Below are 54,765 nucleotides of genomic sequence, written 5' to 3'. Positions count from 1 at the left end.
GCAGCAGAAGCTCCGCGAGCGGCGTCTCCACGGCGTCCTGCACCTCGCGGCGCAGGGGCCTCGCGCCGAAGACCGGATCGTAGCCCGCCTTCGCGATCTGGGCGATCGCGGCGTCCGAAACTTCGAGCTTGATGCCCTGCTCGGCCACGCGGCCGGCCAGCTTCTTGAGCTGGATGCCCGCGATCTTGCGGATCGAGTCGGCGCCAAGCGAGTTGAACACCACGATCTCGTCAATGCGGTTGATGAACTCAGGCCTGAAGTGCGCCTTCACCTCGTTCATCACAGCCGCCTTCACTTCATCGTGGGGCCGGCCCGCCATCGCCATGATCTGCTGGCTGCCGAGGTTGGAGGTCATCACGATCACGGTATTCTTGAAGTCAACCGTGCGGCCCTGGCCGTCGGTCATTCGGCCGTCGTCGAGCACCTGCAGCAGCACGTTGAAGACATCCGGATGAGCCTTCTCGACCTCGTCGAAGAGGATCACGCTGTAGGGGCGGCGCCGGACGGCCTCAGTGAGGTAGCCGCCCTGGTCGTAGCCGACATATCCCGGAGGAGCGCCGATCAGGCGGGCGACGCTGTGCTTTTCCATGTACTCGGACATGTCGATGCGGATCATCGCCTTTTCGCTGTCAAAGAGGAAAGCGGCGAGGGCTTTCGTGAGCTCGGTCTTGCCGACGCCCGTGGGGCCCAGGAACAGGAACGAACCGTAGGGCCTGTTCGGGTCCGAAAGCCCCGCGCGGCTCCTCTGGATCGTCTCGGCCACGCGGCGCACGGCCTCGTCCTGTCCCACGACGCGCTCGGAGAGCGCCTCGCGCATATGCAGCAGCTTCTCGCGCTCGCCCTGCATCATCTTCGAGACCGGGATGCCGGTTGCGCGCGACACCACCTCGGCGATTTCCTCGGCGCCCACGCTCGTGCGCAGCAGGTGCGGCGCGTTCGGATCCTCGTCGCTCTTGACCTGAGCGCTTTCCTTCTTCAGCTTCTTCTCAAGGGCGGGCAGCACCGAATACTGCAGTTCGGCCAGCCTCTCGTAGCGGGCGCTGCGGCGGCACTCATCCATTTCGTGGCGGACCTGGTCGATCTTGTCGCGCGTCTCCTTTTCGCCAAGCGCGTCATTCTTTTCGCGCTTCCAGATTTCCTCGAGATCGGAATATTTGCGCGACAGCCGCTCGATTTCCTCCTCAATCGCCGCCAGGCGCTTCTTGGAGGCGTCGTCGGTCTCCTTCTTCATCGCCTCGCGCTCAATCTTGAGCTGAATCAGACGCCGGTCGATGCGGTCAAGCGCCTCGGGCTTGGAGTCGATCTCCATCTTCACCCGGGCCGCGGCCTCATCGATCAGATCGATCGCCTTGTCGGGCAGGAAGCGGTCCGTGATATAGCGGTTCGAGAGCTCGGCAGCGGCCACGATCGCAGGGTCCGTGATCTGAACGCCGTGATGGGCCTCGTACTTCTCCTGCAGGCCGCGCAGAATCGCGATCGTGTCCTCGACCGAAGGCTCGCCGATCATGACCTTCTGGAAACGGCGCTCGAGGGCCGCGTCCTTCTCGATGTACTGGCGGTACTCGTTCAGAGTGGTCGCGCCGATCACGTGCAACTCGCCGCGGGCGAGCGCAGGCTTGAGCATGTTGCCCGCGTCCATCGAGCCCTCGGTCTTGCCGGCGCCCACCACGGTGTGCAGCTCGTCGATAAAGAGAATGATGCGGCCGTTCTGCGCGGTCACTTCCTTCAGGAGGGCCTTGAGCCTCTCCTCGAATTCACCGCGGTACTTCGCACCGGCGATCAGCCCTGCCATGTCAAGCGAGAGAATCACCTTGTTCTTAAGGGAGTCAGGCACCTCGCCGTTCACGATGCGCTGCGCGAGCCCCTCGACCACGGCGGTCTTGCCGACGCCCGGCTCGCCGATCAGCACCGGGTTGTTCTTCGTGCGGCGCTGCAGGATCTGCATGGTGCGGCGGATTTCGTCGTCGCGCCCGATCACCGGGTCGAGCTTGCCCTCGCGGGCGCGCGCGGTGAGGTCGATCGTATACTTCTGCAGCGCGCCGCGCGACTGCTCCGCATCCGGGCTGTCGGCCTTCTGGCCGCCGCGCACGGACTGTATCGCAGCCTCAAGGGCCGGGCGCGTAAGCCCGTTTTCGCGGGCGAGCCGCCCCGCCTCGCTGCGGTCGTCGGCCAGCGCGAGCAGGAACATTTCAACAGCTATGTACTCGTCGCCGTGCTGCATCGCGGCTTTTTCCGTGAGGTTGAGCACATTGGCGAGGTCGCGGCTCACCTGGACGTCTCCGCCCGTGCCTGTCACGCGGGGCAGCGCCTTCACGGCCTGATCCACGGCAAGCGTGAGCGCCGGAACGTTTACGCCAGCGCGGCCAAGCAGCGCCGGCGCCCCGCCGTCCTTGTCATGCAGTACGGCGGCAAGCAGATGCACCGGCTCCAGGAACTGGTTGTCATTGGCGACAGCCAGGCTCTGGGCATCGCCCAGAACTTCCTGAAATTTAGTGGTGAGTTTGTCTTGACGCATAAATTGTTGATCCCCTTTTCTAAACGGCGGTTAAGCCCGCCGTCCGATACTTCTTATATGGGGATGAACCTGCGTCCTTTCAAGGCTGTCCCGGGGGCCGCCCGCGCTGAAAAGGCAGAAAAAAACCGCCGGCTTAAAAAGCCGGCCTTAGGGCTTCAGGCGCCCTGCCCGGGCGTCTTCCAGCGATCGCGGGAGCGCTCGTCGCTTTCCCTCGCCTCCACCCAGCGCAGCCCCTTCGGGGTCTGCTCGCGCTTCCAGAAAGGCGCCTCGGTCTTGAGCCAGTCCATAATGAACTCGCAGGCACTGAAGGCCTCGCCGCGGTGCTCGGAGGTGACCAGGCAGAGCACGATCTGCTCGCCGATCGCAAGCCTGCCCACGCGGTGGATCACCACGACATCCTCGATTTCCCAGCGCTTTCTCGCGTCCGAGACGATCGTGCGGATCGCCGACTCGGTCATGCCCGGGTAGTACTCAAGCTCGAGGGCGAGGATGCGATCGCCCTGGTTGCGGTTGCGCACGACGCCGACGAAGCTCACGGCCGCACCCGCGCTCTGGTCCTGGCGCCGCAGCGCCGCCATTTCCTCCTCGAGGCTGAAATCCTCGTGCCTCACTTCGACCTTAGTGACACCCATGGCGGTTCAGCCTCCCGTCACCGGAGGAAAGAAAGCCACCTCGTCGCCCGCCTTCACCGGCGCGTCCTCGGCGGCCATCACCTGGTTCACGGATGAGCGCACGCGCTTCACGTTCGCGAAGGCCGAGGCCCAGGGGTCTCCCAGCCCCATGAGGTACGCGCGCAGCTCCGAGATCGTCTTCACCGACTCAGGGGCGTCCACCACCTCGCTGGAGCGGCCCATCGCGTCGCGCATGAAAGCAAAATACATCACCTTGATTTTCATAGTCCCTTTCCTCATCTAAAAAGACCCGGAGCCCGCCCGTCAGGCGAGGAACTCCGCAAGCGGATAGTAGTCCACCGAATCGCCGCGGGCGATCACGCCTCCCGCCGGCACATCGACGATGCCGTCGGCAAAAGCGCACGAGGAGAGGATCTGGGAGTTCTGGTTAGGCATCAGGTCGAGCCCGCCCGCATCATTGCGGCGCACCCGGATGAACTCCTCGCGCTCACCGCCCTTCCAGTCGAAGTCCGCCCGCACGGAGATCGGCCGCACGGGGTTCGCCTTTTCGCCCTGCATGGCGGCCAGGTACGGGCGCACCAGCATCAGCGTCTCCACAAAAACCGCCACGGGATTGCCGGGAAGCCCCAGAAACGGCACGCCCCGCACTTCGCCAAAGGCGAAGGGCTTGCCGGGCTTCACGGCGAGCCGCCACATCGTCAGATCCCCGAGGCTCTTCACCGCGGGCTTCACGTGATCTTCCTCGCCCACGCTCATGCCGCCGGTCGTGATGATCACATCCGAAGTGCGCGCCGCCCGCTCGAAGGCCTCGATCGTGGCCTCCAGCGTGTCGCTGACGCTGCCCACGTCCTCGACCTCGCAGCCGAGCGCGTGCAGCAGCGCCCGCAACTGGTAGCGGTTGGAGTTGTAGATAGCCCCCGGCCTCAGGGGCTCGCCCGGACGCATGAGCTCGTCGCCCGAACAGAAGATGCCGACGCGCAGCTTCTGGCGCACCTTGACGTAAGCGCGTCCCGCGGCAGCCGCGAGACCGAGTTTCGAAGGCGTGAGCTTCTCGCCCGCGTGCAGCACCGGCTGCCCCGCCTTGAAGTCTCCGCCTGCGAGGCGGATGAAGCGGCCGCGCGGTACCGGCGCGCGGAAGGTGACGCAGCCTTCGCCCGCCTGAGCAAGCTCCTGCTGCACCACGGCGTCGGCCCCGGGAGGAATGGGCGCGCCGGTGAAAATCCGGGCGGCGCTTCCCGGCTCCAGCCTTGAGCCCACGCGGCCCGCGGGAATGCGCTGTGTAACCGGCAGCGTCACGGGGCTGCTCTCCGAAGCCCCGGAGAGATCCTCCGAGCGCACCGCATAGCCGTCCATCTGAGAATTGTCCGCAGGCGGCACGTCGATCGCCGAGACGATGTCCTCGGCGAGAATCCGGGACTCCGCGTAAAGCGTCGGCACGGTTTCCGTCCGATCGACCGGGCGGGCCGCCTCAAGCAGCGTTTTCAAAGCCTCACGAAAGGGAATCATTTCTCTTCCTCTCCAAACTGTTGACCAGGCTCTCCCTCAAGAAGCCCCTCCACAAAATCCGCAACCTCCGAAGGGCTGTTCACATCAAGCCGCGCAAGCGACGCGGGCACGTCCAGCTCCGGATCGTCGGTCGCAACGGCCGCAATGTCGCCGCGCTCCAGCCAGAGCGCGGGCGAGGAGCAGCCCCGTCGCCTCACCTCGATTCTCGGAAAGTGCTCCTCGTGCTTGAAGCCCTCGACCACCACAACGTCCACGGGCCGCAGGGCGCGCAGGATCTCGCTGAGCGGCACGCGCCCTTCCGGGGTCTCCTCCATCACCGCCCAGCGCTCCGGCGTGCGCAGCACCACCTGCCGCGCCCCCGCCTCGCGGTACCGCCAGGTGTCCTTCCCCGGCGTGTCCGTCTCGACATGATGGTGGGCGTCCTTCACGGCAGAGACCGAAAAGCCGCGCGCCCGAAGCTCGGAGACCACCCGGACGGCAAGCGTTGTCTTGCCGCTGCCGGAGTAGCCTACAAAACCGATGAGAAACATGAAAGGGCCTACTGCTCTGAAGTGTGCCGGTCGATATAGTCCTTGACAGCCCGGACGTCGGGCTCCATCACCTCGAACCGCTGGGGCCTGTCCTCCAGGCCCGCGCAGGAGGATGGCACCGGCGGCAGGATCCCGGCCGCCTCGCGGATGGTCGAGGCGAACTTCGCGGGCTGCGCGGTCTCAAGGCAAATGCACTTCACCCCGGGGAGGCGCTTTCTGCGAGCTACCGTGATCCCGTCGGCCGTGTGGGGGTCGACGAGCACCCCGCTGGTCTCCCAGAGGCCGCGGATCGTGCGGAGGCGGTCGGCGTGCACGCTGCGGCCCGCGCAGAAGCCCGAGGCCTTCACCCGCTCCCAGTCCTCGCCTGAGAGCGTGAAGGAACCCTTCTCGTCCAGCTCCTTCCAGAGCGCGCGCAGCCGCTCGGGGCTGCGCCCTGTTACGTCGAAGACATAGCGCTCGAAATTCGAAGCGCGGCTGATGTCCATCGAGGGCGAGGAGGTCACGTAGGTGTGGGCGGGGTCCCGGGGCCGGTAGCAGCCGGTCTCGAAGAATTCGGCGAGCACGTCGTTCTCGTTGGTCGCCACGATGAGGCTCGCGACGGGCAGTCCCATCTGGCGCGCGATCCAGCCGGCGAGCACATCGCCGAAGTTTCCGCTCGGGACCGCGAAGGACACCGGCTCATCGTCGCTCCCGGCGGCCGCAAGCCAGCCCTTGAAGTAGTAGACGGTCTGCGCGGCCACGCGCGCCCAGTTGATGGAGTTCACCGTCCCGATGGCGTGCGAGGCCTTGAAGGCGTGGTCGTTGGAGACCGCCTTCACGATGTCCTGCGCCTGATCGAACGTCCCCTTCACGGCGATGTTGAAAATGTTGGGATCCTGCAGCGAGTACATCTGCGCGCGCTGGAATCCGCTCATGCGGCCGTAGGGCGAGAGCATGAAGACGCGGATGCCGCGCCTGCCCCGCATCGCATACTCGGCGGCCGACCCGGTGTCGCCCGAAGTGGCGCCCAGGATGTTGAGCCGCCGCCCCTGCAGCCCCAGCAGATGCTCGAAGAGCGCCCCGAGGAACTGCATCGCCATGTCCTTGAAGGCGAGCGTCGGACCGTTGGAGAGCTGCAGCAGCCCCAGCCCGTCCTCGAGCCACAGAAGCGGCGTGATCTCCGAGGCGTCCTGGCCGGGCCTCGCATTGCAGTAGGTCTGCGCGGTGTAGGTCGAGCGGCACAGGCTCCGCAGCGCCTCCTCATCGATGCCGCTCGCAAAGAGCCTGAGCACCTCAAAGGCGAGGTCCGCGTAGGACAGGCCTCGCCAGCGGCGCAGCTCGGACGGGGTCACGCGCGGATAGCTCTGCGGGACGAAAAGGCCGCCGTCCTGGGCGAGCCCCCGCAGCACGATCTCGGCGTAAGTGGCCGGGGCGTCTCCGCCCCGGGTTGAAACGTAACTGATGCTTTCAGACATATCCTCTGGCCCTTTTCTCTGTATTCCGGCGCCCTATCAGTTGAGCTCTTCCTTTCGCAGCAGGATCACGCGGCCGGTCACGCTGTCGAGCGCCTCGATGCGCTTGATGGCCTCCTGGACCGCGTCCTCGCGGGCCGTGTGTGTCATGAGGACGATCGAGGTCGAGCTGTCGCCCACGCGGGCCTCGCGCTGGGTGAGCGCCTCGATGCTGATGCCCATGTCGGCGAACACCCGGCTCACGTCGGCGAGGACGCCGGGGCTGTCCTTCACGTGGATGCGCATGTAAAACGAGCAGACCGTCTCGCCCATCGGCAGCACCGGCAGGTACTCCTCGTTGGCGACCCTGTAGCCCAGGGGCGGCACCTGGTGGTTGGCGGACACGCCGATCAGGCGCACCACGTCGACGATGTCGGCGATGATCGAGGAGGCCGTGGGCTCCGAGCCCGCGCCCCGCCCATAGTAAAGAGTCGAACCCACGGCGTCACCCTTCACGACGACCGCGTTCATGACCCCGCCCACATGGGCGAGCAGCCGTCGTTCGGGCACGAGCGCGGGGTGCACGCGCAGCTCGATCCCGTTGCCGCGCCGCTTGGTGATGCCGAGCAGCTTGACCCGGTAGCCCAGCTCCTCGGCGTACTCGATGTCGAGGGACTGCAGGCCGCGGATGCCCTCGATGTAGGCCTTGTCGAAGGAAATGGGGCCGCCGAAGGCAATTGAGGAGAGGATGGAAAGTTTGTGCGCCGAGTCGATCCCGTCGATGTCGAAGGACGGGTCGGCCTCCGCGTAGCCCATCTCCTGGGCGCGCCGCAGCGCCTCGTCAAAGGAGATGTGCTCCTTGCGCATGCAGGTGAGGATGTAGTTCGAAGTGCCGTTGATGATGCCCACGACCGACTCGATGCGGTTGGCGACGAGCGATTCGCGCAGGGCCTTGATGATCGGCACCCCGCCGGCCACCGCGGCCTCGAACCCCACGATCACGCCCTTGCGGGCCGCCGCGGCGAAGATCTCGTTGCCGTGCTTCGCGAGCAGCGCCTTGTTGGCCGTAACAACGTGCTTGCCGGCATCGATGGCCGCGAGAATGAGGCTGCGGGCCGGCTCGATCCCGCCCATCGCCTCAACCACAATGGAAATCTCGGGGTCGTCGATGAGGGCGTGCCAGTCCAGTCCGAGCTCGCCCACGAACGGGGCGAGGTCCGAGCGGTTCTCCGGGTGCCGGCAGATGGCTCTCTGAACCAAGATGCTCGCGCCGGCACGGGCCGTAATCTGCTCCCTGTTGCGCGCGAGCACCCGAACGACCCCGCCGCCCACCGTTCCTGCTCCCGCAAGCCCAATCTTGATCGCTTCCATACCGATGCCTTTTCCCCCTGAGCCGCCGGGGCCGCCGCTGCCGCCGCAGAAAATGAAGCGGAAGCCCGCGCACCTGTCCGGGGCTTACTGTAATTTTGAAGACACTGCAGGAGAAAATCGTACCAAATATGGCACGGCCCGGGGTGGAGGGCGGATCCGCTTCCGGCAAGCCCGGCCTGCGCCTGGCGGCGCTGAAGCGTTATAGTTTCCCTTAAGCAGCATTGCGCGTTTTGAAACCGGAGTTCTCCATGCCCCTGCCTTCTTCGCCCAAAGCCTTGGGCGACATCCTTTCCGATTACAACAGCAAGAACGACCTCGAGCTCGCGGACCCGAAGCCCGCCGAGAAGCCTGCGGCTCCGCCCCGCGGGAAAGCCCGGGCCGAGGCCAAGCAGGCGGCGCTGCTCACGGCGCCCAAGGCTCCGAGGGCCCCGAAAAAAAGCGGGCGCTCCAAACCCGCCGCTGCCGCAGGAAAACCCTCGCCTAAGAAGCCGTCCGCGGCGAAGAAGCCCGCGGCGGATCAGGCCCCGGGATTTGCGCCTCTGGCGGCCCAGGCTCAGAAAAAAGTCTCGCCCCTTGTCGTGCGGCGGCGCCGCGCCCGCATGGAAGCGGGCGCGAAGCGGCTCTTCGCGCTCGACACCAATGTGCTCCTGCACGATCCGTCCTGCCTCTTTCGCTTCGAAGAGCACGACGTGTTCCTGCCGATCACCTCGCTCGAGGAGCTCGACCGCCACAAGACCGGCATGAGCGACGTCGCGCGCAACGCACGGCAGGTCTCGCGCACGATCGACCAGCTGATGGAGGCCGCCGGATACCCGGACCTGAATGAGGGGATCCCCCTCAATGCCCTGGGCAACCGCGAGGCGACCGGCCGGCTTTACTGCCAGACCCGCTCCTTCAAGCCCGCGGGAGACCTCCCCGGCTACATCAGCACGGGCAGCGGCGACAACGAAATCCTCAAGTGCGTCGCCGGCCTGGCCGCCGAATGCAAGGACCGCACGGTGGTGCTCGTCTCCAAAGACATCAACATGCGCATCAAGGCGGCCACGCTCGGGCTGCCCGCGGAAGACTACTTCAACGACAAAGCGATCGACGACACCGACCTGCTCTACACGGGCAAGCTCGCGCTGCCGTCCGACTTCTGGGAAACCCACGGCAGCGGACTCAAGTCCTGGCAGAAGGACGGCAGCACCTGGTACCGCGTGAAGGGCCCTCTCGTGCGCAGCATGTTCGTGAACGAATTCGTCTACACCGAGGGGGCCCCTGGCGGATTCGAGGGCATCGTGGCCTCCGTGGACCGCGACGAGGCCGTGTTCCGCTCGCTCAGGTCCTACACGCAGCCGAAGAACGCGGTCTGGGGCATCACCGCGCGCAACCGCGACCAGAACTTCGCGCTCAACCTGCTGCTTAACCCCGAGATCGACTTCGTCACCCTGCTCGGACAGGCCGGCACGGGCAAGACCCTCCTCACGCTCGCTGCCGCGCTCACGCAGACCCTGGACGAGCGGCGCTATACGGAAATCATCTTCACCCGCGCGACCGTGTCCGTAGGCGAGGACATCGGGTTCCTGCCCGGAACCGAGGAGGAGAAGATGCTGCCCTGGATGGGGGCGCTCGACGACAACCTCGAGGTGCTCAACCGCACCGACCCCGCCTCCGGCAGCTGGGGGCACGACGCCGCAGCCGACCTGATCCGCTCGAGGATCCGCGTGAAGTCGATGAGCTTCATGCGCGGCCGCACCTTCCAGAACCGCTTCCTCATCATCGACGAGGCGCAGAATCTCTCGCCAAAGCAGATGAAGACCCTCATCACGCGCGCGGGCCCGGGCACGAAGATCGTCTGCATGGGCAACATCTCTCAGATCGACACGCCCTACCTCACCGAGGGCAGCTCCGGGCTCACCTTTGTCGTGGACCGCTTCAAGGGCTGGGCACACGCCGGGCACATCACCCTCGAGCGCGGCGAGCGAAGCAGGCTCGCGGACTTCGCCTCCTCGGTGCTTTGAAAAGCAGGAAAGGAAGGCGCGGCAGGCCTGCGCCTCCCCTGCGCCCCGCAGGCAGAACAAATCCGCCCCGCGCCTTAAAAAAGCGCGGGGCGGACTGTTTTTTTCCGGCCGCGCCGGCCGGAAAGAGGAAAGAGAGAACGGGGCCGCCCGTTTAAGGAGCGGCAGCCGGAGAGGTGGTCTGCGCCGCAGAGGCAGGCTGGCCCTGGGCGGCCTCGCCAGCGGATGCCGCAGGAGCCTGAGGCTGCGCCGCGCCCGGCAGGGACTCGGCCGGCCGCACCGCAATCTCGTCCGAGGCCGGAGAGCTGCCCTGAGCGGCGGGCGAAGAAGCCTCGGCGGAGGAAGCCTCCCCGGAGGCCGCCTGCCTGTAGGAACGGCGCGGCTCGGGCTTACCCGGGTAGGCCTCAAGCGGCGCCGCCTCAGCCGGAGCCTGCGGCACGGCGGCCGACGAGGAGGAAGCGGTGCTGCCGCCCTTCAGGAAGTGACCGATCTCAGAGTTGGTGATGCAGTTAAAAAGAATGAGGGCGAGCATCATGAAGGCGAGCGCGATCTTCACGCCGATGCCCACGGCCATGCCGATCCAGGTCGCGATGCCGACCGTGCCCGCCTTGAGCATGTCGCGTCCGGCGATGATTTCGCCCGCTACTGCGCCGATGAGCGGGAAAAAGACGATGCCCACCACGCCGGTGAAGAGCCCGAGCAGCGTGCCGGCCGCGGCGCCCCACAGGCCCGCGCGGCTCGCCCCTGCCTTTTTCGCGCCGAGAAACTGCGCGAGGAAGTCGATCCCGACGCCTACCGCCGCGAGCAGGGCGAGGATGACCACGCTGCTCACGCCAAGCAGCGTGTAGCCGCTGGCCCAGGCGATGAGCCAGCCGCCCGCAAAGATGAGCGGCAGCCCAGGAATCGCCGGAATGAGCGTGCCCGCCAAGCCGACCGCGATCAGCGCGAGGGCGATGAGATAAAGGAAGTATTCCATAGCGTTTCTGTCCTTAAGTGGTGCGGCGGCGTCAGTCAGCCCTCGCGCGGCACGTCGTCGGGAATGTAGCCTTCGGGCGCTTCCACGCGAGTTTCAAACGACGTGTACTTGCCGTTGAAGGTGAGCTTCACGGTGCCGATGGGGCCGTTGCGCTGCTTGCCGATGATCACCTCCGCCTCGGTGGGATCAGAGTCCTTGTTGTAAACCCAGTCGCGATAAATGAACATGATCACGTCCGCGTCCTGTTCGATGGCGCCCGACTCGCGCAGGTCCGACATCACGGGCCGCTTGTCAGGGCGCGAGTCGACCGAACGGTTGAGCTGCGAGAGCGCGATCACCGGCACCCGCAGCTCCTTGGCGAGGCTCTTCAGGCCGCGGGAGATTTCCGAGATCTCTGTGGCGCGGTTCTCGTCGCGCGACCTCCCGGAGCCCGACATGAGCTGCAGGTAGTCGACCACGATCAGGCCGAGCTGGCCGGTGATCGTCATCAGGCGGCGCGCGCGGCTGCGCAGCGAGGTCACGTTGAGGCCCGGCGTGTCGTCGATGTAAAGCGGCGCCTTCTCCATGTCGGCCACCGCCGTGGTGAAGCGGTCCCATTCGCCGTCCTCGTCGAGGCGGCCGCGACGCACCTTCTGCGCGTCAAGCCGCCCGTGTGAGCAGATCAGGCGCATCGCGAGCTGCTCGCCGCTCATTTCCATGGAAAAGACAGCCACGGGCCAGCTCGCCCGCCCCGCAAAAGCGACGTGCTCGGCGATGTTCAGCGCGAGCGCGGTCTTGCCCATCGAGGGGCGGCCGGCGATGATGATGAGGTCGCCGGGCTGCATGCCGGAGGTCTGTAGGTCGAGGAAGCGGTAGCCGGTCGGGATCCCGGTCACGTCATTGGAGGAGTGCGTGCGGTAGCGGTCCGCGATCACGTCCGAGACGTTCGCCGCGAGCTTGTTGATGCGCACGAATCCCTTTCCGCCCCGGTCGGCCTTTTCGTTGATCTGCAGCACGAGCCGCTCGGCGTCGTCGATGATGTCCTTCGTTTCGCGGCCATTCGGGGCCAGCGCCGAGCTCACGATCTGGTCGCCCGCGCTGATCAGCTGCCGCAGCATCGAGCAGTCGCGCACGATCTGCGCGTACTGGCGGATGTTGGCCGCGCCCAGCGAATTCGTGGTGAGCGAGATGAGGTAGGGCCTGCCGCCGGCCGCTTCCGCTCGCCCGCTGCGCTCGAGCTCGTTGAAGACCGTGAGGACGTCGGCGGGCTCGCCCCGCGTGTGCAGCGAGGTGATCGCCTCAAAGATGATCCGGTGGTCGGCGCGGTAGAAGTCCTCGGCGGTGATCACGTCCGAGATCTGGTCGAAGGCTTCGGAGTTAAGCATGAGGCCGCCCAGAATGGTCTGCTCGCTGTCAATCGAGTTGGGCGGCACCCGAACCGCACTCTGCGGCGGCGCGTGCTTGTCCTGCTGCTCAGGCATCTGTTGACTCCTTCCGGTACGCTGTTTAGAGAGGAAAAAAAGGGGCTGAGAACGGACTCCCCCTGCCCCTTCGCGCAGAATCGGCGGCGAAGCGCAGCGGCGGACCCCTATCTTAAACCATGCCCCGGAGCGAAGAGCTTCGGGGCCAAAAGAAAAAAGCTGGAAGAGCCCCCGCTGCCGCGGGAAATTCTTCCAGCCTCTGCGTGCTCCCCTCAGACAGGGGGGCGCGGCGTCCGATTACTCGTCGGCAACGACCTGCACGGTAATGTCGGCGGTCACTTCGTTGTTGAGCAGGGCGATCGTGAGCGGATACTCGCCCACGGCCTTGATCATGCCGAGAGGCGTGCGGACCTGGCTCTTCTTGATGCTGAAGCCGAGCTTACCGAGGGCCTCGGCCACGTCGGAGTTGGTGACAGAGCCGAACAGGCGTCCGTCCACGCCGGCCTTGGAGGCGATCGTGAGGCTCGTGCCGTTCAGCTTCTCGGCGAGGGCCTTGGCGTTGGCGAGGCGCTCGGCCTGAGCCTTCTCAAGCTCGGCGCGGCGGGCTTCGAACTCAGCGATGGCGGCCTTCGTGGCGCGCTTCGCATGACCCTGGGGGATCAGGAAGTTGCGGCCGTAGCCGTCCTTCACCTTGACCACGTCGCCGAGGTTGCCGAGGTGATGAATGTTCTCAAGCAGAATGACTTGCATTTGAATGTCTCCCCGGTATTACTGGTTGTCGGTGTAGGGCAGCAGAGCGAGGAAGCGGGCGCGCTTGATGGCGGTATCGAGCTGGCGCTGGTAGATCGCCTTCGTGCCGGTCAGACGGGCCGGCATGATCTTGCCGTTGTCCTGGATGAAATCGCGCAGCGTGTCGATATCCTTGTAATCGATCTGCTCGACGTGGGCCGCAGTGAAGCGGCAGAACTTCTTACGCTTGAAAAGGGCGTTGCCCTGGGAAGACTGGCGGCCGCCAGAACGACCCCTGGAACCAAAAGCCATTTTGATACTCCTAATTGAAATCCGTTATGTAAACAAGCAGACGCTGCGTGCGGCGGGACCGCGGCGAAATGTAGCCCTTCAGAACCACCCGGGCGGGAAGCTCCAGGCACTGGAGCCTCGAGGCCGTTTCGCCGAACGCCACCACCATGCACTCGAACTCGAGCTTTCGGATCCCTCCGGCTTCCCGGACTTCACCCTCATGGCGGAGGACTCCCTCGAACACCTGCATACCCGACGGCGTGTAGCGCGCTTCTTCGCGCTTTACGATGGTGCCGTCAAGGACGAGCGTGTTCACCGCCGGACCAGCGCTGCCTTGCGACCGGTCACTCGGCAGCGGCCTCGGCGGGCTTCGCCTCGGACACAGCCTCTTCGGTCTTGTGGGCGGCCTTCACGGCGCGAGCAGCGACGGCAGCCTTCTTCGCCTCTTCCTTCTCGACGAGCTTCATCATCGGGGAGGGGGCGGTCTCGGCGTGCTTGGTCTTCACCACAAGGTGGCGAAGGATCGCGTCGTTGAAACGGAAGTTGTTTTCAATGTCGGCAAGCGTCGCATCGGAGCACTCGATGTTCATCAGAACATAGTGAGCCTTCACGAGCTTCTGGATGGGGTAGGCGAGCTGACGACGGCCCCAGTCTTCGATGCGTTCGATTTTTCCACCCTGTTCAACAACCAGGTTCTTGTAGCGTTCGATCATCGCGGGAACCTGCTCGGACTGATCCGGGTGCACGATGATGCAGATTTCGTAGTGACGCATTGATCCTCCTTGCGGAAAAAACCGCCCAGGGCGTCTCCCGGTGCGGCAAGGACTAACAAACGAAAGATAGTTATTTTACTCTAAATTTCAAAATTTTGCACGGGATGCGTTATCCACCTTTCCCGGGGCTCCGCCCAGGCGCTGCCGGAGCGTCTCAAAGAGGCAGACCCCGGCCGCGACGGACACATTGAGGGACTCGACCGAACCCTTCATCGGGATCGCGGCGAGCGCGTCGCAGCGGCGGCGCGTGAGCTGCCGCAGTCCCTCGCCTTCGGACCCAAGCACCCAGGCGAAGGCCTTCTTCTGGTCGAAGTCGTAGATTGAGCGTTCGGTCTCACCCGCCGTCCCCACGACCGTGACGCCGGCCTCGCGCAGCTCTCCGATCGCCGAGGCGAGATTCACCACGTAAATCACGGGCACCGACTCCTCGGCGCCGGCGGCCGCCTTCGCGGCCGCGGGCGTCACGTGCGAGGAACGGTTAAGCGGCGCAATCACCGCCTGCGCTCCGGCCGCGTCGGCCACGCGCAGACACGCGCCGAAATTGCGCGGATCGGTGACGCCGTCGAGAACGAGCAGCAGCGTCTCATCGCTGATGGAATCAAGCAGCTCGTCAAAGCTCATCGTGCGCTCGAGCCGGTCGGCCACGGCCGCGACGCCCTGGTGCGGGACGTCGCCCGCAAGCCCCCGGAGCCGCTGCGCGTCAGACTCGATCGGGCGCAGCCCCGCTTCGCGCAGCTGCACGCACAGCTCGTGCATGCGCCGGTCGTGCCGGCTGCGGTCGATGTAGACCTCGCGCAGCGTCTTCGGGTTGAGCCGAAGGCGGGCGAGTACGGCGTGAAAGCCTGCGAGAATCACCTTGTCTGCCATGTCGTCTGTTCCTTATCCCCTTTGCCTTTTGTTTTGCCGCGCCTCGGGCTCACGAGCCGTTTCTCAGACGCCTGGCGCCCTTCCTGCGGCCCGGGTCGCGCCGCATGAACTCGATGCTCCTCGAGTCGAGATCCACCCCGCTCACGATCACCGAAAGAGGCGTTCCGCAACGGATAACCTCGCCTGAGGAGCTGCCCTCGAAGGTCGACTTCGACTCGTCGAACACGTAGTAGTCCCAGCCGAGGTTCGAGACATGGACGTAGCCCTCGACAAAGAGGTCGTTGAGCGTCACATAGACGCCCGAGGGCGTCACCGCGCTTACCGTTCCCTCGAAGGTCTCGCCGCGGTAGTCCTCCATGTAGCGGCACTTGAGCCAGGCCGTGACGTCGAGGCTCGCCTCGTCGGCCCGCCTCTCTGCGGCCGAGCACATGCGCCCGAGCCTGGCCCAGGTCTTGTACATCGGCCCCTTCTTCGCCGCGGCCTGCGCCGCGGACTGCCCCACGCCGTGGCTGCCCGGGCGGGCGGCAAATCCCTGCTCGGCCGCCTCAGGCCAGTCCACGAGCACCTCGGGCCTGTAGCGACGGCGCGTGAGGATGCTGTGAATCGCGCGGTGCACAAGCAGATCCGGATAGCGGCGGATCGGCGAAGTGAAGTGCGTATAGTACTCGTAGGCGAGCCCGAAGTGCCCGAGCTCGTCGGGCAGATAGACGGCCCGCTGCATGCTGCGCAGCAACGCGGTCTGCACCGCCGCTTCGTCGGGCGTGCCGCGGACCTGCCGCATGACGGCCTCGTAGTCAGCGGGCGCGGGCTTGTCCCCGCCGCCCAGCGACAGCCCGAAGCCCGACAGGAGCGCCCGCAGCTGCTCGAGCTTTTCCGGAGTCGGCCCCTCGTGGACTCGGAAGAGCCCCTCGGCGCGGCGCCGCACGAGGAAGTCCGCCGCGCAGGTATTGGCCACAAGCATCGCCTCCTCGATGAGCCGGTGGGCGTCGTTGTGCTCGCGCGGCAGGATGGCCGTGATGCGGCCCTGCTCGTCAGTCTGCACGAAAGTCTCGCGGCTCTCGAAGCTGATCGCACCGCGACGGGCCCGTTCGGCGGCAAGCGCCTTGTAGAGCGCATAGAGGTTCTGCACGTCCGGCAACACCGCTCCGAGCGCATCGCGCCCCTCTTTTTCGCCCTTCAGAGCCGACCAGACCTGGGTGTAGGTGAGCCTCGCGTGCGAATGAATGAGGCCGTGATAGAACTGATAGGCCTTCACCCGGCCTTCGGGGGTGATCACCGCGTCGCAGACCAGCGTGCAGCGGTCGACGTCGGGGTTGAGCGAGCACAGCCCGTTGGAGAGCTCGACGGGCAGCATCGGGATCACCCGCCGCGGGAAATAGACCGAGGTGAGCCGCTCCTGCGCCGCCCGGTCAATGGCGCTTCCGGGCCGGACGTACCAGGAGACGTCGGCAATCGCCACGAGCAGCCTCCAGCCGCCCGCCTTGAGGGGCGCGCACCAGACCGCGTCGTCGAAGTCCCTTGCGTCCTCGCCGTCGATCGTGACGAAGGCGATGTCGCGCAGGTCCACCCGCCGGGCGCAGTCGCGCCGCAGCACGTGGTCGGGCAGCGCCCTTGCCTGCTCGAGCGCCTCGGCGGAGAACTGCGCGGGCAGCCCGAAGCGGCGCACGGCCATCTCGATCTCGACCGAAGAGTCGTCGGCGGACCCGAGTATCTCCTTCACCTGGGCCCGGGCGGGCGCGCCGATCGAAGGCTGCGCGATCACCGCAGCGACCACCGCCTGGCCCGGCACCGCCGGGGCCCCGCTGAGCCGCACGGGCACGCGGATCCGGCAGTCGGCGGGCCTGAGCCAGTAGTCCTTGCCGCGCTGCTCGACGGTGCCGACAATCTCGCGCGTATTGTGCTCAAGCACTTCGCGCAGCGACACGAGCACGCGGCTGCGGCCGTCCGGGCCGAGCTTCACCACGCGGACGCGGTCTCCCGGGAAGACGCTTTCCGCCTGCTCCTGGGGGAACACGTACGAAGGCTCGCGCCCCTCGGCCCCGTCGGGATCGAAGAAAACGCGGCCTGAACGGGTGCCGGCCACCGTGCCCGCCATCCACTCGGCCGAGGCCGAGAGCCGGTAGGCGCCTCCATCGGCTTCGGCGGCCACGCCGTCCTCGAGCAGCCGCGACAGGCCTGCGGAGATCTCCTCGCGGCTGCGCGACTGGAACTGGTCGCGCACCAGCGACAGGATCTCATCCAGGGCAAGCGGAGTCCCGGCCCGGCCGAGAACGGTCTCGATTTCATAGGCCGTCTGCGAGAGCTGCGAGGCGCTCATCGGCTCCGCGTCGCGGCGCCCGGCGTTTCTTTTTTCTTTTTTACTAGCGTTTACCCTAGATCGACGCATTTTGCTTGAGTTGAATATTGACAAAATTAGTTTTGAAGATAATAATTCTAACCTCGTTTGAGCAGTGCCCGGGTGGCGAAATTGGTAGACGCACTAGCTTCAGGTGCTAGCGCCTTCACCGGCGTGCTGGTTCGAGTCCAGTCCCGGGCACCACTGCTTCAAGCGTATCAGGCCTTTCAAGGGTATGACCACTCTGTGGACTACATTGTGGACTACATAAAACCCTTCGCTGTAGGCCGGTTGTTGACGCAGTGAAAGCTCGACATAGAATATAAAGCAGATTGGCTTTCTCGCTCAATCTGATCTGAACCCATCCCCCGCCCGGATGGGTATTTTTTTGCCCGTCCTCTTACAAAACTTCCTCTACCCTTCAAAAAATAGGGGGAAAAGGGGGAACAAAGCCGCGCAATCTTACAATATATTGATTTTATTTAATATTATCTTTCCCCTTGCTGCCGTCTTTTCCCTCTTGAGTGGAGGAAATATAGGGGGAATTCCCCCTTTCTCCTCGCCTTCGAAGGGAAAAATGACCCATTTCTAGGGGATTTGCCCTACCACCTCCGGCGCCATAAAAAAGGCGGGGATGACCCCGCCAGAATGTCCCAGCAGCTTCATGCTGCTACCCTGCGATTTTCTTAAGCTCTGAGACATTAAGCGCCAGATAGCGCACCCCGGCCTCAAGCCCATCAAGCGGCTTCGGGCTTTTATAAAGCCACTTCTTGCGCATCCTCTCTTCCTTGTTTTTGATGCTCGAAGGCGCCATATTGCCCGCATAACAGGAACGGGGAAGCATCCGGGCCACTGAATCGGCCATATGCCCCGGGATAACGTATTTCGAAAAGGCTGACTTTATGAAGTAAGCCGTTTCGTCTTCGCTCCCCTTATGAAACCCTCGGATGCAGCCATACACTTCCGTCTTTTCGTCCGGGGTGAAGTTCTCCATGACTGCCCCCGTAATATCGTCACGGGTTCCCGTCTCGTACCGTTGGATGAAATGGCCGCCCTTCTGCACCAGTGCGTCCAGAATCTGCTGCGCGTAGTTTCTCATCTGCCAGTCACTACCCCGGAAGCTCTCCGCAGCGCTTTCAGCGCATGAATGGATGGCCGCCCCTATGGCCTCGTCCGTGTACTCTGGGGGAAGCACTTCAAACTCCCGGGCCAGTTTCAGCGCCGCGTAGTAAACCTCGAAGCCTACGAACACTTCATTCAGCTGCTGTCCCGCGACCATGGAAGGATCAATACGGGGGATAAAGCGGCTTCTGGCCTCATCCCTGAAGGCCTTCACTTTTTCAGGCAGCGCCGCCGGCCCTTCCTTCTGGTAAAGCTCGATAATTTTCCGGATGAAAGCCGGCCCCGCGGTTCCGTATTGCTCGGTTTCGGTTATCTCGGCCAGTCGATTGACGAATTTAAAAGAATCATCAAAGGACGGGAAGTAGCCCGGCTCGAAAATGTCCCGGCTGCCGGGAACTATGGCATTCACCCCCGTAAGCCTTCTTTCGGCTCCTGCCGACTGGCCATTGCAGCCGTTTTCTATCAGGATTTCATACACAGGCTTTTCGCCTGTGCTGATCAGCGTTTCACGCCATCCTGATTGCTTCCGCAGCGTAGCGTCCGGTGTTCCGCGCCCCCTCGGCTGCTCGTTCCCGAAAAACAAGGAAACATCCTTCAAGTCGCGGATCAGGCGCCCCGCTAGGTGCAGTTCATCCAGTGCTGAGACACTGGAGCTATTTCTTCTGAAATGAGCCTCTACGCCCGCGCTCGAAGTGTTCCATGAGCCAAAATGCCCTGAACCGGGTTCAGCAGCGTTTTTGGATGTACCCCATACCGAACAGCCTACAGTGGCCGTAACGGACTTGCCTGTGGTGGAGGTTCCGTAGAAATGGATCCCCCGGGAACTCATGTTTATCAGAGCAAGCAGCGCTCCGGCGAAGCTCACCCCTAGCGCCGTCATGATGCGCGAGGATTTAAGCCCGGGAAGCGCTGCGTTCCTCTTCCATCCCTCAAGCGTTCCTTTCGAGTCATCCGGGTAATCATGGCCCAGGCTGATGACTTTCTGGCCAGTCGGAAGCTTCCCGATCACCTCGCCGCCCGGCCGTACATAGCAGTAGCCCGGCTTTATCCATCCGTTCACCGATACGCCGCGCAGCCGCTCGATATTGGCCGTGGGAAAGTTGGATATAAGCTCAGAGATCAGGCCGCGGCCATTCTGCCTCGATCCGGCAAAAATCCGCAGCCCCGCGTTCGAAAGCCGCTTGATCAGGGCGCTCAGGTCGTTTATTACATCCATGCCCAGAACAAGCTGAACCGCATTTTCATCTTCATCAATCACCTCGATAATCAGGCCGCGCGTAAGCCCGTCCTTGCTCGAGTATTTGGCAGTAACGCGGATCAGGGAACACAGCTTTATGTCCTTGTCCTCGTCCGCGTCTTTCGACTGGTGCAGCCAGTAGGCGCCATCCCTCGGAACGAATTCATGCCCGTTTATCTCGATCTTCGGAAAGGCCCGGCCTTCCTGCACTGCGGGCGCCGTCTCGTCCGGCGCCTCGCTTAAAAGTTTCTTTTTAGTTTTCTCGCTCAGCATGATGTTTGATCGCTCCCTCTATTTTTTTTATCTGGTAGTAGTCGTTGAAGTCCGTAGGCTCGCCTCCAATCGTTTCCGAAAACACCGCCCGGTCTATGTCTGAAAACGAAGGAAAGCAGTACCGCCCCGAATAGGTGCGCTGCGCCGCCTGAACGGCGCAACTTGATCCGTTGCCCACATCACCGAAAACAATGATTTCCGAGTTTGGATACTCTGCTTGAAGAATTTCGGCCACCCGCTCCAGATTCCCGCAGGACATAGCAGCGAATACCGGAATACCCGCGTACTTTTTCAATCTGGCAATGCTGAGCGCGGTGGCTACTCCCTCGCATATTCCGATCACCGGCGCCGCCTCAAAACCGCCTTGAGTGCACCACGAGCCGCCGCGCAGATCCCCGCCCCGGAGGAAGGACTTGCAGCCGTCTCCGTCAATCAATTCAAGGCTGCACATTCGCCCCTGCTTGATGATTGGAACGACAAGGCACCACTCTCCGGCTAACAGCCGGGCGCCCTTGCCGCGCGGCCAGTAGCCGATAAGTTGGGCTAGTTTCTTGATTTTGATGCAGCCCAATGTGCGGCATTCCCTAACCGGGGAAAGTCCCTTTTTCTGGAAATAGGCGAAGCAGCAGAAAGAGGGATTGACCGGCAAGGAACAGCCCCAGACCGCCTTAGCCAGTCCGGCCGCGGCATCATGTTCCTTTGCCTGTCTGATCCTCGCCGCTTCGCGCTCAGCCTCAATCTTCGCTTTCATATGGCGAAGCTCTTCTTTACTTAGACGGCGCCCGCCCTTGGGAAGGTACAGACCGGACAGCCCCGTACTCCAACAGCCGGCCAGAATGCAGCCCGTTGGGAAAACCATGTAGTAGCCAGAATCGTCCCGGCGCCCGCGATCAATCCGATTGGTGCGGATGATCTGGCCGCCGGTCTTGATGTCGCCCCGGTCTTCAATGCCCATAGCCGCGAACAGTTCGAAGCGGGAAGGGAAGGTTAGATATCTACTATTCATCTGGGCGCTCCCTCCAGTCCGAGGGTCCTCTTATCGCATCCAACAGCGTTGCGAGCACTCTCCCGTAATCCATGAGGTTCTGGGACAGAACAAGCAGCCTGTAGCAGAGGGTTTCCGGAATTATTTCCGGTATTGCGCCCGGGGCTGTTTTCTCAAGCGTTCCAATAATTCGAACAGCCTTGAGCAGATCAGACGAAAACGCATTGACCGCACCCATGATTCCGGATATCCGATCAAGGGCCTCAGAGGTTTCAAGCTCCAGAGCGGCGTTCGCCCCGCCTGTAAAAAGGTTTCTCCTTTCGTCACTATCCAAACAGAGCGACCACGAGTAAGCCAGATACAGATTGAAGGCCCGCTCCAGTGGGTCGATTTTCTGCTGCTCCGGGGGAAGCATGTTCCTGTAGGCCGCCTTAAATCCTTCAAGGGTTTCCGGATATTTGTTCTCAGCCATGATCACGCCCCCTCCATGAAGAAAAGAACAACGAAGACAATGGCCATCAGGAATGCGGTAGCGTTCACTGCTGCACCGATAAGGCGCCGGATGGATGAGAGGGAAGAAGGTGAAAACAGGCTGCGGCCGGATATGCTGCGGCCGCCATTGCGAGCGTTACTCATGGCTTGCCCCTATAGCTAAGTAAGGAATGGAACCGCGCGCCCCTGCTAAAGGGCGGGCGGCACCGTGCGGGTTAGCAGACCGGGCTATAGGAACCGGCACGCCCGAAGGCGTCCCGCACGGCGCGCCCATAGAAACTGCGGGCGCACTAATGCCATGAGATTGAGCAACAAAAAACCGCGCTTGAAGAAGTGCGGCGATTGCTCGCCTATAGCTTTTCGGCCTGCTAAAGCCGTATCCGCTTGTTAATACGGATGCGGAAACTTTAGCACTGCGCGGCGCCCCGTGGCAAATACCGGCCACGCTTTTCGTTCTGCGGCCTTTCCTGCCCTTCTGTGGACTGTCTGATGGTTCCGGCTGTTTATCCTCGCCGGAAGGCTTACGGGGCTTTCTGGGGGCAACTGGAGGGTGTTCTTGTTCAGTCCTGAAGATGTCTAGTATGGAAATCGATTTTCTGCGGCTGCGCTGCATTTTCACGCCTCCGCATTCTTCGATTTCCCGGCCTGCTCATCAATCCACTTGGTAACGTCCGACCAGAGCCAGAGCGTGGCAGCTCCAACTTTGAAAGGCTTAGGAAATTTCCCCTCTGCTACATATTGCCGAATGGTCGACCGCCCCAGACCGGTAGCGGCCGCGATTTCTTTTACCCGAACAGTAAGCTTTAGTGGTTTGTTACCCTGCATAGCGTTCTCCGTAATGTTTTGGCGCGCCTTAGCCGTTCCCGGCGCGTTCAATGGAAAGCGTATGCAGATGTTTTCAATAAAAAAATGGGGGTACCCACAGGTTTAAATGGGGGGTACCCATAGCTTTAATTATGGGTGCCCATAATTTCCGACACCCATAAAAGTTTTTCAGTCTTCAGTTTTCTGCCGCGGCCGCCCCGGTTTTGCCCGCCAGTTGCTCACCTTTCCCATGGCTTCCAGAACATTCTGGGAAAAGATGCATTTTCCATCCTCGCCCACAAAATTCTTCTTCAAGTAATCGCGTATGGCTGCGTTTGTTCCGTTCCTGTTCGATCCGTACCGCCGGACATGAACAAACGCTTCAATCATTGCAGCCAGTGGGAGAGTAGCAGCCGCGCCCGCCTGTTCCTTTGTGGTTTTCAAAAGCTCGCGGACATCCTGCAACGTCACACCCCGCCCCAAATCTTCCTCTCCGGCACCTACTGGGGGTGTTGCTGCGAGTTTTGCCTTCAGCTCATCGCGCTCGGTCACCACCGCATTAAGCTCTCTTTCAAGCTTCTCGCAGCGCTCCCGTTGCTCTTCGTTTTCGTTTCTAAGTCTGTTTATTTCTTCGTCCTGCGCCGGGTTGCTATCGGCGCCGTCTCTGTTTTCTTGTTTTGGCATGGAATCAGTAGGCGTAGAAATGTCTGAAACGCCGGGAACAGTCAGCCCGAAGATGGGAACAGGAACGGCCACAACTGGATAGGGTTTGCCAAATAAAGGCTCAGGAGGTCGAATTGTTGCAATGTAGATCTTGGCAAACTGTTCAAACTCTGCGAGCCTAAAGCGTATGTCTAATAAATGTAGTCTATTGTGGTTAATTTGTGGATTGTCTAAAAACTTAATTACCGGACGGTGTTCCAATAGAGTTAAAGGATGGGGCCTCCGGGCGGGCATGGATGTGTTTTTTTCTTCAAGCACTCGCCAAAGTAAGCGAAAAATTTCGCCTGCTATGTGGTAATTGATAGGTTTGACTTTGAAAGGCCCCTCTAGGCCTTCTAGGAAAAGTCCTCGTGGGCAATCATCGGCATAGCTAGCAATGCTGTGAACATGGCATTTAATGGTTATCTTTTTTTTCGGCCCATGTTGTGTAGTAATAACCCCTGAAGTTTCGGGGTCAATGTCTGCCAGTAGCAGCGCCCCCTCAAGTAAAGTCCACCCGTCCTTTTGCAACCACTTCCTGCGCTGTTCCTGATTCATTCAAGCCCCTTACCCCTTTCAAGCATTCGAGCAATCAGATGGCCGCTCCCCGTCCTGCGGCCGCTTATAAAGGGGTTTCGCAGCACCACAGGAAAAACGCCGGGGATCAATCCGGCGCCGGGAGCGCACCTGATTCAATTTTAGATGACAACCAAGGTTAGAGCCTGTTCGTTCCTGTTTTAGGGAAATCAAGAATTGAAAAAAGCAGCGCCGCGGCCGCACCTTCACGGGCGCACCTGCGCGGGCGAGAAAAGTAAGGTTTTGTGAGGTTTTTTTAGGTCGGGCCGTTTTCTTTGCGGCTGCTTGCTTGCTCCGGTGCTGATCTTCCGCGGGGATGAGGCTTACACAACAACACAGCACTCAATGGAACGCACCGGCGCCTCTACCGGTGCGCCTTATCGCTTTCCATTTCTGCCAGTTTTCTTGATTCGCCGGGGAAAAGGTCAAAAACCCCCAAAACCCCTAAAAACGAAAGGCACTTACAAAAAATTGGCTATGAACGCGGTCTATAGGGCTTTCGCGTGTACTTTTGAACACCGGGGGTAGGGTGGATAGGCCGCTGCTTCAGGTTTCCAAAAAATGAAATTCGTGCGCAAAAAAAAGGCTAAGGGCGCGGTCTTGAGGTTTTTCGATTTCAAAATCTGATCCCCCTACCCCCGTTGGCGTTTACAGGCAGCGCATAGAACGCAGCCACTGGAGCAGCTCATACCGTGCGTAACTGTTTCAGGTTACAGCCGCGCTCCAGTGCTTCCAATAACCCGCAGACCACGCAATGGCTCAATGAACTCAGGGCGCCGCGGGGTTTCTCCGTTTTATGGCACCGGATGGAAGTCCTCGCGCGCTAGCAATCTCAGGTTTTACCAAGTTCTCGCTGCCAATCTTTCTCAATGAGGCCGGTGTTCCTTTATACCCGGCCCGCCTGATGGCACTGCGCGCGTTCTAGTTGCGACATTGGCCCCGGGATGACACCGCCCGCGGGTGGGGAAGATTTTCTGCGCCAGTCCGCGCGCGCGCGAGGATGATGGAACCGCCCGCGGGTAGGGAAGCTAAGAAATGTTAAGCGCTTTATTGATGTTGGTTTCATTGATCAGGCCGGACGATACAAGAAACTCAATCAGCTCGCGCCTGTATCGCGGATTCCTCATAGCTTCAAGCACACAGTCCCGGAATCTTTCGCCCTTACCAAAATCGGCGGGCGCAGCATTCAAGTATTCATCCAGTTCATCCGAGTACCACGCTGTTGTGTGCGCACTGATACGGCAAGGGCGGGGGAAGGCGGATTCAGTCTTCACCTTCCTCCAGATGGTTGAAGGCGCCAGACCTAAAAGCGCTGCTACCTGATACACGTTCAGGCACGTGCGCCCCTTGTTCCAATCATCAGGAACGTTAACCGTCCTTTCTTTTCCTCTGCTCCGTAATATCATCTGCATTCAGTTCACCGCCGTAAGAATATGTTCGGACATATGAGAATTGTCCCATATTCACATGCGCCCGCGCGGACCGTTGTATAAATTCCTGCTAAAGCCCCCTCGCTTTCTGTACCCGGATATCTATTTCCGGCTGTTTTAGAAACCCATAGGTTCAAGCAACTGAAGGCGCCGGGCTGCTCCCACCATCATGCACGTACGCGCGGACCGTTTCGGAAACACAAGTTTTTACTAGCAGCCGAAGCGGTCGCGTTCTCTGGATGTCCGAAACCTTTAGTTTTATTAACCAGTAGGCGCCGGAATTCAATTCAACTGATCAATTCAACTGATCAATTCAACGGATCAATTCAATTAAGTTGAATTGGATGGATTTAAAGGGCGCCAAAAATAAAAGATGATCAACTGGATGGCTGCCGCGGGTTGGAAACCATCAGGCAAGTGCGGCCCAATAATGAACAAAAGAAATGTAAATATCAAATTGGATCAGGCTTCTACGCTAGGGTTAGTCAACATAAGATAAATTATGTTGAATTTAATGCATTGTTTCATGATGAATTAGCTCCATTGATTCATCACGATTAGAGGCAATATAATCAATGTGGTACATTAAATTTTATGGAGTTCATCAATGCCGCGCAAAGCCGCAAAGCCAAAAAGCCCGAATTGGGGCGGGGCAAGAAAGGGCGCCGGACGGAAAAAGATAGGCGAGGGGGTTCAGCGCGTTGTCCTGTTCCTTGCACCGTCCCGCATTGAGAAATTAAAGGCACTGGGCGGCCGCGAATGGCTGAATGGGGTAATTGATGCGGCGCCGCTGCCGGACGCCTTCATGGCCCCGGAAAGCCCGGCAAAGCAGGATTGATTTTCCTTAACTCTCCGCGCGCCTCCGCGCGAACCGCACGGAAAACCTCTTCACCCCGGCGCCTTCCCCCTGTCCCGGCCGCGGAGGCTGCGGCCTTCTTTGCCCGCCGGCGCCCCCAACACCGGAAAGGCGTAGCCAGAATTTCTTTAACTTTCCGCGCACACGTAGAAGGTCAAGTTTTCTGAGGTTTTCCCGCTCGCTGCCCGTTGCTTTCCCTGTCCGCTCCGCGCCGCGCTTTACTAGCTGCCATTTCACCGGCTCCAGATGGGAACGACTAGCAGCTGACGGAGCAGCAGCGCCTGACAAAAACAAGCGCCGGGATGTAATAGGAAGGAATGGAAAGATAGATAGATAAAAAAATAAATAAATAAATTTTTCCCTTCTATTCCCCCTTTATTCCCCCTTAATTCCCCCTTGCTTGTTCTGTTCTAAGCCCCGCCAATACTGCGTTCCCCCTTTTTCCCCCTATTCCCCCTGTCTTCAGTGCTGAATTTTAGAGAAACAGAAATCGGCCCATTCCTGCGTCAGCCTCCTGCGATCCTCCATATAGTCGGCCCTGTCGTAGGCGTCCTCTATCTTTGTTTTTAGTTTGTGATGAAGGTTAAGCTCTGCGGCCGCCTTGTCTTTCTTGTTGTCTACTACCCATGTAAGAAAGGAAGCGCGAGCCGTCCCGTGCGGTGTTGGATAGACCGGCGCCCCGGCTCGTTTGGTTTCCTGCCGGTCTACAAGTCTCTGCTCCATGCATATGCGCTTCATGGTCTGCTCAAGGAACGCGTTTGTAATGTGGGCGCCCTTCTTCGTCCCGGATGGAAAGACATAGCCGCCCCCATTCCGTCCAAAAACCTCATTTTCTTCAGCCTGGGCTTTCAGCAGCTGCACGGTTTGGGCGGACAAACAAGCCGTAAAGTCCCCGTTGCTCTTTACCTTCATTTCGGACGCCAGATAACGCACTACGCCCTTTTCAAAATCCACGGCGCCCCATCTCAGCCCTATCGCGTTTTCTATTCGTACATTGGTCAGGATTGCGTACATGAGCGCCCGGGCTGCCGTTCCCTTCCTCTGGTGAAGCACGGCGAATAAATCAGGAATCTGCTGCCAGTCCACCGCCCCGCGGTGCCCGCCCTGCTGCCTAGCCTTTCCATTGATCAGCGCTATCAGCTTCCAGTTAACCGGATTTGCTTTGTTCTTGCGAAACTCTTCCCCGGCCATGGCCCAGTTAAAAAATTGTCCCAACAGCACAAGGGTCTTTCTGGCCGTCTCCGGATGCTCTAACCACACAGGCTTCACCGCCCGGGCCACATCTGAAACTGTCGCTTCCTCTACCGATACCGGCCCCAGTATGGGCATGATGTGGCGCCGCACCCTGTTGGGTTCAGTCAGCCGATACTTTTCCCGGCTCCAGTTGTCCTTCTGGGCCTCGATAAATGTTTCAAACAGTTCGCCTACGGTTATCGCATCATGGGCGGCCGCTGCTCGGGCCTGTTCGTCCGCAGCCTTTTTCTTTCGTTCCTCTTCCCGGGGATCTATGCCGCTCAGCAGCTGCGCCCTGAGTTGCCCGGCTCGCTCCCTCGCTGCTTTCAGAGAAACCGCCGGGTAGTTCCCCAGTCCGAAGGTTTTGTTTTCACCGGAGCGCCTGTAGGTGTATTTCCACCGCGCCGTCACTCTCGGCCCGCAGCGCACCCACAGAGAAAGCCCCGGCACCTTTCCGTCCGATATGTGGCTTTCCCGTCCTTTTGCCCCTGTCTCTTTGATGAAGGATTCAATGGCTATAACAGTCAGGTCTTTGGCTTTTCTCATGTCGCTGCGCTTCCCCGGGACTACATTGTGGACTACATAGACATGATAGCTGTAGGCAGTTATTCACAGCACGCAACAGCATCAGAAAAGTTTAGAATTTTTATAACCTGATGTTTTTATTTATCTTCACAGCACGCTGTGGAATCCCACAGCAATATGATTGGCGCTAGTCCCGGGCACCACTGCTTCAGCGACCATCGGACTTTCAGTCCGGCGGTTCCAGATGAACCGCGCGATAAAGGATCTACGGCACCGGCCATAGATCCTTTTTTGTTGCCTGAGGTTCCGCTATTGTCGCACAAAGGCGCCGCCGGGGCTGCGGGGCGGACAAAAAGCGCCCCTCCTCAGCCCTCCCGGAGCTGCACGCTGCAGACGAGCTGCAGATCGAGCGCCTCGAGGGCCCGCGCCAGAGTGTCGATTTTCGAGGCATGCCCGAGGTTGAGAAGCCGCGAGGCCTCCTGCGGGAGAATGCCCATGCGCCGCGCAAGCTCCGAGGGACGGATCCCCGTCCTGATCATGTCGTTCACAAGCAGGATCTTCACCCCGAGCGACGGGGCCAGCCGCACGAGTTCTTCGCCCGGCTGGGGCTCCGAAGGCTCCGGAATCAGCTCGCCGCGGGCCACGCAGGCCTTCATCGCCCCGATGAGCGCAGCGTGCACGCCGTGGAGCGCCTCCTCGAGACTGCGGCCTTCCGAGCCCGCGTTTTCAAAGTCCCTGAAGCGCACGCTGTAAACGCCGTCCCGGCTGAGCTGGAAGAACGCCGGATAAGCGCTGAACGCCTTCATCGCCTCTACTGGCCTCTGCCGCCTTCAGGACGCCTCTCCGAGCCGCTTCTCGCGCAGCTTTTCAACGCCGAGATCGTCGTACATCTCGAAGGGCTGGTGAATCCAGGGATCGCCCTTCAGATAGGAGACGTAGTAGTCCGGCCTGAAGGCGCTGCGCTCCTTCCACCAGAGCACGGCCACGCGCACCTCGGTCACGGCGGGGAAGTTTTTCTTCAGGCTCTCCACGACGCGGCGGATCGTCAGGCCCGAATCCACCATGTCATCGACCAGCAGGAGCCTGCCCCTGATCTCCCCGGTGCCGGTGATCCGCGAACTGATGCTGAGCTCTCCCTGGGTGCGGCCGGCGTCGGCCCGGTAGGAACTCGTCGAGAGGACGTTGAGGGGGCGCGACATCACCCGCGAGAAAATATCCCCGGGGCGCATGCCGCCGCGGGCGAGGCAAAGCAGGGAGTCGAACTCCCAGCCGCTGTCTGCCACCTTGAGCACCAGCTGCTCGTTCAGATCGATGTAGTCCTGCCAGGAAACGAATAAATCGGCCATAGGAAAAAAATGCCAGCAATCGGATGAAAGAAAAAAGACCCGGCGGCCTCCCTCACATCGGAGCCGTCAGGCCCTGTACGCAAATGATAGCGGGCGGCCGCCGCGGAGGAAACCGCCCGCGAGCGAACCGCCCTGACGGGCAGCTTCAGGCTTCAAAGGGGTCGTGCAGCAGAATCGTCTGCGCGCGGTCCGGGCCAGTCGAGACGGCGGCGATCGGGCAGCCGGCGACTTCAGAAAGCCGCTCGAGATAGCGGCGGGCCGCCTGCGGCAGATCGTCCCAGCGGGTGATGCCGTACGTGCTCTGCTTCCAGCCGGGGAAGTCCTCGTAGATCACCTCGCAGCTCGCAACCTCCTCGGCGCCGTAAGGCATCACGTCAAGGTCCTGGCCGTCCTTCCTGTAGCCCACGCCCAGGCGCACGGTATCGCACTCGTCAAGCACGTCGAGCTTCATCACCGCGAGTCCCGTGAGGCCGTTGATCTCCACGGCGCGGCGCAGGGCGGCCCCGTCGAACCAGCCGCAGCGGCGCGGCCTTCCGGTGACCGCCCCGAACTCGTTGCCGCGCTGGCGGATCTTCTCGCCCTCCTCACCGGTGAGCTCCGTGGGGAAGGGGCCGGCGCCGACGCGCGTGCAGTAGGCCTTCGTGATCCCCAGCACATAGTTGATGAGGTGGGGTCCGACGCCTGCGCCCGAGGTGGCCGAGCCCGCAACGGTATTCGAGGACGTGACAAACGGGTAGGTGCCGTGGTCGATGTCCAGCATGGAACCCTGCGCTCCCTCGAACAGGAACTGCCGGCCTTCGGCCATCAGGCGGTTGAGGGTATGGGAGACGTCGGTCACCATGGGCTTGAGCCGGGGGGCGAAGGCGAGCGTCCCGTCGATCACCTTCTGGGGATCGAGCGGCTCGGCGTGCAGGTAGTTCTTCAGCACGAAGTTGTGATAGTCAAGCGCTCCGCGCACGCGTTCCTCGAAAAACGACTCGTTGTAAAGGTCGGCCACGCGCACCGTACGGCGCGCCACCTTGTCCTCGTAGGCCGGTCCGATGCCGCGGCCCGTGGTGCCGATTTTCTTTGCCCCAAGGTTGAGCTCGCGGGCGTGGTCGAGCGCGACGTGGTAGGGCATGAGCAGCGCGCTGTTGCCCGAGACATGCATGCGGTCCTCGGCGTCAAGGCCGTGCTTTTTGAGCTCGTCGAGCTCGGAGAAGAAGGCCGAGGGCGACAGCACGACGCCGTTGCCCAGGAAGCACTGCACGTCCGGATGCATGACGCCGGACGGGATGAGACGCAGCACGGTCTTGTTCCCGTTCACGACAATGGTGTGGCCGGCGTTGTTTCCGCCGTTGAAGCGCACGACGCCATACACCCTGGAGGTCAGCCAGTCGACGATCTTTCCCTTGCCCTCGTCGCCCCACTGAGCTCCGACTACGACTACGTTTCTAGCCATCTCTTCTTCTCCCTAGTCTGTGCCCGCCGCGGTGCCCTTCACCGTCCAGCGGCCATCCTCAAAAACAATCCGGTGAGTGAGCCGGAAGCTCTCTGAAAGCCCCTGCGGCTTCTCGCCGGGCAGCAGCTGGACAACAATCTCCCCCTGCTCCCGGAGCTTTTCAATGAGGCTGCCGAGCGCCGGGTCTTCGGAGGCCGGAGCCGTTGTCGCCTCGGGCAGCTCCGCGTCATGCAGCGCGGCGTACTCACGCATGTAAATGGTAAACCCAACGGCCGGGCGGTAGCGCCCGAAGGCGAGCCCGATGCCGTCGTAGCGGCCGCCCCTCAGGATGGGCTCGGGCAGGTCCTCGAGGATGCCCGCAAAGGACACCCCCGTATAGTAATCAAAGCCCGTGACCGAGCTGCCGTCGACCGTCACCTCATCGGCCCCGCAGCGCTCGGTGAGCCAGCGCAGCTCCTGCACGGCCTCAAGCGCCTGGGGGAAGCCCGCACAGACCGACTCGATCTCGGAAAGGGACTCGGTGCCGCCGTAGATGAGGCAAAGAGCCGACAGGGCGCGGCGGGTGCTCTCAGCAAGGCCGGCCGTGGCCGAGGCGAGCTCCGAGGGGTCCTTGTCGCCCAGCGCGGAGACAATCTGGCGCTGCGCCTCGGCGCCGAGGGCGGGGTCGGACTTGAGGACCGCCCGCACGATCCCGGTATGCCCGAGCACGAGGTGCACGCGCGGCACGCCGATCCTGCGCAGCACCTCTGAGGCGAGCTTCACCATCTCGAGGTCACTTTCCCGCCCGGTCGCGCCGAACATCTCCGCGCCCACGACATAGGGCTGGCGGGTTGCAAGCGGATGCCGGGGCTTGGCATGCAGGACCGAGCCCGCATAGCACAGCCTCGTGATCCCCGGCCGGTTCAGGATGTGCGCGTCGATGCGGGCGACCTGCGGCGTGATGTCGGCGCGGAAGCCAGCAAGGCGGCCGCTGCTTTCGTCCACGAACTTGATCGTGGAGCGCTCGAGCCGGTTGCCTGAACCCGTGAGCAGCGAGTCGAGAAACTCGAACATCGGCGGTCTGATCACCTCGAAGCCGTGGCTGCGCATGATCCCGAGCGTCAGAGCCCTGAGCCGCTCGAGCTCCCGGGCCTGGCGCGGCAGCATGTCAGAAATATGGTCCGGTAAAAGCCAGTTTGTCATCGAAAAGTCCTCTACTTGCCCTCAGCCCAAGGAAAGCGTCCCGGTCTGCAGCAGCCACACCAGCGCAAGTCCGCTGGCGACTCCCAGGGCGCCGATCCACCTGAGTGTAGACTCCGGCACCTGCAGCAGCCTCTCGAGCGCGCTTTTCCAGCGCGCTGGCGCCACCATCGGCATGAAGCACTCAAAAATCACTGCGAAGCCCAGCGCGCAGAACAGCTCATTGACTCCCATCGGGACGCCCTCCCTGCCGCTGGGCCTGAGCTCCGGCGGTCTGCATTGGCTCGGGGCGCCCGCTGCGCCGGGTTTCCGCCCTCGCCGCAGCGAGCCTTGCGGAGAACCCCGAGAGTCCGGGCCGGCTGTCGAGCCGCCCATAAAGCCTGCTCGCGGCGGCATCGGCCGCGGCCCTGAGATCCCCGGCCTGCCTGAGCGCGCTCTCAAGGGTCTGCTGGGCCTTCGCGTCGGCCTGGGCCCGCAGCGCCTGGGCGCTCTCGCGCTCGAGCCGGCCCGAGGCGCTGATCTCCCCGCTCCATATTCTCGAGGTGTCGGCCATGGCCTTTTCAAGGCCGCTCTGGCTCATGCGGATGCCCGACACCCGCACGGAATCGAGCGACACGCCCTGGCCGAGGAGGCTTTTCTGCGCCTCGGCGAGCACCCGCGCCGCGATCAGTCCGTCGCCGCGGCGCACAAGATCGGCGTCTCCGAGTCCGCTCAGAACACTGCGCGAGCTCTCGCTGATCTTCTTGGAAATGCCCCGGGCGGTTTCCGAATCGCTGCCCCCGAAGCTCTTCCACCACTGCGCGGGATCCGACACGCGCCAGACGACGTCGTAGCCGAGCGCCGGCAGCTCCGCCCCGTCGGCGGGCTCATCCGAGGAAACCGAAAGCTGCTGCCCGCGCATGTCCACCATGACGACGCGCTCGACCGGATCGGGCAGCTTGGCGTGGATCCCCGGGCTGGCGCGCACGGCCCTGAGCTGCTGCCAGCCGATCACAAGGGCGCTGCGCCCCTCCTCCACCGTAAAGAATGAGAGTCTTGCGAGCAGTCCCAGCACAAGCGCTGCAAGGAGCAGGACGATGGCCTTCTTCATTTTCACCGGCCTCCGTTTCTCAGGTAAGCGCTGCGGTCCTCAGTCGTGTCGCGGTCTTCGAGCACCGGGGACGAAGGCGCGGCCGCCTTCCCCGCCCCCGAAGGCGGCTCGGCCCTGGCCGCGCCGCGCGCGGAGGCGGCAGCGGCGGCGGAAGCTGCCTTCTTTGCAGCAGCGACCTCGGCGGCCGTGACCACAGGCGGGCCTTCCTTTGCGTCAGCCGGCCCCTCGGCGGCGGGCTTCTTCGAGCGGATCACGGCCATGATGTCGGCGGCGCTTGTCTCGGAGAGCTCGCCGGGGTTGGGCAGCGAGGCCGCCATCGCGGCGTTCCAGGCCCGCTCGAGCGCGGCCTGCCGGTCAGCCTCCGGGAACGGACGGCTGTAGAGGTAATCGAGGAACTCCGAGTCCGCCTGGGCGACATGCGTCACGCGCTGCTGGTAAGACTCCGCGCTTTCCAGGATGCGGCGCGCCGTGCCCGTCGAGAGCGTCTCGGCCAGGCCCGCCCAGCGCTGAGCGGCTCGGAAAGCCCCCTCGTCGGCGCTTTCGGCCTTCTGAGCGCTGTCGGCGGAGCCCTCCACCTTCACGGGCAGCCTCACGTCGCTGATGGTGACCGACTCGATCTTCACGCCGAGCCCCAGGGCGTCAGCCTCAGCCTGAACCTCGCGGGCGAAGTCCGCGGAAAGAAGCGCCGCGCGGCCCTCCATCGCGTCGCTTACGGTCATGTCGCCGAAGCTCTGGCGCATCGCTCTCCGAAGCGCGGAGCTGATCGCCTGAGACGGGTTTGAAACGTGCTCGAGGTAGCTGCGCACGCCCTCTGGCGCGACCTTCCACTGTACGGCGCCCCTGGCGCGCACGAGAGCGCCGTCTGCCGTGAGCAGGTAGCCCTCGGAGCCCGAGCCGGAGAAGCTCACCTCGCTTTTGCGCATGAGACGGGTGTCCACCATGCGCACCTTCTCAAAAGGCCAGGGCAGGTGCCAGTGCGTGCCGGGCCCCACGAGCTCCCGGAAGCTCCCGGTCGTGTAAAGAGCGGCGGATTCGCCTGCGGGCACCGTGTAAAAGCCCGCGCAGAGATAGGCAGAGAGCCCGAAAAAAAAGGCGAGCCCAATCAGGGCGGGCAGAATGGAGCGGCCCCTGCCCGGGGCCCCGGCCTCGCCGCGGCGCGGCGCGGAGGGGCGCTGCTGCGGACGTTTCTCTCCGGGCCGCCGCCCGCGCCCCGTGTTCAGGCTGCGCAGCAGCTCGTTGAACGCCTGCCATTCCGCCTCGAGATCCCGGGCGCTGCGCCGGGAGTCCTCGCTGCCGGAACCCTCTGCGCCCTGGCGGCCGTCCCGGGGCGCCTGCGTCCGAGAGCCTTCCCCAGACGAATCCGACGGGGCCCGCGGCGAGGATTCGCGGGAATCCTCGCCCGTCTCGTCGCGCTTGTTTTCGTGAGGAGAAGCCGCTCCGCCCTTGTCTTCAGGCTCGAGGCGGCGTCCCCAGCGGTTGTCGTCTAGTGGCATAAGGGTCTTGTCTTATTTCCTGCGGGCCTGCGGGGCCCGCGCTGTCTGCGGAAGTCTAACACCGGAAGGCCGCCGCTCACGGGCTGTCTGCCGGGGGCTCGCCCGTCTCCCCGGAGGCGAGCGCGCGCCGCTCCTCGGCCTCGAGCTTCGCCCGCTCCCAGGGCTCGAGCTCGCGGGGTTGCAGGGCGTTGTCGCGCCGCCAGCTCTGCGCCGCCTCGAAAAGGGCAGCCCGAAGCTCGTCGATGCCTTCGCCGGTGAGGGCGCTCACCCCTACCGAGGCGATCCTTCCGCCTTCGCCGCGCACGGGTCCGAGCACAGCGGGCGCGAGATCCGCCTTGTTGTACACGATGATCGAGGGCACGTCCGCGGCGCCCACTTCCTTGAGCACCTGGTTCACGGAGTCAATCTGCTCCTCGCGCACCACGCTCGAGGCGTCGACCACGTGCAGCAGAAGATTCGCGTGCACGGTCTCGTCAAGCGTCGACTTGAAGGCCTCGATCAGCTGCGTGGGCAGGTCGCGGATGAACCCGACCGTGTCGGAGAGCACGACCATCTCGCCGCCGCCCACCCAGCAGCGCCGCGCCGTCGTGTCGAGCGTAGCGAAAAGCTGGTTGGCGACATAAGCGCCGGAGCGCGTGAGACGGTTAAACAGCGTGCTCTTGCCCGCATTGGTGTAGCCCACGAGAGAAACGGTGAGCTGCTCGCCGCGCTGGCGGGAGCGGCGCTGCGTGTCGCGCTGGCGCGAGAGCCTGCGCAGCTGTCCGCGCAGGATCTTGACCCGCTCGGCAATCATGCGCCGGTCGAGCTCGATCTGCTTCTCGCCCGGGCCGCCGGTCTTCGAGAGTCCGCCGCGCTGGCGCTCAAGGTGGGTCCAGCCGCGCACGAGCCGCGTCGAGAGGTGCTCGAGCTTCGCAAGCTCCACCTGCAGCCGCCCCTCGCGGCTTTTGGCGCGGCGCTGGAAAATCTCAAGGATCAGCTCCGTGCGGTCGAGCACGGGCAGCCCCGAGGCCCGCTCGATGTTGCGCTCCTGCGCGGCCGACAGGGCCGTGTCGAACACAAGAACCTCGGCGCCCGCCCCGCGTGCGAGAGAAGCGATCTCGGAGATCTTGCCGCTGCCCAGATAAGTGGCCGGGTCGGGACGGTCGCGGTGCGCCTCGGTGAGGCCCGCCGCCTCCATCCCGTCGGAGGACACAAGAAGAGAAAGCTCGCCCGCGGCATCGGGGCGGCTGTCGCGCCCCGTGCGTATGCAGACGAGCCAGGCCTGGGCGGGACGGCGGTCCCGCTCCTGATCAATTTGGAAAACTGTCAGCTTAGGACTCCGGAGCGGTTACGGTGATGTTCACCGGACGGGTGGGGACCACCGTGCTGATGGCATGCTTGTAGACCATCTGCGTCACGGTGTTGCGCAGCAGCACCACATACTGGTCGAAAGACTCGACCTGGCCCTGCAGCTTGATGCCGTTGATCAGATAAATGTTGACCGGAATGTGCTCCTTCCGCAGAGCGTTGAGGAATGGATCCTGAAGAAGCTGACCCTTGTTGTTATTCGTCATTTTGTTCTTATCCCAGCACTTGTTTCGCGCTTGTTCTTCGTGTCTGTGGCCGCCCGGCGCCCCTCAAGCGGGGCGGAGAACAGCCGCTCAGCGGCGAGCCGCCTTGCCCTCTATGATACTGCCCCCGGAGAGAATGCTGAGGCGCCGGTCCAGATATTTTTCAAGCTCCGCGATCATCGAGGAGATGCGATCGAGGTCGCCGCTGCCGAGCACGAGCCCGCGCAGCCCCGCCAGGCAGTCCTCGATTTCGAGGTTGGTCGCGCGCAGCCCCTCGAAATCCTCGGGGTTGCGGGGATCCTCGGGCTGTCTCGCGCAAAGCCTCTGCAGCTCCTGCAGCCGGTCGAGCACGACCTCGTTCTTCTCGGCCGAGACGAGCTGCGCGACGCGCGCGCGCCAGATAGTGGTGGCGCTGGGCCGGTCCGCGATGGGCACGCCCCAGCAGATCTTTGCGAGCAGCAGCGTGATCACCGGATGCAGGAGCACCGCGGCGAAGGCCGCGCCCGAAAGGAATCCTGCGACCACCGGGTGCCGCAGCACGACGAAGGCGACCCCCAGGCCCGCCAGCGCAACGGTCATCACGGCCACGCCGAGCGGGAGCCTGAAGGCCCCGAGCCCGGTCGCGTCGCCCGGGAAGCGGCGCGGCGCAACCAGCTCCCGGGTCAGCAGCGCCGCGGAGGCCGCGAAAACCACCGCCACCGCATAAAGCAGCGTGTGGTCCGGGTTGCCCTTGGGCGCGCCCAGCCAGTGCACCAGCAGGAAGGAAATCACAAAAACCACGGCCATCGCGGCCCAGGCGATCATCGATCTGCTCTTCTGCATGGTTGTTTTCTCCCCCCGGGGGCGGCCGGGGCCTCAGCCTTTCCTGCGGCCTGCGCTGCCGTCGCCCTGAACATATGGATTGCGGTTCACGCGGAACTCGATCCGCAGGGGCGTGCCCGCCAGACCAAACTGATCCCGGAACCAGCTTTCAAGATAACGCCTGTAGCTGTCGCCCACCGCCTGCAGGGAATTGCCGTGGATCACGATCACCGGGGGATTGGAGCCGCCCTGATGCGCATAGCGCATCTTCGGCCTGACGCGCCCGACGCGCGGGGGCTGCTGCCTCGCCACCGCCTCGATGAGGCTGCGGGTGAGCTTCGGCGTCGAGAGCTTCGCCTGGGAAGCCTCCCAGGCCTCGTGCACGGCCTGCATCAGGTGATTGAGCCCATTGTGCTTGAGCGCCGAGATGTGCACGAAGCGAGCCCAGTGCAGAAACTTCAGTTTGAGCTCAAGCTGAAGGTCCAGCTGCTCGCGCTGGTAGCGGTCGAGCCCGTCCCACTTGTTGATCGCGACCACGAGCGCACGGCCCGATTCGAGCGCGTAGGCGGCGATGTGCGCATCGTGCTCGGCCACGCCCGACTGGGCGTCGATCACGAGCACGACGACGTTCGAGTCGGCGATGGCCTGCAGCGTCTTCACGACCGAAAACTTCTCTATCGCCTCGAAGACCCGGCCCTTTTTGCGCAGGCCCGCCGTGTCGACGAGCGTGTAGGCCCGGCCGTCGTAGTCGAAGTCGACGTCGATCGCATCGCGCGTGGTGCCGGGCATGTCATAGGCGACGACGCGCTCCTCGCCCAGCAGCGCGTTCACAAGGGTGGACTTGCCGACGTTCGGACGCCCTGCGATGGCGACCCGCACGCGCCTGGGACCTTCTTCCTGCGGCTCAGGCTGCCCGGCGCCCTGCGGCTGCTCCCCGGGCTGCGGCGCAAACCTGGCGAGCACATCGTCCATCAGCGAGCCGATGCCCTGGCCGTGGGCGGCGGAGATGAGGTAGGGCTCGCCTATGCCCAGCTCATAGAACTCGGCCGCCGCTGACGCGGGCAGCCCCTCGGCCTTGTTCACCGCGAGGTAGACCCGCCTGCCTGACTCGCGCAGCGTCTGCGCAATCCGGTGATCCTGGGGCGCGAGGCCCGTGCGGGCGTCGGTCACGAAAATGACCGCGTCGGCCTCCTCGATCGCGAGCTCGGCCTGCGAGGCCATGTGCCTGACGATGCCCTCCGGCCTCACCGGCTCAAAGCCGCCGGTGTCCACCACCAGGTAAGGCACGGGCCCCACCTTCCCGGTGCCGTAGTGGCGGTCGCGGGTGAGGCCGGCGAAATCAGCGACGATCGCGTCGCGGGTTCGTGTCAGGCGGTTGTAGAGCGTGCTTTTCCCCACGTTCGGGCGCCCGACGAGAGCTATGACCGGCAGCATAAGCGTGCGGCTCCTAAATAATCAGTGATCGTTGCGGGATCAGCGGGCCCTGACGAGCGCCACTTCGCCCTTGTTGGTCTGGAAGACAGCCCCGTCGCCCATGGCCACCGGATTGGTGACCACTGCCCCGGAGAGCCGGCCGCGGCCCTGCTCCGCTCCGGTGAGGGGGTCGAGCAGATGCACGTAGCCTTCGAAATCCCCGCAGGCGAGGTAGCGGCCGAGCGGCACGGGCGAGCTGTTGGCGCGATAGGTCATCGTCGCGTTCTTCCAGATTTCGGCGCCGCTGTCCTTCGAATAGGCGTGGATGACTCCCTTCGAGTCCACGACATAGACCGCGCGCGCATCGGCCGTGGGACCGGTCACGGCATCGACCTTGACCGACCAGCGCGTCACGCCGTTGCGGCTGCTCATGCAGGTGAGCCGCCCCTGATAGGTGGCGGCGCACAGCAGCCCGCCTGTGACAAGCGGGGCGCCCACGACGTCGTTGAGCCTCTCGACCTCGGTGATGCCCGAGGGCTGGGAGATGGCCGCCTCAAGCGCGGGCTTGCCCGTCATCGACACGCCGATCAGTTTGCCCCCGGCATTGCCCACCAGCAGCCCGTCGGCAAAGAAGATCATCTGGCGGGGAGCCCGCACCGACAGGATCGGCACCTGCCCCTGGTAGCGCCAGACCTGCTCGCCGCTCTTGGCCCGGAAAGCCGTGATGCGCGTGTCCGAGGTGTGCACGATCACAAGGTCGCGGCCGACCAGCGGCGGCATGTCCATTTCCGCCGAAAGCTTCTTGCGCCAAAGCTCCCGCCCCTCGGCCGAAAAGACCACGACCTGGCCGTCGGCCGTCCCCAGGGCGGCGTAGTAGCCGTCCGAGCCCACCCCGGAGGTGACCTCGGACTTCACCCGCGCGCTCCAGACCAAGCTGCCGCTGGACGGATCGATGCGGCTGAGGCTGTCGGAGCCGGCCGCATAGATGGCGTTGGAGGTGACCGCAGGCGTGAGGAAGCTGTTTTCGGACTTCCCGACCCGCACGCTCCATACCGCGGCAGTCTGAGCCGAGCCCTTCAGGCTCACGAGATCGGCCGGATCGTGCGGAGTCCCCGACCTGAAGAGCGAAGAGCAGCCGCCGAGCAGCAGCGCCGAGGCCAGCGCAGCGGCGAACGCGGAGGCGATTTTTTTATTCATCGGCATCATCCCTTTCCAGATAACTGTTGTTCTTTTCGCATCTTCCGGCCCGCCGCCTGAAGGCAGAGCGGCGGGCGCGCGGCCGTCACTTCGCGGCCGCAGCAGCGGGCGACGAGGCCGCAGAGGAAGCCGCCGCAGAGGAGGAGGCGGCTGCCGGGGCGCCGGCCGGCACGGCCTCATCCGCGTCGGGCAGCGACTCGAGCTTCATCTGCAGGAACTGCTCGAAGGGCTCTCCCTTCTGGGTGGCGGCGAGGGCCTCCGTCCAGGCCTTCTTCGCGTCTTCCGTGCGTCCAAGCGTCTGATAGACGTCTCCCAGCCGGTCGTTCACGATCGATTTCTCGGCATCGGACTTCGGCTTGAAGGCCTGCAGGAGCTTGAGCGCCTCGTCGGCCTTCTTTTCATCGAGCAGCAGCCCCGCGAGCCTCACCCGGGCCACGGCCTCGAACTCTTCGCGGCCGGATTTTTCGACCACCCAGCGCAGCTTCTCCTCGGCTGCCTTCTCGTCGCCGGAGTCCATCGCGGAGCGCGCCGCCGCAAAGGCGGCGAGCGGGCCGAACACGGTCGAGCCGTACTGATCCATCAGGCCCTCGGAGAGCGACTTAATGTTCTTGTCGTTGTGCGTGAGAATCGCCTGCTGGAGCTGCGAGTAGGCGGCCGAGGCCTTCGCCGTCTGGCGGTGCTTGTACCACCGCCAGCCGTTGAAGCCGGCGAATCCAAGGCACACAACGATGATGACCACCATCACCGGGGTGCCCCACTTTTCCCACCAGCCCTTCAGGTTGTCGATGGACTCCTGTTCCTCAAGGTTATAAGCCATATCAAAGATCCTTGGTGTCGATGACGAGAATCTCGTCAAAAATCATACGGGCCGCCTCTTCCGCCGGCACGGTCTTCTGACCGGAGAACGCGGTCTTCTCGGGCAGCTCGCGCAGCGGCTTGATGGAAACCTGGCCCGCGGCGGCCTCGCTCTCGCCCACGATGAGCGCAAACAGCGCCCCCGAGGCGTCAGCCTTCTTCATTTGGCTCTTCATGCTCGCCTCGCCGCCGTGCACAATCGTGGCGACGCCCAGATCGCGCAGCTCCTCGGCGACCTCGACGGCCGGGTCGAGCGTGCCCTCGCCGCAGTGCACGACGTAGACCGTGCAGTCGGGCTCGGTCGGATGCACGCCGAACTCCTTCATCAGCTCGAGCACGCGCTCGGCGCCCATCGCGAAGCCGACGCAGGGCGCGGGCTTCCCGCCCAGGATCTCCATGAGCCCGTCATAGCGCCCGCCTCCGCAGATCGTCGCCTGGGAGCCCAGCCGGTCGGTGGTCCACTCGAACACCGTGTGACTGTAGTAGTCAAGCCCGCGCACAAGCCGCGGATTGATCACGTAATCCACGCCGGCGCGCTCGAGCTGCCGCTCGAGCGAGGCGAGGAAGGCCCGGGAGCCCTCTCCCAGATAGTCTATCAGCCGGGGCGCGGCCTCCACGAGCTGCTGCATGTCGGGATCCTTCGTGTCGAGGATGCGCAGCGGGTTGAGATAAAGGCGGTGACGCGCGGTCTCGTTGAGGGCGTCGAGATGAGCCTCGAAGTATTTGATGAGCGCCTCGCGGTGCGCAGCCCGCTCGGCCGGCTCGCCCAGCGTGTTGAGCTCGAGCTTCACCTCGCGGATCCCGAGCTCTTTCCAGAGCCTCGAGGTCATGAGGATGAGCTCGGCGTCAACGTCAGGCCCGGCGAACCCGAGCGCCTCGCAGCCGAACTGGTAGAACTGGCGGTAGCGGCCGCGCTGCGGGCGCTCGTGGCGGAACATCGGGCCGAAGTACCAGACGCGGCGCGGGGCGTCGTAGAGAAGATTGTGCTCGATCGCGGCCCTCACGATGCCGGCCGTGTTCTCGGGCCGCAGCGAGAGCTTCTCGCCGTTGAGCGAGTCCTCGAACGAATACATCTCCTTTTCCACCACGTCGGTCGCCTCGCCGATGCCGTGCGTGAAAAGCGCTGTCGGCTCGAGCACCGGCGTGCGCATCGGGCGGTACCCGTAGGATGTCGCCACGTCGCGGACCGTGTCCTCGAAGAAAGTCCAGATCGCGCTGTCGCCCGGCAGCATGTCGTTCATGCCCGTGACAGCCTTGATTTTTGCTTTGGACGCCATAGTCTCAGTTTTCCTTTTGATTGTTTCCCTGCTTCGGCTGCTGCGCGGCGGCGCCGTAAGTGCTCTGCACGTATTCTTCCAGAATCCGGTTGAACTGGCCGGCCAGGTCCTCGCCCTTGAGCGAGGTCCTGCGCTCGCCGTTGATGAAGACGGGCGCGACCGGCGCCTCGCCCGCGCCGGGCAGCGACAGCCCCACGTCTGCGTGGGCGGACTCGCCCGGGCCGTTGACCACGCAGCCCATCACGGCCACCCTCATGCGCTCAACGCCGGGGCAGCTCGCGCGCCACGCCGGCATGCGCTCGAGGATGTATTCGCCGGCGCTTTTGGCAAGCCGCTGGAAGAGGTCGCTCGAGGTGCGCCCGCAGCCCGGGCACGAGGTCACCTCGGGCATGAACGAGCGAAGCTCAAGCGACTGGAGGATCTGCTGGGCGACCAGCACTTCCTCGGTTCTCGGCTCGCCGGGGCGCGGGGTGAGCGAGACCCGGATGGTGTCGCCGATGCCGCGCTCGAGCAGGATCGCAAGCGCGGCGCTCGAGGAAACGATCCCCTTTACGCCCATGCCCGCTTCCGTAAGCCCCAGGTGCAGGCAATAGCTGCAGCGCGCCGCGAGCTCGCGGTAGATCTCCACCAGGTCGGGCACGCCCGAGACCTTCACCGACAGCACGATGCGGTCAGCCCCCAGCCCCACCTCGCGGGCCCTGCGGGCCGACTCCAGGGCGCTTTCGATCAGCGCCCGGCGCAGCACTGCCTCTGGCCCGAGCGGGGACCCCTTCGACGCGTTCTCGTCCATCATCCGGGCGAGCAGCTCCTGGTCCAGCGAGCCCCAGTTCACGCCGATGCGGACCGGGCGGTCCTCCCGGCAGGCGATTTCAACCATGCGGCAGAAATGCAGGTCGCGCGAGGCGCCGCGGCCCACGTTGCCCGGATTGATGCGGTACTTCGACAGAGCGCGGGCGCACTCCGGATAGTCGGCGAGCAGTTTGTGGCCGTTGTAGTGGAAATCTCCCACGAGGGGAGTGTGGATGCCCTGCCCGTCGAGCCTGTCGCGGATCTCGGACACTGCGCGCGCGGCCTGCGGCGTGTTCACCGTGATGCGCACGAGCTCGGAGCCCGCGCGGGCGAGCTCCGCGGCCTGCTTCGCAGTCGCCTCGACGTCGTCGGTCGGGGTGTTGGTCATCGACTGCACCACCACCGGGGCTCCTCCGCCCATCACGACATCAGCGTCCTGCCACCTCACGTGAACCCGGGGGGTGTGCCTGCGGGGAGGCTTCACAATCACTTCAGCGGTCATCTTAAGCGGATCCGTCAGTTCATCACGAAGCGGGCGACGCTGCCCTTTGAGTAGGCCGAGAGGTCCACCGGCTCGCCGTTGAGCGACACCGCGCAGCTGCCGGTGTTGCCCACCGTCGCGCGGATCGGGAGCCGGCCGGTGAAGCTGCGCTCCTCGCCCGCCTTCATCTCCGCCTGCACAAGCACGCGGCCGTCGGCATCGACCAGCTTCACCCAGCTCGCGCCGATCGTGCGGATCTGCACCACGCCCTGCCCCGGGGTGGCGCCGCTCTGGGCTGCGGCCTTTTCATCTGCGGCGGGGGACTGAGCGGCGGGAGACTGGGCGGTCTCGGAAGCCGCGCCCTGGCTTTCCCTGGCTGCTTCCGCGGCCTGATCGGCCAGCGCGGAGGCGGGGGCCGAGGCAGGAAGCGCGTTCGAGGGAGACCTCGGACGTTGCAAGGCCGCGATGTTGGAGCCCTCGTTTTGCGTGACCTGCACCGCTTCGATGTCGCTGCCGCCGAACTTCTCGACCAGATCGTGCCCCCAGCCTGCCCAGGCGAGCAGCGCGAGCACCACGACCACCGCGAAGGCGATCAGGACCCTCAGTCCGCGCTTGCGCGCGCTCGCATGGAACTCCACGTCCTTGCGCAGCCCGTGCTCGGGCACCGGACTGCTGCGCACGAGGTCCGCCGGCGTCCCCGAGGAAGAGACCGGGGCATAGGCCTTCATGTAGGCCTCGATCACCGGCTTCGGATCGGTCTCGGTCACCCGGCAGATGTCCCGGATAAATGCGCGCACGTAGACCGGCTCGGGCAGCAGGCGCATTGTCTCAGCCTCAAGCGCCTCGAGCTGATTGCGGCTGATCTTCGTGCGGCTCACCAAGTCGTCAAGCGACAGGCCCGCGTTTTCGCGGATCTGCCGCAGCATTTTCCCGAAGCCCGCAGCCGGGGCTTCATCCTTCACTGCCACCTGGGCGTTGTTCTCAGTCATTTTCCTTTCCGGCCGCATTCAGAATCGACGCGGCTTCCTTTCTCTGCCGGATCAGCCGCACCGCCCGGTTGGTCCGGTCCTTCACCTGACCCGCGAGCTGCCCGCAGGCGGCGTCGATGTCGTCGCCGCGGGTTTTGCGGATCGTCGTCACGATGCCCGCGTCGTTCATCCTGCGCTCGAAGGCGAGCACCCGCTCCCGGTCGGTCTTGGCAAGCCCCGAGCCCGGGAAGGGATTGAACGGTATCAGGTTCACCTTGCAGGGCACGCGCCGCACCAGGTTCACGAGCTGGTCGGCCTGCTCGAGCGAGTCGTTCACGCCGCTGAGCATCAGGTACTCGAACGTCACGTAGTCGCGGGGAGCGTACTTCAGGTAGCGCCTGCAGGCGGCCATCAGGTCCTCGAGCGGATGCTTGCGGTTGATCGGCATCAGCTTGTCGCGCAGTTCGTTGGTCGGCGCGTGCAGCGACACAGCAAGGGCCACCGGGGCGAGCTGCGCGAGCTTGTCCATCTGGTTGACGAGCCCGCAGGTCGAAATCGTCACGCGGCGCCTCGAGATGCCGTAGGCGTGGTCGTCCATAAACAGGCGCACCGCGGGCACCACGGCCTCGAGGTTCTGCAGCGGCTCGCCCATCCCCATCAGCACCACATTGCTGATCATGCGGTCGTTGGGATTGTCCGTGCCCGCCTCGCGGCGCAGCTCGCGCTCGGCCCAGAAGAGCTGGCCCACGATTTCGGAGGTCTTCAGGTTGCGGGCGAAGCCCTGCTTGCCCGTCGAGCAGAACAGGCAGCCCATCGCGCAGCCCGCCTGCGTCGAGATGCAGAGCGTACCGCGGTCATCCTCTGGGATGTAGACCGCCTCGACGGCGTTGCCGCTGCCGACGTCAAAAGCCCACTTGCGGGTGCCGTCCGAGGAGATCTGCTCGCGAATCGGCTCCGGAGGGCGCACCTCCGCGAGCTCCTCGAGCTTTGCGCGGAAGCTCTTCGCGAGATTCGTCATCCGGCTGAAGTCGCTCTCCAGATTGCGGTGGATCCATCTTGTGAGCTGCACGGCCCGGAAGGGTTTCTCGCCCAGCCCGTCGCACCATCTGGTGAGTCCCTCGCGGTCGAAGTCGAGAAGATTGATTCGCTCGGCAGCCATTGGCAGTCGGCCTCCTGAAAAAGAGAAACGCGCCGGCGGGAAGGCCCTTCTCCTCCAAAAGGATTCCGGGCCCCGCCGCCGGCGGGAACGCTTCAGAAATTAACGGGAGTGAATCGCGAGCGTCGGGAAGAAATACGCGATCTCGCGGGCGGCCGTTTCGGGGGCGTCGGAACCGTGCACTGCGTTCGCGTCGATGGACTCGGCGAAGTCGTGGCGGATCGTGCCGGGGGCAGCCTTCTTCGGATCGGTGGCACCCATGAGCTCACGGTTCTTCAGAATGGCGTTCTCGCCCTCGAGCACCTGGATCATGACGGGGCCGGAGGTCATGAAGGCCACGAGGTCCTTGAAGAAGGGACGATCCTTGTGCACTTCGTAGAAGCCTTCGGCTTCGGCCTTGGAGAGCTGGCGCATCTGGGCGGCGACAATCTTGAGGCCGGCGTCTTCGAAACGGGTGTAGATCTTGCCGATCACGTTCTTGCGGACGGCATCGGGCTTGACGATGGAAAGGGTACGCTGAATAGCCATTTTGTTTCCAGTAAAAAGAAAAAACAGGCAGGGCGCGGGCGCCGGCCTTGGGGGCCGGAAGCGGCCTCGCCGCAGCCTCTGACGCCGCCCCGGGCGTGCAGCCCCGGACGGCCCTAAATCTAAAGGGATTTATTTTAACATGCCGCGGGACTGGCACCTTCCTTTTCAGCCTTCTTTTCGCCCTCGCCCTGCACCGGCTTCGGCCCCGGCAGGAGCAGCGCGATCGACTCGACGTGCCCGGTGTGCGGGAACATGTTCATGATGCCCGCGGCGGCAAGCCGCCAGCCCCCCTGGTGCATCAGGATCGCGCAGTCCCGGGCGAGCGTGGCCGGGTTGCAGGAAACGTACACGACGCGGCCTGGCCGGCGCTCGGCGGCCGCAAGGACCTGGGCTACGGCCTGTGCGCCCTCGCGCGGCGGATCGAGCAACACCCGGTCGATCCCTGAAGAGCGCTCCCAGAGCTCGTCCCAGTCCTTCTGCGACCAGGTGAAGAGGTTTCTCGCGACAAAATCCGTCTTGTCCGACAGACCGTTGGCGGTCGCCCCGGCCCGGGCGCGGGCGACCAGCGCGTCGCTGCCCTCCAGCCCCGTCACGCGGGCGCACCTGCGGGCAAGCGGCAGCGTAAAGTTCCCGAGCCCGCAGAAGAAGTCCACCGCGTGCATCCCGGGCTCCAGCCCAAGCATCCTCACCGCCCGGCTCACCATCACCCGGTTGAGGTCGTGGTTCACCTGCGTGAAGTCAGTCGGACGGAAGGGGATTTCCACCCCGAACTCCGGCAGCGTGAGCCGCAGCGCGTCGCGCAGCGCCGGGTCCACCGGAGCGGCGGAATCCGGTCCCGCGGGCTGCAGCCAGATGTCGGCCCCGTGCTCCCGCCCAAAGGCGAGCAGTTTGTCGAGATCGTCCTTTTCAACCGGAACGAGATGCCGGAAAACAAGTGCCGTACGGCCCCTGCCGTCCACGGCGACCTCGATCTGAGGCAGCCGCTGCCTGATCTTCAGGGACTCCACCAGGCCGCGCAGCGGGTCGATCATTTCCGAGACATGCCGCGGCAGGATCGGGCAGCAGTGCATCTGCGCCACGAAGCTCGACGAGCGCTCGTGAAAGCCCACAAGCACCCCGCCTTTTTTCGCCACGTCCCGCACCGAAAGCCGCGCCCGGTGGCGGTAGCCCCAGTAGGGCCCGTATATCGGCGGCAGGATCAGCTCCGGGCGCAGCTTCCCGATGTGCCAGAGCGCGTCGATCAGCACCCGCTGCTTCATCGCCACCTGCGCGGCCGGATCGAGGTGCTGCATGGCGCAGCCCCCGCAGCAGCCCGGCTCAAGGCCGAAATGCGGGCACCTCGGCTTCAGGCGCAGCGGCCCCTCCCGCAGCAGCCTCACAATCCACCCGTCTTCGAAAGAGGCTTTGTTGCGAACCCGCTCGTATATCACCCGCTCGCGGGGCAGCGCGCCCTCGACGAACACGGCCTTGCCCTCGCGGTGCCCGACGCCGCGGCCGTTCTGGTCGAGGCTCTCGATTTCTATTTCAAACCTGTCAGGGGTCTTCTGCTTTTTTTTGCTGTGATAGGAACGGCCCATTGCGGGTCACCTCCGGAGCCGGCCGCCGATGAGGCCCGGCTTCTTTCTTTTTAAAGATGAAAGCCCGGGAACCTGTCGGCCCCGGGCGCACTCCTGCGCAGCGGTGCGGATGCGGCCGCCCCGTTCTCAGCGCAGATATTCGCGGGGATCGACCGGCTTGCCGGCGATGCGCACCTCGAAATGCAGCACCGGGCTGGAGGCGTTCAGCCCCCCCACCGTGGCGATCTTCTGCCCGGCCTTCACGCGTTCGCCCTTCTTCACGGCAACGCTCTGGAGCTGGCCGTAGGTGGTCACGAAATTCCCGTCCCCGTGGCGCAGGATCACGATGGTCCCGTAGCCCTTGAAGGCGTTGGAAATCAGCAGCACCTCGCCGTTTGCCGCCGCCTTCACGGGGGTTCCGCGGGCGGCCTTGATGTCTATGCCGCGGGTGGCGGCGCTGAATCCTTTCGTCACTTCACCCTTCACCGGCCACTGCAGGGCCTCTCCGGTCCCCGGGACGGTCTTGACAGCCGTCTGGGCTTCAGCGGAGGCGGCCGGCGCGCTCTGAGCGGCCTTGGGCGCGGGCGCAGCGGCTGCGGCGCCCGGAGCTGCCGCGCTGTGGACCGCGGAGGCGCCGCCCGGGATCTTGAGAGTGCGGCCCGTCTCGAGCTTGGTCGGGTCGGTGATGCCGTTCTCGCTCATCAGGGCGTGGACGCTCACGCCGTGGTTCTTCGCGATGCGATAGAGCGTGTCGCCGCGCTGGACGACGTAGGTTCCGGTAGCCGGTTTCGCAGCGGGCCGAACCGGCGCTGCGGCCGGGGAGCCGCCCAGGGGCACGGCCTGCGCCACCGGTTCGGCCGGGGCGGCCGGCGCCGCGGGAACCGGGGCGGTCCGGGCCGGGGGCGTGGAAGAGGTGCTGCTCTTTTCATCCACCGGCGCGAGGCTCACCGACGAGCAGGCTGACAGAAGCGCCGCGCAGACCGAAGACGCGATTAAAAGCTTTGATGCATGAGACATGCTGCTGACTCCTCATTGAATCCCTTCAGGCGCCTTCCCTGCCGGGAAGGGCCTCGTCAAACCAGGTCGCTGCTGGCGAGAGCTGGCTGTACTGCGTTAAGTCTATTTGCAAAGGCGACACGGATACAAATCCATGCGCGGTTGCATAAAAATCCGTTCCCGGCCCCTGATCCTTCGGATCTCCCGCGCGACCGAGCCAGTATACCTTCTCGCCCCGGGGGTCGATTTCCTCGAAGACGCCGCCCGCGCTGTGGCGGCGGCCCAGCCTCGTCACCTGCACTCCGGAGAGCACGCTGTAGGGCATATTGGGGATGTTCACGTTCAGCAGCACCGGTTCTCCGGAGCTTTTCCTTTCAAGGAACTGCCTGACGATGTCGGAGGCCACCCGGGCGGCCGACTCGAGCTCCATCCATCCGCGGTCAATTTGAGAGAAGGCGATGGCGTCGACCCCGAACTGAAAGCCTTCGACGGCTGCCGCCACGGTGCCGGAGTACATGGTGTCATCGCCCATGTTGGCCCCTGAGTTGATGCCCGAGACCACGAGGTCGGGCTTCGAACGCAGCAGTCCGGTGAAGGCAAGGTGAACGCAGTCCGAGGGCGTGCCGCTCACGGCGAAGACGTTGTGCGCAACCTCGGTCGCCCGCAGGGGCATCTGCAGCGTGAGCGAGTTGCTCGCGCCGGACTGGTTGTGCTCCGGAGCGCAGACCGTCACTTCGCCGAAGGCGCCCATCGCCGCAGCGAGCGCCTGGATGCCTCGCGCGGAGTATCCGTCGTCATTGGAAATAAGTATATGCATGGGCGTTTTCCGTCTATCTCCGGCGGCGCAGCTCAGGCGGCGCCGCCCAGGACGGGGCCCGCGGCCCCGAACCGATGCCGCTAATGATAGCGGCTTCAGGGATCGACAGCCTTCGGCCGGGGCGGGAAGAGGCCGGGAATCAGGGCGGCGGCCTCACGAAACAGGCGGGAAAGTATATACTTCGCCACTGTGATGTTCTTACAAACCCTCCTGTGCTGACACAGGGTCGTTCACTCTTCAAGACATGAAGCTATCGGTTTGGGCCCGCCAAAGAGGCATCTGCTATCAGACGGCATGGAGGCTGTGGAAAAACGGGAAGCTGCCCGTGCCCGCCTGCCAGCTGCCCTCGGGAACCATTGTGGTCGATGACGTTCCGGCCGCCGGCGGGGTCGGCCTTTACGCACGCGTTTCCACCGTTGCCGAAAAAGACCGGCTCGAGCGCCAGATGAGGCGCCTTGAGGTCTATGCGGCGAGCATGGGCTGGAGTGTGATCGACAAGGCGAGCGAGATCGCGAGCGTGACCAACGACCGCCGCCGGGGGCTGCTGAAGCTGCTGAAAAACAAGCAGGTGAGAACCATTATCGTGGAGACCCCCGACCGGGTGCTCCCCTCCGGGTTCTGCTATCTGGACGCCGCGCTTCAGGCCGAGGGCAGAAGAGTGATCGCGCTTGAGGAAGCCTTCTCCTCGGATGATGAAAAAAAGCTGCTGCAGGAGCTGATCGAGCTCTACAGCGCCCGGGTTCTCGGCCGCAGCGGGGCGGCCCAACGCGCCCGGGACATCCTTTCGATGCTCGAAAAGGAGCCGCAGGAGCGCTAAAGAAAAAGACGCCGCCCGCAAGCGCGGAGGGCTTTCGCCCTCCTTCTCCGGCCTTAAATTCATCAAACCCCGGCTTCGCCGATGCGGAGCCGGGGTTTTCGCTTCCTTGCGGCAGCCCGGGAACACGCGCTCCCCTGGATCTCAGGCCGCGCCGCCCTCCGCGGGAAGGCGCCCCTTCAGATCGTGGTCCGTCATGGCCGCGACGCAGGAGTCGCTCGTGACGTTCACGGTGGTTTCAATCATGTCGATGATCGCATAGATCGGCAGGATCACGCCCATCAGGTCAATCGGGACGTTGAGCGAGGCCATGAGCGAGAGGGTGAGGAAGTAGCAGCCCATCGGCACCCCGGCGTTTCCAACAGCCGCAATCACGGCGATTACCGTCCAGACCAGCATCGTGCCGCCCGTAATCGGAATCCCGGCGTTCTGCATGAGAAAGAGCGAAGTGACGAGAATAAAGGCCGCGCAGCCGTTCATGTTGATCGTGGTGCAGATCGGCAGCACGAAGCGGGTCACGCGCTTGTCGAGGTGCAGGTTGTTTTCCGCTGAGGCAAGCGTCACGGGCAGCGTGCCCGCCGAGCTCTTGGAAAAGAGGGCCACAGCCATGGCGGGAGCCATGCCGCGGTAGATGCGGACCGGGCTGAGCCCCCGCAGCAGCAGGAACACCGGCAACACCACAAAGTACTGCAGGAGGTTGCCGCCCAGCACCACGGCCACGTACTTGCCGAGAGCCCCCACGATCACGCCCGCCTCGATCTGGGCCGAAAGCTGGGCCGCAAACGCCAGGATGCCCAGGGGCAGCACGGCAAGCAGCGCCCGGATCAGAGTGAACAAAAGCTCCTGAAGCCCGAAAATCACCTTGAGCAGGGCCGCGCGGGGCTCGGTCTTCGGCATGAAAGCGAGAGCCAGGCCGACGGCCACGGCAATGAACAGGACAGACAGGACGTTGCCCGCGAGGAAGGGATGCAGAATGTTGTCCGGGATCACGGACAGGAAATGATCGTAGTAGGAGAGCTTCTCAAGGTTCTGCGGCACCTGAGAGGCCCCGGCCGATGCGATCGAGACCGGAATGTTGCCCGGGGCGATGGCAATGTAGAGCCCCAGAGCAACGAAAGCGGCCGCAAAAGTCGTGGCGAGCGTGTAGAAGACCGCATGCCCGAAAATCGTCCGCGTTTCCTTCTTCGCCCCGAGCTGCGAGAGCGTGGTGATGACGGCAAGCGCGATCACCGGCACGGCGATGAACTTGAACAGCCGCGTGAAGACCGTGGCGATAAAGCCGAAGAGTTCATTAAGCCAGTCGATTTGAAGCCAGCCGAGAAAACCGCCGGCAATGAGCGCCGCGAACCACAAAATGATGGTCCGGGTCTGGGATCTGCCCAGGGAGGCCGGCCGGCCCTGGCCGGCGGTCGGAGTCTTGTCTTTATTTTCTTCCTGCATGTTAGATGTCCTGCGTGAAAAGCAAACCGGGTGCGGGGCCGCCGAACCTGCCGAATGATTTCCGCATCAGCTGCGCACCGCTTCGGGGAAGCTTACTCTTTTTTTTAAATACTTGAGTGATTGAGTCGGATATTTTTGGCCGGTGCATCTTTTTTTCGTCTTTCCCCCACTCCGGTCCTATGGAGAAAGCCGCCCCTGAGGCGCAGGCCTGCGCTCTCGCTCGCCTGGAAACCGGCCGAATAAGAAAACGGATTGAACCGGGCTTCACTTAAGGCCGTGAGGAAATGCGAAGAAGGCGGTCCCGGGCCGTGCGTCCTGCAGGCGCCGCCTGTTCCCGGAATCCGTTCACCTGAATTTGAGACTGACTGATGAGGCGCGGAGCGCCGGGCAGGTGGCACGGAGGCCCCGCACCGCACGCCGAACGCCCCCGCGACAGGCGGCTGCTGATATTCACGCGCGTTCAGCAGGCCCCCTTCCGGCCGACATCAGCCCAGCCTGCAGAAAGAAAAAGGAGGCAACTTACGTCGCCTCCTTTCCTGGATTTGGTCGGTGGTGGGATTCGAACAGCCCGTATTTATAGGCCTTTATTTGGCAGAAGCCTCTTTGTTTGTGGCTTCATTTGTGGCAATAAACTGAAATGACCCACATCCTTCTTGACATAATGATACAGTTAGTGTATCATAATAGTCAGAAAGGAGGTGAGATATGTGGAAATAAAAACCGAAAAAACCTTCGATTTAGTGCTCAACCTATGGTTCGTCAAAGCCCGATTGAAACTAAAGAAGGTCACGCGAGAAACGAAGCCCCGCACAGCTAAAAAGCTTCGGTGATTAAAAGCCCCCCCCGTTCGGTCGGGGAGGCATCCACACCCTCACCTCAAGGAGGATTTTAAATGCGCTACGGCATAAAGGTAACGCCGAAGGACGGGAAGTTTGAAGTAACCTGCCGGGACATCCCGGAGTGCGTTTATGACGCCGATACGGAGAAAGAAGTTCTGGATCTTGCCAGCCAGATGCTTCCTGGAACATTGGTCATCTTCTATCGGAAAAAGCAGCTTCCGTTTCCTCTTCCGAGCCGCTTAAGGAAAGGAGAGGTTGGGATCGCTGTTCCGGCGAGAGTTCAGGCGAAAATGCTGTTTTGGAACTTCATGAAAAGCAAAGGACTGAAGATCTCTGATGTAGCAAAAAAACTCGGCGTCTCACACTCAGAAGCAAGCAGGCTTGTCGACCTTACGAGGGACAGCGCCAGTATTGATACGGTTGAGGAAGCTTTGAAAAAATTGGGCGGGTCGCTCGATTTGAGCGTTAAAGAATAGAGGTATACGTGGGGACAAACTGTCCCCATGTAGTCAATTCAACTCGATTCAATTCATCAAATTGGCAAGCGCGGCGAATTCAATTGATCGGTTGAATTGAATTGACCACGGCGTCCTTATCGGCGGCTACTCTGACAGATAAGCTCGCACCTTCGCCTGCCAGCTCGACACTTTCGCCGAGAAGGTCTGAACTTTCTGAGAGTAAGCTCTCGCACTTTCCGAGTCGCTCTGAGTGACCGTCTGCGGCAGCGGCGTGGGCTTCGGAGGCTCTGGACAGACGCTTGCTGAGACTGTCGGACTGGAGGCGCACCCGCTCAGCATCAGCCCGCACACGACTAGCATCAGCCAGGGCTTTGTCTCTCGCAGCCAGAGCCGCGTCGACTCTCTTTGCACTCTCATTTTCTTTCTCCCGATATTGTGACTCTAGCGCCTGAGCGGACTCGGCCTGAGCCGCCTTGTCTTTGGCGATCTGTGCCTCGTAGGCCGCGGCTGTCTTCTGGTGCCCGTACTGGTAGCCGGCGGCGAAGAGCGCAACTATGTAGGCAATGAAGGAAAGAATCTTCAGTAGCGTTAGTTTTGTCATGGCTGCCCCCTCAAGCACGTCCGGTATTCCTTCTCTCTTCTCTCGACTAACCCGGGTACTTTTTTGCCCTTGAAGTAGCACCAGCGCTTGATTTCGCCGCACGCCACGACATAGTCGCCTTTGTTCAACCTCTTCACAAGCGTCGACTTGCAAAACGCCCCGGCCCCGATGTTGTAAGAAAGCGACAGATACGCATCTAGTTCCCCTTGGCTTATCGGGACTTTGATGCAGTTACTTATTCCGGCCTTCGCCATCTCGGTATCCCGGTACAGTCTCTGGAGCGCCTGTGTCGGCTCGATAGTATCGCCTTTCTTCACTCCCGTTGTCGTACCCCATCCGATAGTCGGGGCATCGCCCTTTACCGGAACATAAGCCACCGAGGAATAGCCTTCGTACCCGGCGATCCCTACCAACGTGGCGGCTGATACGGTCATGGCTGCTATTTGATAGCGATTCATGAGAAAAGCTCCCTGAGTCCTCACAGTGATCGGACGAACCCGATTACGCCGAGAACACCTCCGATAAGAGCGCAAGCGACTAAGACTCTCTCTTTCCAATAATGGAAACGCTCTTTTTTGTAGTTATCAATGGCGGCTTGCTGAACTTTTTCCAACCTTTGCTCATCCATAAAAGCCTCTAGTCTGTCTAATCTTTCTTTGGTATCATCTTCCATATAGATGCCACCCATCTATGTCGTGTATTTAGTGCCCGGCCGGAGTTCCAGCTCCCGCCGGGTTTGCTTTTATTCTTCTTCCTTCCCCTTGGATCTAAACCGATCCTTCAGCGCCTGGATGCCAGCTATCGCTTTCGGGATCGCTCCGAGAATGAGGAGCGCTGTATAGATCAGAGTCAGCAGCTGAATCCAGCTGCTTAGCGGCAGTCCTGCAAAATCCATCCCAGCTACTCCTATCGGGAACGCACCTTTGAGCAAAGTAGGGGTATTAAAAAAGCCGCCAACTCGGGCGGCCGTCTTGTCTAAAAATCTTGACTGAGTCGTGCACATGGTCAGCCCTCCACCGGGGCATACGACTCCAGCGTCATGCCGAACAGTAGCCAGAAAACAGCCTGGAAGACGGCAAACTTGTATGCAAACTCGTTTTTGCATGTGAGCGTCCTTGCCAGACCCTCAATCTGCGGGCAGGCGCCGCGGCACATGGACAGCACAAGGCATCTGCGACACTCTGGCCTCTCGCTCCACGGTTTAAAACAGCGAGAGATATCCACGCCCTCCAAGTCCTCTATCCTCCCGACAAATTTGTCCGGAGTGCAATGATCGTGGCAAGAAAGTACGTCTCCGTTCAGATTGACTGCAGCATTATCCGGAGAATGCATGCAGCACTTAACTGCTCGCGGGTTCAGTCTCTTTCGGTTCACCAGCATCTGGATGAGGCTGCGGCACTGCTGCTCCAGAGCCGGAAATTTAGCCCACGGTCCGGATGTCATTGCTGTAAAAATGTTTTTTTGGAGCGTGAGCAACTGCTTGTCTGAGAACATCAATTCTTTATCTGTCACTCCTACATGGGTCATGATGCCTTCGAAATTGATAGGCACCATACCCAGGCGGGAATGAATGTATTCAATGATCTGCTCTATATCTGTGTTTGCCGGGGATAAAACGCAATTAATATTGCAGCGAAGTTTCGAGAAGGCAAGGCGCCAAAGATCGACCATCTTGGGGTCATCCAGGGGATCCTTTCCCCTCAGCTTATAGCCCTGACCGTCATGGCTGAACGTCAGATCGATTTTGTACTTTTCACAAAACGAAATCTTCTCCACGGAAAGCAGCGTCCCATTTGTGATCATGGCAAGCCGGACGTTGGGATACATTTCGCGCAACTGAGGAACAAGATTTTTAATAGTCCGCCAATAAACAAAAGGCTCTCCACCCCAGATTTCGATGACGCCGGTCACATTGACATTTCCGGCCTTGAGTTTTGCGATGAACGCGGGTACGTCCTTGGGCCCCCAGCACGCCTTCTCTAAAGCTCGATCCGACTGCGCGCAATAACGGCAATGCATGTTGCAGCGAAGACCTAACTGAATTCTCAGATCGTATAGATCCTTGCTCTTGTTGTCGGAGAAAATCTGTG

The 54,765-nt window shown here is 62.9% G+C and carries 54 protein-coding genes and 1 tRNA gene (1 of these 55 only partly in view); 5 read left to right on the top strand and 50 right to left on the bottom strand.

What is annotated here, in order from left to right:
• From clpB to MAF45_RS10420, 7 genes are all read right to left on the bottom strand, one after another.
• Nucleotides 1-2,515, bottom strand: the 5' portion of a protein-coding gene (gene clpB / locus MAF45_RS10450) for an ATP-dependent chaperone ClpB (RefSeq protein ID WP_237980469.1). The gene continues 104 nt to the left of window position 1, outside the view; 2,515 of the gene's 2,619 nt are visible here — the first part of the coding sequence; the start codon lies at nucleotides 2,513-2,515; its stop codon lies beyond the left edge, outside the window.
• A gap of 155 nt (nucleotides 2,516-2,670) precedes the next feature.
• A complete protein-coding gene (moaE, locus tag MAF45_RS10445; RefSeq protein WP_237980467.1) occupies nucleotides 2,671-3,147 on the bottom strand; it encodes a molybdopterin synthase catalytic subunit MoaE in 477 nt (158 codons plus the stop codon).
• A 6-nt stretch (nucleotides 3,148-3,153) separates the two neighbouring features.
• On the bottom strand, nucleotides 3,154-3,411 hold the full coding sequence (gene moaD / locus MAF45_RS10440; RefSeq protein WP_237980466.1) for a molybdopterin converting factor subunit 1: 258 nt from the start codon (nucleotides 3,409-3,411) through the stop codon (nucleotides 3,154-3,156).
• Nucleotides 3,412-3,450: 39 nt separating this feature from the next.
• Nucleotides 3,451-4,653, bottom strand: a complete 1,203-nt coding sequence (locus tag MAF45_RS10435) for a molybdopterin molybdotransferase MoeA (protein WP_237980464.1) — start codon at nucleotides 4,651-4,653, stop codon at nucleotides 3,451-3,453.
• Nucleotides 4,650-5,183, bottom strand: coding sequence for a molybdopterin-guanine dinucleotide biosynthesis protein B (mobB, locus tag MAF45_RS10430; protein ID WP_237980462.1), 534 nt, complete (start codon nucleotides 5,181-5,183; stop codon nucleotides 4,650-4,652). The genes MAF45_RS10435 and mobB overlap by 4 nt, the downstream gene beginning before the upstream one ends.
• Nucleotides 5,184-5,191: 8 nt before the next feature.
• A complete protein-coding gene (gene thrC / locus MAF45_RS10425; protein ID WP_237980473.1) occupies nucleotides 5,192-6,625 on the bottom strand; it encodes a threonine synthase in 1,434 nt (477 codons plus the stop codon).
• Between the two features lie 48 nt (nucleotides 6,626-6,673).
• Nucleotides 6,674-7,984: a homoserine dehydrogenase gene (locus MAF45_RS10420; RefSeq protein WP_237980460.1), complete on the bottom strand. Its 1,311-nt coding sequence runs from the start codon at nucleotides 7,982-7,984 to the stop codon at nucleotides 6,674-6,676.
• Nucleotides 7,985-8,232: 248 nt separating this feature from the next.
• Here MAF45_RS10420 and MAF45_RS10415 point away from each other — a divergent pair, with 248 nt between their 5' ends.
• Nucleotides 8,233-9,987 (top strand): PhoH family protein, encoded by a 1,755-nt coding sequence (locus MAF45_RS10415; protein WP_237980458.1) that lies wholly within the window; start codon nucleotides 8,233-8,235, stop codon nucleotides 9,985-9,987.
• A 151-nt stretch (nucleotides 9,988-10,138) separates the two neighbouring features.
• On the opposite strand, the gene MAF45_RS10410 is transcribed toward MAF45_RS10415, so the two are convergent.
• The 8 genes from MAF45_RS10410 to MAF45_RS10375 all read right to left on the bottom strand — a co-directional run bounded on the left by MAF45_RS10410 (nucleotide 10,139) and on the right by MAF45_RS10375 (nucleotide 17,337).
• Nucleotides 10,139-10,960: a DUF456 domain-containing protein gene (locus tag MAF45_RS10410; RefSeq protein WP_237980455.1), complete on the bottom strand. Its 822-nt coding sequence runs from the start codon at nucleotides 10,958-10,960 to the stop codon at nucleotides 10,139-10,141.
• A gap of 35 nt (nucleotides 10,961-10,995) precedes the next feature.
• Entirely contained in the window at nucleotides 10,996-12,420 is a 1,425-nt protein-coding gene (gene dnaB / locus MAF45_RS10405) for a replicative DNA helicase (protein WP_237980453.1), read from the bottom strand.
• A 237-nt stretch (nucleotides 12,421-12,657) separates the two neighbouring features.
• Entirely contained in the window at nucleotides 12,658-13,110 is a 453-nt protein-coding gene (rplI, locus tag MAF45_RS10400; protein WP_237980451.1) for a 50S ribosomal protein L9, read from the bottom strand.
• 18 nt (nucleotides 13,111-13,128) lie between these two features.
• The gene (gene rpsR, locus MAF45_RS10395) at nucleotides 13,129-13,401 is read right to left on the bottom strand and encodes a 30S ribosomal protein S18 (RefSeq protein WP_237980449.1); all 273 of its coding nucleotides are present in this window, start codon (nucleotides 13,399-13,401) and stop codon (nucleotides 13,129-13,131) included.
• A 10-nt stretch (nucleotides 13,402-13,411) separates the two neighbouring features.
• Complete coding sequence (locus tag MAF45_RS10390; protein WP_237980446.1) at nucleotides 13,412-13,696, bottom strand: primosomal replication protein N; 285 nt, start codon at nucleotides 13,694-13,696, stop codon at nucleotides 13,412-13,414.
• 28 nt (nucleotides 13,697-13,724) lie between these two features.
• Nucleotides 13,725-14,153, bottom strand: coding sequence for a 30S ribosomal protein S6 (gene rpsF / locus MAF45_RS10385; protein ID WP_237980444.1), 429 nt, complete (start codon nucleotides 14,151-14,153; stop codon nucleotides 13,725-13,727).
• Between the two features lie 87 nt (nucleotides 14,154-14,240).
• Nucleotides 14,241-15,020 (bottom strand): 23S rRNA (guanosine(2251)-2'-O)-methyltransferase RlmB, encoded by a 780-nt coding sequence (gene rlmB / locus MAF45_RS10380; RefSeq protein ID WP_237980442.1) that lies wholly within the window; start codon nucleotides 15,018-15,020, stop codon nucleotides 14,241-14,243.
• A gap of 49 nt (nucleotides 15,021-15,069) precedes the next feature.
• Entirely contained in the window at nucleotides 15,070-17,337 is a 2,268-nt protein-coding gene (locus tag MAF45_RS10375) for a ribonuclease R family protein (protein WP_237980440.1), read from the bottom strand.
• Nucleotides 17,338-17,472: 135 nt separating this feature from the next.
• Between MAF45_RS10375 and MAF45_RS10370 the strand changes: the two genes are divergently transcribed.
• A tRNA-Leu gene (locus tag MAF45_RS10370) sits at nucleotides 17,473-17,559 on the top strand.
• A gap of 466 nt (nucleotides 17,560-18,025) precedes the next feature.
• Here the strand turns inward: MAF45_RS10370 and MAF45_RS10365 are convergent.
• The 7 genes from MAF45_RS10365 to MAF45_RS10335 all read right to left on the bottom strand — a co-directional run bounded on the left by MAF45_RS10365 (nucleotide 18,026) and on the right by MAF45_RS10335 (nucleotide 24,958).
• On the bottom strand, nucleotides 18,026-19,987 hold the full coding sequence (locus MAF45_RS10365; RefSeq protein WP_237980438.1) for a DUF927 domain-containing protein: 1,962 nt from the start codon (nucleotides 19,985-19,987) through the stop codon (nucleotides 18,026-18,028).
• Nucleotides 19,968-20,993 (bottom strand): toprim domain-containing protein, encoded by a 1,026-nt coding sequence (locus MAF45_RS10360; RefSeq protein ID WP_237980436.1) that lies wholly within the window; start codon nucleotides 20,991-20,993, stop codon nucleotides 19,968-19,970. Before MAF45_RS10360 ends, MAF45_RS10365 begins: the two co-directional genes overlap by 20 nt.
• On the bottom strand, nucleotides 20,986-21,444 hold the full coding sequence (locus tag MAF45_RS10355) for a hypothetical protein (protein WP_237980434.1): 459 nt from the start codon (nucleotides 21,442-21,444) through the stop codon (nucleotides 20,986-20,988). The genes MAF45_RS10360 and MAF45_RS10355 overlap by 8 nt, the downstream gene beginning before the upstream one ends.
• Nucleotides 21,445-21,446: 2 nt before the next feature.
• Nucleotides 21,447-21,608, bottom strand: coding sequence for a hypothetical protein (locus tag MAF45_RS10350; RefSeq protein WP_237980432.1), 162 nt, complete (start codon nucleotides 21,606-21,608; stop codon nucleotides 21,447-21,449).
• Nucleotides 21,609-22,079: 471 nt separating this feature from the next.
• Nucleotides 22,080-22,289: a helix-turn-helix transcriptional regulator gene (locus MAF45_RS10345; protein ID WP_237980430.1), complete on the bottom strand. Its 210-nt coding sequence runs from the start codon at nucleotides 22,287-22,289 to the stop codon at nucleotides 22,080-22,082.
• A gap of 168 nt (nucleotides 22,290-22,457) precedes the next feature.
• A complete protein-coding gene (locus MAF45_RS10340; protein WP_237980428.1) occupies nucleotides 22,458-23,528 on the bottom strand; it encodes a coiled-coil domain-containing protein in 1,071 nt (356 codons plus the stop codon).
• A gap of 1,046 nt (nucleotides 23,529-24,574) precedes the next feature.
• Nucleotides 24,575-24,958 (bottom strand): helix-turn-helix transcriptional regulator, encoded by a 384-nt coding sequence (locus MAF45_RS10335; RefSeq protein ID WP_237980426.1) that lies wholly within the window; start codon nucleotides 24,956-24,958, stop codon nucleotides 24,575-24,577.
• A 625-nt stretch (nucleotides 24,959-25,583) separates the two neighbouring features.
• Here MAF45_RS10335 and MAF45_RS10330 point away from each other — a divergent pair.
• Complete coding sequence (locus MAF45_RS10330; RefSeq protein ID WP_237980424.1) at nucleotides 25,584-25,814, top strand: hypothetical protein; 231 nt, start codon at nucleotides 25,584-25,586, stop codon at nucleotides 25,812-25,814.
• Between the two features lie 480 nt (nucleotides 25,815-26,294).
• Here the strand turns inward: MAF45_RS10330 and MAF45_RS10325 are convergent, their stop codons facing one another.
• The 22 genes from MAF45_RS10325 to surE form a co-directional block, all read right to left on the bottom strand.
• Nucleotides 26,295-27,611 (bottom strand): tyrosine-type recombinase/integrase, encoded by a 1,317-nt coding sequence (locus tag MAF45_RS10325; RefSeq protein WP_441295223.1) that lies wholly within the window; start codon nucleotides 27,609-27,611, stop codon nucleotides 26,295-26,297.
• 344 nt (nucleotides 27,612-27,955) lie between these two features.
• Complete coding sequence (locus MAF45_RS10320; protein WP_237980419.1) at nucleotides 27,956-28,396, bottom strand: type II toxin-antitoxin system HicB family antitoxin; 441 nt, start codon at nucleotides 28,394-28,396, stop codon at nucleotides 27,956-27,958.
• A 24-nt stretch (nucleotides 28,397-28,420) separates the two neighbouring features.
• Entirely contained in the window at nucleotides 28,421-28,936 is a 516-nt protein-coding gene (locus tag MAF45_RS10315; protein WP_237980417.1) for a phosphoribosyltransferase, read from the bottom strand.
• Nucleotides 28,937-29,081: 145 nt separating this feature from the next.
• A complete protein-coding gene (locus tag MAF45_RS10310; protein WP_237980405.1) occupies nucleotides 29,082-30,377 on the bottom strand; it encodes an adenylosuccinate synthase in 1,296 nt (431 codons plus the stop codon).
• A gap of 12 nt (nucleotides 30,378-30,389) precedes the next feature.
• On the bottom strand, nucleotides 30,390-31,559 hold the full coding sequence (locus MAF45_RS10305) for an ATP phosphoribosyltransferase regulatory subunit (RefSeq protein WP_237980403.1): 1,170 nt from the start codon (nucleotides 31,557-31,559) through the stop codon (nucleotides 30,390-30,392).
• A 21-nt stretch (nucleotides 31,560-31,580) separates the two neighbouring features.
• A complete protein-coding gene (locus MAF45_RS10300) occupies nucleotides 31,581-31,790 on the bottom strand; it encodes a DUF2065 domain-containing protein (RefSeq protein ID WP_237980401.1) in 210 nt (69 codons plus the stop codon).
• Nucleotides 31,777-32,646 (bottom strand): SPFH domain-containing protein, encoded by an 870-nt coding sequence (locus MAF45_RS10295; protein ID WP_237980398.1) that lies wholly within the window; start codon nucleotides 32,644-32,646, stop codon nucleotides 31,777-31,779. Before MAF45_RS10295 ends, MAF45_RS10300 begins: the two co-directional genes overlap by 14 nt.
• A gap of 2 nt (nucleotides 32,647-32,648) precedes the next feature.
• On the bottom strand, nucleotides 32,649-34,139 hold the full coding sequence (locus MAF45_RS10290) for an SPFH domain-containing protein (protein ID WP_237980396.1): 1,491 nt from the start codon (nucleotides 34,137-34,139) through the stop codon (nucleotides 32,649-32,651).
• Between the two features lie 76 nt (nucleotides 34,140-34,215).
• Nucleotides 34,216-35,433: a GTPase HflX gene (hflX, locus tag MAF45_RS10285; protein WP_326520685.1), complete on the bottom strand. Its 1,218-nt coding sequence runs from the start codon at nucleotides 35,431-35,433 to the stop codon at nucleotides 34,216-34,218.
• Between the two features lie 16 nt (nucleotides 35,434-35,449).
• On the bottom strand, nucleotides 35,450-35,692 hold the full coding sequence (gene hfq / locus MAF45_RS10280; RefSeq protein ID WP_237980393.1) for an RNA chaperone Hfq: 243 nt from the start codon (nucleotides 35,690-35,692) through the stop codon (nucleotides 35,450-35,452).
• Between the two features lie 87 nt (nucleotides 35,693-35,779).
• Nucleotides 35,780-36,511 (bottom strand): hypothetical protein, encoded by a 732-nt coding sequence (locus MAF45_RS10275; RefSeq protein WP_237980391.1) that lies wholly within the window; start codon nucleotides 36,509-36,511, stop codon nucleotides 35,780-35,782.
• A gap of 33 nt (nucleotides 36,512-36,544) precedes the next feature.
• On the bottom strand, nucleotides 36,545-37,924 hold the full coding sequence (der, locus tag MAF45_RS10270; RefSeq protein ID WP_237980389.1) for a ribosome biogenesis GTPase Der: 1,380 nt from the start codon (nucleotides 37,922-37,924) through the stop codon (nucleotides 36,545-36,547).
• Between the two features lie 39 nt (nucleotides 37,925-37,963).
• Nucleotides 37,964-39,100, bottom strand: coding sequence for an outer membrane protein assembly factor BamB (gene bamB / locus MAF45_RS10265; protein WP_237980387.1), 1,137 nt, complete (start codon nucleotides 39,098-39,100; stop codon nucleotides 37,964-37,966).
• An 85-nt stretch (nucleotides 39,101-39,185) separates the two neighbouring features.
• Complete coding sequence (locus MAF45_RS10260) at nucleotides 39,186-39,917, bottom strand: YfgM family protein (RefSeq protein ID WP_237980385.1); 732 nt, start codon at nucleotides 39,915-39,917, stop codon at nucleotides 39,186-39,188.
• 1 nt (nucleotide 39,918) lies between these two features.
• Nucleotides 39,919-41,232 carry a histidine--tRNA ligase gene (gene hisS, locus MAF45_RS10255; protein ID WP_237980383.1) on the bottom strand — a complete coding sequence of 438 codons (1,314 nt, stop codon included), beginning with the start codon at nucleotides 41,230-41,232 and terminating at the stop codon, nucleotides 39,919-39,921.
• A gap of 4 nt (nucleotides 41,233-41,236) precedes the next feature.
• Nucleotides 41,237-42,523: a flavodoxin-dependent (E)-4-hydroxy-3-methylbut-2-enyl-diphosphate synthase gene (gene ispG, locus MAF45_RS10250; protein WP_237980381.1), complete on the bottom strand. Its 1,287-nt coding sequence runs from the start codon at nucleotides 42,521-42,523 to the stop codon at nucleotides 41,237-41,239.
• Between the two features lie 14 nt (nucleotides 42,524-42,537).
• A complete protein-coding gene (locus tag MAF45_RS10245) occupies nucleotides 42,538-43,491 on the bottom strand; it encodes a helix-turn-helix domain-containing protein (RefSeq protein WP_237980379.1) in 954 nt (317 codons plus the stop codon).
• Entirely contained in the window at nucleotides 43,484-44,629 is a 1,146-nt protein-coding gene (rlmN, locus tag MAF45_RS10240; protein ID WP_237980377.1) for a dual-specificity RNA methyltransferase RlmN, read from the bottom strand. The genes MAF45_RS10245 and rlmN overlap by 8 nt, the downstream gene beginning before the upstream one ends.
• 99 nt (nucleotides 44,630-44,728) lie before the next feature.
• Complete coding sequence (ndk, locus tag MAF45_RS10235; protein WP_237980375.1) at nucleotides 44,729-45,154, bottom strand: nucleoside-diphosphate kinase; 426 nt, start codon at nucleotides 45,152-45,154, stop codon at nucleotides 44,729-44,731.
• A 134-nt stretch (nucleotides 45,155-45,288) separates the two neighbouring features.
• Nucleotides 45,289-46,731, bottom strand: a complete 1,443-nt coding sequence (gene rlmD, locus MAF45_RS10230; RefSeq protein ID WP_237980373.1) for a 23S rRNA (uracil(1939)-C(5))-methyltransferase RlmD — start codon at nucleotides 46,729-46,731, stop codon at nucleotides 45,289-45,291.
• 126 nt (nucleotides 46,732-46,857) lie between these two features.
• Nucleotides 46,858-47,727 carry a M23 family metallopeptidase gene (locus MAF45_RS10225; protein ID WP_237980371.1) on the bottom strand — a complete coding sequence of 290 codons (870 nt, stop codon included), beginning with the start codon at nucleotides 47,725-47,727 and terminating at the stop codon, nucleotides 46,858-46,860.
• Nucleotides 47,728-47,752: 25 nt separating this feature from the next.
• Complete coding sequence (surE, locus tag MAF45_RS10220) at nucleotides 47,753-48,523, bottom strand: 5'/3'-nucleotidase SurE (protein ID WP_237980369.1); 771 nt, start codon at nucleotides 48,521-48,523, stop codon at nucleotides 47,753-47,755.
• Nucleotides 48,524-48,767: 244 nt separating this feature from the next.
• Here surE and MAF45_RS10215 point away from each other — a divergent pair, with 244 nt between their 5' ends.
• Entirely contained in the window at nucleotides 48,768-49,340 is a 573-nt protein-coding gene (locus MAF45_RS10215) for a recombinase family protein (RefSeq protein ID WP_237980367.1), read from the top strand.
• 141 nt (nucleotides 49,341-49,481) lie between these two features.
• Here MAF45_RS10215 and MAF45_RS10210 read toward each other — a convergent pair whose 3' ends face one another.
• Complete coding sequence (locus MAF45_RS10210; protein WP_237980365.1) at nucleotides 49,482-50,777, bottom strand: dicarboxylate/amino acid:cation symporter; 1,296 nt, start codon at nucleotides 50,775-50,777, stop codon at nucleotides 49,482-49,484.
• An 892-nt stretch (nucleotides 50,778-51,669) separates the two neighbouring features.
• Between MAF45_RS10210 and MAF45_RS10205 the strand changes: the two genes are divergently transcribed.
• The gene (locus tag MAF45_RS10205; RefSeq protein ID WP_237980363.1) at nucleotides 51,670-52,092 is read left to right on the top strand and encodes a helix-turn-helix domain-containing protein; all 423 of its coding nucleotides are present in this window, start codon (nucleotides 51,670-51,672) and stop codon (nucleotides 52,090-52,092) included.
• A 79-nt stretch (nucleotides 52,093-52,171) separates the two neighbouring features.
• Here the strand turns inward: MAF45_RS10205 and MAF45_RS10200 are convergent, their stop codons facing one another.
• The 5 genes from MAF45_RS10200 to MAF45_RS10180 all read right to left on the bottom strand — a co-directional run.
• Nucleotides 52,172-52,675, bottom strand: coding sequence for a DUF2514 family protein (locus MAF45_RS10200; protein ID WP_237980361.1), 504 nt, complete (start codon nucleotides 52,673-52,675; stop codon nucleotides 52,172-52,174).
• Nucleotides 52,672-53,133 (bottom strand): lysozyme, encoded by a 462-nt coding sequence (locus MAF45_RS10195; RefSeq protein ID WP_237980359.1) that lies wholly within the window; start codon nucleotides 53,131-53,133, stop codon nucleotides 52,672-52,674. Before MAF45_RS10195 ends, MAF45_RS10200 begins: the two co-directional genes overlap by 4 nt.
• 20 nt (nucleotides 53,134-53,153) lie before the next feature.
• Nucleotides 53,154-53,363: a hypothetical protein gene (locus MAF45_RS10190; RefSeq protein ID WP_237980357.1), complete on the bottom strand. Its 210-nt coding sequence runs from the start codon at nucleotides 53,361-53,363 to the stop codon at nucleotides 53,154-53,156.
• A 54-nt stretch (nucleotides 53,364-53,417) separates the two neighbouring features.
• A complete protein-coding gene (locus tag MAF45_RS10185) occupies nucleotides 53,418-53,678 on the bottom strand; it encodes a hypothetical protein (protein ID WP_237980355.1) in 261 nt (86 codons plus the stop codon).
• Between the two features lie 2 nt (nucleotides 53,679-53,680).
• Nucleotides 53,681-54,765, bottom strand: a 1,085-nt coding sequence (locus MAF45_RS10180) for a radical SAM/SPASM domain-containing protein (protein ID WP_237980353.1), incomplete at its 5' end; no start/stop codon positions are given.

The sequence above is a fragment of the Mesosutterella porci genome, assembly GCF_022134585.1.
Taxonomy (GTDB): Bacteria; Pseudomonadota; Gammaproteobacteria; order Burkholderiales; family Burkholderiaceae_F; genus Mesosutterella; species Mesosutterella porci.
The sequence above is the reverse complement of the archived record's forward strand: the minus strand, read 5'-3'. Positions and strand labels throughout refer to the sequence as shown.

What these genes read in the sequence shown, in the direction of transcription:
- MAF45_RS10260 (WP_237980385.1), bottom strand. Translation starts at nt 39,917, where the DNA reads ATGGCTTATAACCTTGAGGAACAGGAGTCCATCGACAACCTGAAGGGC.
- rlmD (WP_237980373.1), bottom strand. Translation starts at nt 46,731, where the DNA reads ATGGGCCGTTCCTATCACAGCAAAAAAAAGCAGAAGACCCCTGACAGG.
- MAF45_RS10195 (WP_237980359.1), bottom strand. Translation starts at nt 53,133, where the DNA reads ATGAATCGCTATCAAATAGCAGCCATGACCGTATCAGCCGCCACGTTG.
- MAF45_RS10185 (WP_237980355.1), bottom strand. Translation starts at nt 53,678, where the DNA reads ATGTGCACGACTCAGTCAAGATTTTTAGACAAGACGGCCGCCCGAGTT.
- MAF45_RS10330 (WP_237980424.1), top strand. Translation starts at nt 25,584, where the DNA reads ATGCCGCGCAAAGCCGCAAAGCCAAAAAGCCCGAATTGGGGCGGGGCA.
- MAF45_RS10300 (WP_237980401.1), bottom strand. Translation starts at nt 31,790, where the DNA reads ATGGGAGTCAATGAGCTGTTCTGCGCGCTGGGCTTCGCAGTGATTTTT.
- MAF45_RS10420 (WP_237980460.1), bottom strand. Translation starts at nt 7,984, where the DNA reads ATGGAAGCGATCAAGATTGGGCTTGCGGGAGCAGGAACGGTGGGCGGC.
- dnaB (WP_237980453.1), bottom strand. Translation starts at nt 12,420, where the DNA reads ATGCCTGAGCAGCAGGACAAGCACGCGCCGCCGCAGAGTGCGGTTCGG.
- der (WP_237980389.1), bottom strand. Translation starts at nt 37,924, where the DNA reads ATGCTGCCGGTCATAGCTCTCGTCGGGCGCCCGAACGTGGGGAAAAGC.
- MAF45_RS10345 (WP_237980430.1), bottom strand. Translation starts at nt 22,289, where the DNA reads ATGCAGGGTAACAAACCACTAAAGCTTACTGTTCGGGTAAAAGAAATC.
- rlmB (WP_237980442.1), bottom strand. Translation starts at nt 15,020, where the DNA reads ATGGCAGACAAGGTGATTCTCGCAGGCTTTCACGCCGTACTCGCCCGC.
- MAF45_RS10245 (WP_237980379.1), bottom strand. Translation starts at nt 43,491, where the DNA reads ATGACTGAGAACAACGCCCAGGTGGCAGTGAAGGATGAAGCCCCGGCT.
- MAF45_RS10290 (WP_237980396.1), bottom strand. Translation starts at nt 34,139, where the DNA reads ATGCCACTAGACGACAACCGCTGGGGACGCCGCCTCGAGCCTGAAGAC.
- MAF45_RS10310 (WP_237980405.1), bottom strand. Translation starts at nt 30,377, where the DNA reads ATGGCTAGAAACGTAGTCGTAGTCGGAGCTCAGTGGGGCGACGAGGGC.
- rlmN (WP_237980377.1), bottom strand. Translation starts at nt 44,629, where the DNA reads ATGGCTGCCGAGCGAATCAATCTTCTCGACTTCGACCGCGAGGGACTC.
- moaE (WP_237980467.1), bottom strand. Translation starts at nt 3,147, where the DNA reads ATGGGTGTCACTAAGGTCGAAGTGAGGCACGAGGATTTCAGCCTCGAG.
- MAF45_RS10210 (WP_237980365.1), bottom strand. Translation starts at nt 50,777, where the DNA reads ATGCAGGAAGAAAATAAAGACAAGACTCCGACCGCCGGCCAGGGCCGG.
- MAF45_RS10205 (WP_237980363.1), top strand. Translation starts at nt 51,670, where the DNA reads ATGCGCTACGGCATAAAGGTAACGCCGAAGGACGGGAAGTTTGAAGTA.
- MAF45_RS10355 (WP_237980434.1), bottom strand. Translation starts at nt 21,444, where the DNA reads ATGGCTGAGAACAAATATCCGGAAACCCTTGAAGGATTTAAGGCGGCC.
- MAF45_RS10365 (WP_237980438.1), bottom strand. Translation starts at nt 19,987, where the DNA reads ATGCTGAGCGAGAAAACTAAAAAGAAACTTTTAAGCGAGGCGCCGGAC.
- MAF45_RS10320 (WP_237980419.1), bottom strand. Translation starts at nt 28,396, where the DNA reads ATGAAGGCGTTCAGCGCTTATCCGGCGTTCTTCCAGCTCAGCCGGGAC.
- MAF45_RS10190 (WP_237980357.1), bottom strand. Translation starts at nt 53,363, where the DNA reads ATGGGTGGCATCTATATGGAAGATGATACCAAAGAAAGATTAGACAGA.
- MAF45_RS10360 (WP_237980436.1), bottom strand. Translation starts at nt 20,993, where the DNA reads ATGAATAGTAGATATCTAACCTTCCCTTCCCGCTTCGAACTGTTCGCG.
- bamB (WP_237980387.1), bottom strand. Translation starts at nt 39,100, where the DNA reads ATGAATAAAAAAATCGCCTCCGCGTTCGCCGCTGCGCTGGCCTCGGCG.
- MAF45_RS10340 (WP_237980428.1), bottom strand. Translation starts at nt 23,528, where the DNA reads ATGAATCAGGAACAGCGCAGGAAGTGGTTGCAAAAGGACGGGTGGACT.
- MAF45_RS10350 (WP_237980432.1), bottom strand. Translation starts at nt 21,608, where the DNA reads ATGAGTAACGCTCGCAATGGCGGCCGCAGCATATCCGGCCGCAGCCTG.
- MAF45_RS10335 (WP_237980426.1), bottom strand. Translation starts at nt 24,958, where the DNA reads ATGCAGATGATATTACGGAGCAGAGGAAAAGAAAGGACGGTTAACGTT.
- MAF45_RS10315 (WP_237980417.1), bottom strand. Translation starts at nt 28,936, where the DNA reads ATGGCCGATTTATTCGTTTCCTGGCAGGACTACATCGATCTGAACGAG.
- MAF45_RS10295 (WP_237980398.1), bottom strand. Translation starts at nt 32,646, where the DNA reads ATGAAGAAGGCCATCGTCCTGCTCCTTGCAGCGCTTGTGCTGGGACTG.
- rpsR (WP_237980449.1), bottom strand. Translation starts at nt 13,401, where the DNA reads ATGGCTTTTGGTTCCAGGGGTCGTTCTGGCGGCCGCCAGTCTTCCCAG.
- MAF45_RS10375 (WP_237980440.1), bottom strand. Translation starts at nt 17,337, where the DNA reads ATGAGCGCCTCGCAGCTCTCGCAGACGGCCTATGAAATCGAGACCGTT.
- surE (WP_237980369.1), bottom strand. Translation starts at nt 48,523, where the DNA reads ATGCATATACTTATTTCCAATGACGACGGATACTCCGCGCGAGGCATC.
- MAF45_RS10275 (WP_237980391.1), bottom strand. Translation starts at nt 36,511, where the DNA reads ATGCAGAAGAGCAGATCGATGATCGCCTGGGCCGCGATGGCCGTGGTT.
- MAF45_RS10435 (WP_237980464.1), bottom strand. Translation starts at nt 4,653, where the DNA reads ATGATTCCCTTTCGTGAGGCTTTGAAAACGCTGCTTGAGGCGGCCCGC.
- hisS (WP_237980383.1), bottom strand. Translation starts at nt 41,232, where the DNA reads ATGGCGTCCAAAGCAAAAATCAAGGCTGTCACGGGCATGAACGACATG.
- mobB (WP_237980462.1), bottom strand. Translation starts at nt 5,183, where the DNA reads ATGTTTCTCATCGGTTTTGTAGGCTACTCCGGCAGCGGCAAGACAACG.
- MAF45_RS10410 (WP_237980455.1), bottom strand. Translation starts at nt 10,960, where the DNA reads ATGGAATACTTCCTTTATCTCATCGCCCTCGCGCTGATCGCGGTCGGC.
- MAF45_RS10225 (WP_237980371.1), bottom strand. Translation starts at nt 47,727, where the DNA reads ATGTCTCATGCATCAAAGCTTTTAATCGCGTCTTCGGTCTGCGCGGCG.
- MAF45_RS10325 (WP_441295223.1), bottom strand. Translation starts at nt 27,611, where the DNA reads ATGAGAAAAGCCAAAGACCTGACTGTTATAGCCATTGAATCCTTCATC.
- hfq (WP_237980393.1), bottom strand. Translation starts at nt 35,692, where the DNA reads ATGACGAATAACAACAAGGGTCAGCTTCTTCAGGATCCATTCCTCAAC.
- ispG (WP_237980381.1), bottom strand. Translation starts at nt 42,523, where the DNA reads ATGACCGCTGAAGTGATTGTGAAGCCTCCCCGCAGGCACACCCCCCGG.
- rpsF (WP_237980444.1), bottom strand. Translation starts at nt 14,153, where the DNA reads ATGCGTCACTACGAAATCTGCATCATCGTGCACCCGGATCAGTCCGAG.
- MAF45_RS10415 (WP_237980458.1), top strand. Translation starts at nt 8,233, where the DNA reads ATGCCCCTGCCTTCTTCGCCCAAAGCCTTGGGCGACATCCTTTCCGAT.
- MAF45_RS10200 (WP_237980361.1), bottom strand. Translation starts at nt 52,675, where the DNA reads ATGACAAAACTAACGCTACTGAAGATTCTTTCCTTCATTGCCTACATA.
- rplI (WP_237980451.1), bottom strand. Translation starts at nt 13,110, where the DNA reads ATGCAAGTCATTCTGCTTGAGAACATTCATCACCTCGGCAACCTCGGC.
- moaD (WP_237980466.1), bottom strand. Translation starts at nt 3,411, where the DNA reads ATGAAAATCAAGGTGATGTATTTTGCTTTCATGCGCGACGCGATGGGC.
- MAF45_RS10305 (WP_237980403.1), bottom strand. Translation starts at nt 31,559, where the DNA reads ATGACAAACTGGCTTTTACCGGACCATATTTCTGACATGCTGCCGCGC.
- MAF45_RS10215 (WP_237980367.1), top strand. Translation starts at nt 48,768, where the DNA reads ATGAAGCTATCGGTTTGGGCCCGCCAAAGAGGCATCTGCTATCAGACG.
- ndk (WP_237980375.1), bottom strand. Translation starts at nt 45,154, where the DNA reads ATGGCTATTCAGCGTACCCTTTCCATCGTCAAGCCCGATGCCGTCCGC.